This window comes from Colwellia sp. BRX8-7 (assembly GCF_014077275.1).
Lineage (GTDB): Bacteria > Pseudomonadota > Gammaproteobacteria > Enterobacterales > Alteromonadaceae > Colwellia_A.
This window is the reverse complement of sequence record NZ_JACGVP010000015.1, coordinates 1-57671: the sequence shown is the minus strand read 5'-3', so window position 1 is coordinate 57671 and position 57671 is coordinate 1. Positions and strand designations below refer to the sequence as shown.

General features: G+C 38.3%; 53 protein-coding genes and 2 pseudogenes (1 of these 55 running past the window's edge). 14 read left to right on the top strand and 41 right to left on the bottom strand.

The genetic code is table 11. The annotated features are described in order from the left end of the window. A protein-coding gene (locus H4J57_RS14850) for a DMT family transporter (RefSeq protein ID WP_182243472.1) crosses the window boundary here: on the bottom strand, positions 1–840 show its 5' portion. 57 nt of this gene lie to the left of the window's left edge; the window shows 840 of its 897 coding nt (coding positions 1–840); it begins with the start codon at positions 838–840; its stop codon lies beyond the left edge, outside the window. Positions 841–1043: 203 nt separating this feature from the next. Here H4J57_RS14850 and H4J57_RS14845 point away from each other — a divergent pair, with 203 nt between their 5' ends. Further along, a complete protein-coding gene (locus H4J57_RS14845) occupies positions 1044–1496 on the top strand; it encodes an isoprenylcysteine carboxylmethyltransferase family protein (RefSeq protein WP_182215663.1) in 453 nt (150 codons plus the stop codon). Positions 1497–1607: 111 nt separating this feature from the next. Here the strand turns inward: H4J57_RS14845 and H4J57_RS14840 are convergent, their stop codons facing one another. From H4J57_RS14840 to rpsB, 20 genes are all read right to left on the bottom strand, one after another. Then, positions 1608–2177: an alkylphosphonate utilization protein gene (locus H4J57_RS14840; protein WP_070374039.1), complete on the bottom strand. Its 570-nt coding sequence runs from the start codon at positions 2175–2177 to the stop codon at positions 1608–1610. Between the two features lie 316 nt (positions 2178–2493). Further along, positions 2494–3732, bottom strand: coding sequence for a serine/threonine transporter SstT (sstT, locus tag H4J57_RS14835; protein WP_182215661.1), 1239 nt, complete (start codon positions 3730–3732; stop codon positions 2494–2496). Between the two features lie 108 nt (positions 3733–3840). Continuing rightward, on the bottom strand, positions 3841–5211 hold the full coding sequence (gene tilS / locus H4J57_RS14830) for a tRNA lysidine(34) synthetase TilS (RefSeq protein WP_182243471.1): 1371 nt from the start codon (positions 5209–5211) through the stop codon (positions 3841–3843). A gap of 129 nt (positions 5212–5340) precedes the next feature. After that, entirely contained in the window at positions 5341–6297 is a 957-nt protein-coding gene (gene accA, locus H4J57_RS14825) for an acetyl-CoA carboxylase carboxyl transferase subunit alpha (RefSeq protein WP_070374042.1), read from the bottom strand. A 171-nt stretch (positions 6298–6468) separates the two neighbouring features. Beyond that, entirely contained in the window at positions 6469–10026 is a 3558-nt protein-coding gene (gene dnaE / locus H4J57_RS14820) for a DNA polymerase III subunit alpha (protein ID WP_182215657.1), read from the bottom strand. Then, complete coding sequence (gene rnhB, locus H4J57_RS14815) at positions 10026–10751, bottom strand: ribonuclease HII (protein WP_182215656.1); 726 nt, start codon at positions 10749–10751, stop codon at positions 10026–10028. The genes dnaE and rnhB overlap by 1 nt, the downstream gene beginning before the upstream one ends. Next, positions 10748–11950, bottom strand: coding sequence for a lipid-A-disaccharide synthase (lpxB, locus tag H4J57_RS14810; protein ID WP_182215654.1), 1203 nt, complete (start codon positions 11948–11950; stop codon positions 10748–10750). Before lpxB ends, rnhB begins: the two co-directional genes overlap by 4 nt. Positions 11951–11982: 32 nt before the next feature. Next, positions 11983–12777: an acyl-ACP--UDP-N-acetylglucosamine O-acyltransferase gene (gene lpxA, locus H4J57_RS14805; protein ID WP_182215653.1), complete on the bottom strand. Its 795-nt coding sequence runs from the start codon at positions 12775–12777 to the stop codon at positions 11983–11985. Then, on the bottom strand, positions 12778–13230 hold the full coding sequence (fabZ, locus tag H4J57_RS14800; RefSeq protein WP_070374046.1) for a 3-hydroxyacyl-ACP dehydratase FabZ: 453 nt from the start codon (positions 13228–13230) through the stop codon (positions 12778–12780). A gap of 4 nt (positions 13231–13234) precedes the next feature. Then, on the bottom strand, positions 13235–14275 hold the full coding sequence (gene lpxD / locus H4J57_RS14795) for a UDP-3-O-(3-hydroxymyristoyl)glucosamine N-acyltransferase (RefSeq protein ID WP_220470317.1): 1041 nt from the start codon (positions 14273–14275) through the stop codon (positions 13235–13237). A gap of 173 nt (positions 14276–14448) precedes the next feature. Next, positions 14449–14967 carry an OmpH family outer membrane protein gene (locus H4J57_RS14790; RefSeq protein ID WP_259364978.1) on the bottom strand — a complete coding sequence of 173 codons (519 nt, stop codon included), beginning with the start codon at positions 14965–14967 and terminating at the stop codon, positions 14449–14451. A 146-nt stretch (positions 14968–15113) separates the two neighbouring features. After that, positions 15114–17588, bottom strand: a complete 2475-nt coding sequence (gene bamA / locus H4J57_RS14785) for an outer membrane protein assembly factor BamA (RefSeq protein WP_182243469.1) — start codon at positions 17586–17588, stop codon at positions 15114–15116. A 27-nt stretch (positions 17589–17615) separates the two neighbouring features. Next, on the bottom strand, positions 17616–18971 hold the full coding sequence (gene rseP / locus H4J57_RS14780) for a sigma E protease regulator RseP (protein ID WP_182243468.1): 1356 nt from the start codon (positions 18969–18971) through the stop codon (positions 17616–17618). Then, positions 18972–20219, bottom strand: coding sequence for a 1-deoxy-D-xylulose-5-phosphate reductoisomerase (gene ispC, locus H4J57_RS14775; protein ID WP_182243467.1), 1248 nt, complete (start codon positions 20217–20219; stop codon positions 18972–18974). A 13-nt stretch (positions 20220–20232) separates the two neighbouring features. Further along, positions 20233–21102 (bottom strand): phosphatidate cytidylyltransferase, encoded by an 870-nt coding sequence (locus H4J57_RS14770; RefSeq protein ID WP_182221573.1) that lies wholly within the window; start codon positions 21100–21102, stop codon positions 20233–20235. Positions 21103–21162: 60 nt separating this feature from the next. Next, complete coding sequence (gene uppS, locus H4J57_RS14765) at positions 21163–21906, bottom strand: polyprenyl diphosphate synthase (RefSeq protein ID WP_182243466.1); 744 nt, start codon at positions 21904–21906, stop codon at positions 21163–21165. A gap of 99 nt (positions 21907–22005) precedes the next feature. Then, entirely contained in the window at positions 22006–22563 is a 558-nt protein-coding gene (frr, locus tag H4J57_RS14760) for a ribosome recycling factor (protein ID WP_070374054.1), read from the bottom strand. A gap of 24 nt (positions 22564–22587) precedes the next feature. Beyond that, on the bottom strand, positions 22588–23328 hold the full coding sequence (pyrH, locus tag H4J57_RS14755; RefSeq protein WP_182243465.1) for a UMP kinase: 741 nt from the start codon (positions 23326–23328) through the stop codon (positions 22588–22590). A 144-nt stretch (positions 23329–23472) separates the two neighbouring features. Further along, positions 23473–24345 (bottom strand): translation elongation factor Ts, encoded by an 873-nt coding sequence (gene tsf, locus H4J57_RS14750; RefSeq protein ID WP_070374056.1) that lies wholly within the window; start codon positions 24343–24345, stop codon positions 23473–23475. Positions 24346–24467: 122 nt separating this feature from the next. After that, on the bottom strand, positions 24468–25196 hold the full coding sequence (rpsB, locus tag H4J57_RS14745; RefSeq protein ID WP_070374057.1) for a 30S ribosomal protein S2: 729 nt from the start codon (positions 25194–25196) through the stop codon (positions 24468–24470). 461 nt (positions 25197–25657) lie between these two features. Here rpsB and H4J57_RS14740 point away from each other — a divergent pair, with 461 nt between their 5' ends. The 5 genes from H4J57_RS14740 to H4J57_RS14720 all read left to right on the top strand — a co-directional run bounded on the left by H4J57_RS14740 (position 25658) and on the right by H4J57_RS14720 (position 31335). Then, a complete protein-coding gene (locus H4J57_RS14740; protein ID WP_182215641.1) occupies positions 25658–26266 on the top strand; it encodes a hypothetical protein in 609 nt (202 codons plus the stop codon). Between the two features lie 76 nt (positions 26267–26342). Continuing rightward, a complete protein-coding gene (gene map, locus H4J57_RS14735; RefSeq protein WP_182215639.1) occupies positions 26343–27131 on the top strand; it encodes a type I methionyl aminopeptidase in 789 nt (262 codons plus the stop codon). A gap of 116 nt (positions 27132–27247) precedes the next feature. After that, complete coding sequence (glnD, locus tag H4J57_RS14730; protein ID WP_182215637.1) at positions 27248–29869, top strand: [protein-PII] uridylyltransferase; 2622 nt, start codon at positions 27248–27250, stop codon at positions 29867–29869. A gap of 37 nt (positions 29870–29906) precedes the next feature. After that, the gene (dapD, locus tag H4J57_RS14725) at positions 29907–30737 is read left to right on the top strand and encodes a 2,3,4,5-tetrahydropyridine-2,6-dicarboxylate N-succinyltransferase (protein ID WP_182215635.1); all 831 of its coding nucleotides are present in this window, start codon (positions 29907–29909) and stop codon (positions 30735–30737) included. A gap of 268 nt (positions 30738–31005) precedes the next feature. Continuing rightward, positions 31006–31335 (top strand): hypothetical protein, encoded by a 330-nt coding sequence (locus H4J57_RS14720; protein WP_182215633.1) that lies wholly within the window; start codon positions 31006–31008, stop codon positions 31333–31335. A gap of 13 nt (positions 31336–31348) precedes the next feature. On the opposite strand, the gene truC is transcribed toward H4J57_RS14720, so the two are convergent. Next, positions 31349–32107 (bottom strand): tRNA pseudouridine(65) synthase TruC, encoded by a 759-nt coding sequence (truC, locus tag H4J57_RS14715; RefSeq protein WP_220470316.1) that lies wholly within the window; start codon positions 32105–32107, stop codon positions 31349–31351. A gap of 110 nt (positions 32108–32217) precedes the next feature. Between truC and H4J57_RS14710 the strand changes: the two genes are divergently transcribed. Together H4J57_RS14710 and H4J57_RS14705 are read left to right on the top strand one after the other, a co-directional pair. Next, on the top strand, positions 32218–33267 hold the full coding sequence (locus H4J57_RS14710; protein ID WP_182243464.1) for a DUF3549 family protein: 1050 nt from the start codon (positions 32218–32220) through the stop codon (positions 33265–33267). A gap of 15 nt (positions 33268–33282) precedes the next feature. Further along, positions 33283–33582 (top strand): DUF3301 domain-containing protein, encoded by a 300-nt coding sequence (locus H4J57_RS14705; RefSeq protein WP_070374063.1) that lies wholly within the window; start codon positions 33283–33285, stop codon positions 33580–33582. A gap of 306 nt (positions 33583–33888) precedes the next feature. Here H4J57_RS14705 and H4J57_RS20385 read toward each other — a convergent pair whose 3' ends face one another. Continuing rightward, a complete protein-coding gene (locus tag H4J57_RS20385) occupies positions 33889–34239 on the bottom strand; it encodes a CZB domain-containing protein (RefSeq protein ID WP_259366872.1) in 351 nt (116 codons plus the stop codon). Positions 34240–34341: 102 nt separating this feature from the next. Next, positions 34342–34704 (bottom strand): annotated as a pseudogene (locus H4J57_RS20380) (methyl-accepting chemotaxis protein); the annotation flags it as partial. Positions 34705–35157: 453 nt separating this feature from the next. Between H4J57_RS20380 and H4J57_RS14695 the strand changes: the two are divergent. Further along, positions 35158–35673 (top strand): fused DSP-PTPase phosphatase/NAD kinase-like protein, encoded by a 516-nt coding sequence (locus H4J57_RS14695; protein ID WP_182243462.1) that lies wholly within the window; start codon positions 35158–35160, stop codon positions 35671–35673. A 177-nt stretch (positions 35674–35850) separates the two neighbouring features. Here the strand turns inward: H4J57_RS14695 and H4J57_RS14690 are convergent, their stop codons facing one another. From H4J57_RS14690 to H4J57_RS14680, 3 genes are all read right to left on the bottom strand, one after another. Beyond that, a complete protein-coding gene (locus H4J57_RS14690; protein WP_182243461.1) occupies positions 35851–36831 on the bottom strand; it encodes an MDR family oxidoreductase in 981 nt (326 codons plus the stop codon). A 45-nt stretch (positions 36832–36876) separates the two neighbouring features. Further along, the gene (locus tag H4J57_RS14685) at positions 36877–37509 is read right to left on the bottom strand and encodes a TetR/AcrR family transcriptional regulator (protein WP_182243460.1); all 633 of its coding nucleotides are present in this window, start codon (positions 37507–37509) and stop codon (positions 36877–36879) included. Between the two features lie 72 nt (positions 37510–37581). Continuing rightward, positions 37582–38022: a MarR family winged helix-turn-helix transcriptional regulator gene (locus H4J57_RS14680; RefSeq protein ID WP_182243459.1), complete on the bottom strand. Its 441-nt coding sequence runs from the start codon at positions 38020–38022 to the stop codon at positions 37582–37584. 110 nt (positions 38023–38132) lie between these two features. Here H4J57_RS14680 and H4J57_RS14675 point away from each other — a divergent pair, with 110 nt between their 5' ends. Further along, complete coding sequence (locus H4J57_RS14675) at positions 38133–38561, top strand: organic hydroperoxide resistance protein (RefSeq protein WP_182217973.1); 429 nt, start codon at positions 38133–38135, stop codon at positions 38559–38561. Positions 38562–38622: 61 nt separating this feature from the next. Here H4J57_RS14675 and H4J57_RS14670 read toward each other — a convergent pair whose 3' ends face one another. The 4 genes from H4J57_RS14670 to H4J57_RS14655 all read right to left on the bottom strand — a co-directional run bounded on the left by H4J57_RS14670 (position 38623) and on the right by H4J57_RS14655 (position 43366). Further along, positions 38623–39645 (bottom strand): phospholipase A, encoded by a 1023-nt coding sequence (locus tag H4J57_RS14670; protein WP_259364953.1) that lies wholly within the window; start codon positions 39643–39645, stop codon positions 38623–38625. A 107-nt stretch (positions 39646–39752) separates the two neighbouring features. Beyond that, positions 39753–40952 carry a sodium/glutamate symporter gene (gene gltS / locus H4J57_RS14665; RefSeq protein WP_182221581.1) on the bottom strand — a complete coding sequence of 400 codons (1200 nt, stop codon included), beginning with the start codon at positions 40950–40952 and terminating at the stop codon, positions 39753–39755. Positions 40953–41169: 217 nt separating this feature from the next. Then, positions 41170–41955, bottom strand: a complete 786-nt coding sequence (locus H4J57_RS14660; RefSeq protein ID WP_182243458.1) for a 2OG-Fe(II) oxygenase — start codon at positions 41953–41955, stop codon at positions 41170–41172. Positions 41956–42034: 79 nt separating this feature from the next. Further along, on the bottom strand, positions 42035–43366 hold the full coding sequence (locus tag H4J57_RS14655; protein WP_182243457.1) for an aldehyde dehydrogenase: 1332 nt from the start codon (positions 43364–43366) through the stop codon (positions 42035–42037). Positions 43367–43502: 136 nt separating this feature from the next. On the opposite strand from H4J57_RS14655, the gene H4J57_RS14650 reads away from it, so the two are divergent. Continuing rightward, positions 43503–43859 carry a winged helix-turn-helix transcriptional regulator gene (locus tag H4J57_RS14650; RefSeq protein ID WP_404842393.1) on the top strand — a complete coding sequence of 119 codons (357 nt, stop codon included), beginning with the start codon at positions 43503–43505 and terminating at the stop codon, positions 43857–43859. Between the two features lie 255 nt (positions 43860–44114). Here H4J57_RS14650 and H4J57_RS14645 read toward each other — a convergent pair whose 3' ends face one another. The 7 genes from H4J57_RS14645 to H4J57_RS14615 all read right to left on the bottom strand — a co-directional run bounded on the left by H4J57_RS14645 (position 44115) and on the right by H4J57_RS14615 (position 51120). Next, on the bottom strand, positions 44115–44444 hold the full coding sequence (locus tag H4J57_RS14645; RefSeq protein ID WP_146798582.1) for a YbaB/EbfC family nucleoid-associated protein: 330 nt from the start codon (positions 44442–44444) through the stop codon (positions 44115–44117). Between the two features lie 63 nt (positions 44445–44507). Continuing rightward, positions 44508–46730 carry a DNA polymerase III subunit gamma/tau gene (gene dnaX / locus H4J57_RS14640; protein ID WP_182243456.1) on the bottom strand — a complete coding sequence of 741 codons (2223 nt, stop codon included), beginning with the start codon at positions 46728–46730 and terminating at the stop codon, positions 44508–44510. Positions 46731–46738: 8 nt separating this feature from the next. Continuing rightward, a complete protein-coding gene (gene apt / locus H4J57_RS14635) occupies positions 46739–47293 on the bottom strand; it encodes an adenine phosphoribosyltransferase (RefSeq protein ID WP_220465244.1) in 555 nt (184 codons plus the stop codon). Between the two features lie 52 nt (positions 47294–47345). Further along, positions 47346–47738: a response regulator gene (locus H4J57_RS14630; RefSeq protein WP_182217985.1), complete on the bottom strand. Its 393-nt coding sequence runs from the start codon at positions 47736–47738 to the stop codon at positions 47346–47348. 38 nt (positions 47739–47776) lie between these two features. Then, positions 47777–47938, bottom strand: a complete 162-nt coding sequence (locus tag H4J57_RS14625) for a hypothetical protein (protein ID WP_182243497.1) — start codon at positions 47936–47938, stop codon at positions 47777–47779. Between the two features lie 498 nt (positions 47939–48436). Continuing rightward, positions 48437–49030, bottom strand: a complete 594-nt coding sequence (locus H4J57_RS14620) for a hypothetical protein (protein ID WP_182216747.1) — start codon at positions 49028–49030, stop codon at positions 48437–48439. 260 nt (positions 49031–49290) lie between these two features. After that, positions 49291–51120: a M4 family metallopeptidase gene (locus H4J57_RS14615; protein WP_182243455.1), complete on the bottom strand. Its 1830-nt coding sequence runs from the start codon at positions 51118–51120 to the stop codon at positions 49291–49293. 663 nt (positions 51121–51783) lie between these two features. Between H4J57_RS14615 and H4J57_RS14610 the strand changes: the two genes are divergently transcribed. Further along, positions 51784–52407, top strand: coding sequence for a tyrosine-type recombinase/integrase (locus H4J57_RS14610; RefSeq protein WP_182243454.1), 624 nt, complete (start codon positions 51784–51786; stop codon positions 52405–52407). A gap of 499 nt (positions 52408–52906) precedes the next feature. On the opposite strand, the gene H4J57_RS14605 is transcribed toward H4J57_RS14610, so the two are convergent. Continuing rightward, positions 52907–54031 (bottom strand): hypothetical protein, encoded by a 1125-nt coding sequence (locus H4J57_RS14605; protein ID WP_182243453.1) that lies wholly within the window; start codon positions 54029–54031, stop codon positions 52907–52909. A gap of 607 nt (positions 54032–54638) precedes the next feature. Between H4J57_RS14605 and H4J57_RS14600 the strand changes: the two genes are divergently transcribed. Beyond that, entirely contained in the window at positions 54639–55304 is a 666-nt protein-coding gene (locus tag H4J57_RS14600; protein ID WP_182243452.1) for a DUF4097 family beta strand repeat-containing protein, read from the top strand. A 567-nt stretch (positions 55305–55871) separates the two neighbouring features. Here the strand turns inward: H4J57_RS14600 and H4J57_RS14595 are convergent. Next, a pseudogene (locus H4J57_RS14595) lies at positions 55872–56495 on the bottom strand (tyrosine-type recombinase/integrase). A 72-nt stretch (positions 56496–56567) separates the two neighbouring features. Here H4J57_RS14595 and H4J57_RS14590 point away from each other — a divergent pair. Beyond that, the gene (locus tag H4J57_RS14590; RefSeq protein WP_182243451.1) at positions 56568–56798 is read left to right on the top strand and encodes a hypothetical protein; all 231 of its coding nucleotides are present in this window, start codon (positions 56568–56570) and stop codon (positions 56796–56798) included. A 325-nt stretch (positions 56799–57123) separates the two neighbouring features. Here H4J57_RS14590 and H4J57_RS14585 read toward each other — a convergent pair whose 3' ends face one another. After that, the gene (locus H4J57_RS14585; protein WP_182243450.1) at positions 57124–57441 is read right to left on the bottom strand and encodes a hypothetical protein; all 318 of its coding nucleotides are present in this window, start codon (positions 57439–57441) and stop codon (positions 57124–57126) included. Positions 57442–57671: the final 230 nt, after the last annotated feature.

Genomic DNA, 57671 nt, shown 5'->3' with positions numbered 1-57671 from the left:
AGCTAAACCAGCAATGATAGCTAATGCGCCAACGATTAAATTAAAATTAATCGTTTCATTATTTAATAGTAACCCCAGTGAAATGGCAATCACTGGGGTGATCATAGTGATCAATGCCACCGCACTCGCTTTTAGGCGTTGTAATATATAGAAATAAGCAATAAAACCCACTAAAGAGCCAATAACACCAAGATAAACGACACTTAATATTGATTTGTTACTCCATGTTTGATGCGCAATATTGCCATCGAAAATAAGCCAAACTAAGGTAAATAAAGGTAAGCTTAATAATAGTGAACCCAGGGTTGTTGCCATAGGGTTTATAGCAACTTCAACACTTTTTACCAATACACCACTTAAACTAAAAAATGAAACAGCAATCAATACCGCGATAATGCCAATATATCCATCATCTTTAAGTGATATTTTATCAAAACATACCGTAGCTAAGCCGCAGATAGCGATCGCCAATGCTATTTTTTTTGCTGGTGATAATGCAGACTCAGCCAAAATGCGCTGACTTAGTACCCCAGATAAAATAGGTGCCAAGCCGAACATTAACGACATCAGCCCAGAAGAAATATAGCCAGCGGCTAAATACGCAAATAACATCCCGCCAAAAATACCTATCGCTGAAAAACTATAAAGTTTAAGCGCACTTTTATGCCAAGGAAGCTCAATACGAAAAGCTTTCAGTATTAACCAGCCAGGTACAACCGCAATCAGCATCCGCAACAAAACCGCTAAGGTTGGATGAATAGTTTCACTGCTCCACACTATCGCTAGTGGTGTTGTTGACCAGATAAGAATAACGGCAAAATAAGCGATGGGGACTGACATTTCATAAATCCTTTATCGGTACTATATTGAAAATTTAACCAGAAGAAAACCAAAGAAACATAACGAGTATACAAATGAACAATGGCGATATTATCTGACGACGTCAATAACACCTAAAAATAAACTTATCGAATAGTGTGCTTAATAGCCACTAATACCTGCTAAAATAACAGCCAATAAACTTTTTAAGCTTAAGGTAAATCATGGAGTTAAAAGTAATACCCGTTGTGCAGATATTAATAGCCGTGTTATTAATGATGATTTTTTATAAAATATCACCCGACCTCACCTTGAGCTGGCCGGCTCATGTGCCAGTTGCCCTCGCGCTGTTATTTATCGCGATAGTTGTGGGCCTTTGTGCAATAGTCAGTTTTAAAAAACACAAAACAACTGTTAACCCCACTAAACCAGAAACAAGCTCAACCGTGGTAAGTTCTGGTATATATTCATTTTCAAGAAATCCAATGTATTTAGCCATGCTGATTTCACTGATCTCGCTCGCTTATTACTTACAACATTTAGCATCTTTACCTATTATTTTAATATTTATTGGCTACATGACACGTTTTCAAATAATCCCCGAAGAAAAAATGTTAACAAAAATATTTGGTCAACAATACCGTGATTATCAGCTAAAAGTAAGACGTTGGTTATAAACGATATGAGTAAGACAGTAAAACCGCAATGTTGGGGCTTTACTGACTTACTTTGATGCTTTTTTTGACTTTACATAGCTTTTTAAGGCGATTATAAACAGCAAGTTTTGCTTAAGCTTTTTTCAGATACGCCGAGACTAAAACAATACGTGTACCGTTAACTTTTCCTTCAATATGCTCAGGATTATCCGTTAAGGTAATGCCACGCACCATAGTGCCCTGCTTAGCCGTAAAGTTAGCGCCTTTAACTTTTAAATCTTTAATCAAGGTAACATCGTCGCCGTCTTGTAAATCAGTGCCATTACTGTCTCTTGTTGGCCCCTCTCGCTCAGCAGCGGCAATGCCTTGCTCAGCCCAAGTTTTAACATCATCTTCCATGTAAATCATTTCTAAAGCGTCTTGTGCCCAACTCTCTGCTGACAGTTTATGAAGCAAGCGATACGACATAACTTGCACAGCAGGTTCTTGATTCCACATACTGTCGTTCAAACAACGCCAGTGACTTACATCCATTGCAGTGTCACCATTAATTTGTGCTGTGCATGTAGCACATAGATATACACATTGCTGAGCACTTAAGTCGCTGGTTGGTGGCACAGGAAACACCGCTAATTGTTCAGTTGACGTACATAATTCACAGCTAGCATTACTGCGTGCTTTTAAGGCATTTTCGGTAGGCATAATATTAATTCACTAATTTTTGAAGAAGATTTTTCGCTATTATGCTCCTAATTCAGTGATTTAAAAAGTGCTGATTAAAAACGGGGAATAATTGACCTGAGCCATTATTTAAAGGCTGCACTTTACTCTGGCTAAAACGTGACCGTATAGCTTAGTTGCTGAATACTAAAGTGGCGGTATAGCTTGTTGCTGAATATTAAAGTGAAAGTATAGCTTTGTTACAGGGCTATAAAGTGGCAAAAAAGCTATCACCCTGAATTAGCTTCAGGGTCTAAAATCAACCACCTCTATATGAGGTGGTTAACGAAGACTTCATTTATTCTAGATTTTTAGTGATGTGATGCGAAGCGGCTGCGGTGAAAATAACATCGGTAGAGCTATTTAAGGCTGTTTCGGCAGAGTCTTGAATAACACCAATAATAAAACCTATCGCGACTACTTGCATAGCAATATCACTGTCTATACCGAATAAACCACAGGCTAATGGAATAAGTAACAATGAACCACCTGCAACACCAGAAGCACCACAAGCTGATACTGAGGCGATGACACTCAATAAAATAGCGGTTGCAAAGTCAACTTCAATATTTAAAGTATTGGCCGCAGCCAGTGTTAATACCGTAATGGTGATCGCCGCACCAGCCATATTAATGGTGGCACCTAAAGGAATAGAAACCGAATAGGTATCTTCATGTAAATCAAGTTTTTCACACAGCTCCATGTTAACCGGAATATTTGCTGCAGAGCTACGCGTAAAGAAAGCGGTAATACCCGATTCTTTTAAGCAAGTAAATACTAGCGGATAAGGGTTTTTACGCGTAATAAAATAAACGATCAGCGGATTAACCACCAAGGCAATAATAACCATAGATCCTAAAAGTAATAGTACTAAGTGTCTAAACTCACCTAAGGTATCAAAACCTGTGGTCGCAACCGTATTTGCGACTAAGCCCATAATACCTAAAGGTGCAAAACGAATAACCAATTTAACGACACTTGAAATTGCTTCGGCTAAATCATGAACCATGACCTTCGTTGATTCACTGCCTTTTTTCAACGCGAAACCTAAGCCTAAGCCCCACGCTAAAATGCCAATAAAGTTTCCAGTAACAACCGCATTAAACGGATTATCAACAATTTTAAACGCTAAGGTTGATAAGACTTCACCTAGTCCTTGTGGCGGATTAGCACTTGCGCCAATAATATCTAATGTTAACTGTACCGGGAACGCAAAGCTTAGTGCTACAGCAACCAGCGCAGCACTTATTGTGCCGAGTAAATAAAGCCCAACAATCGGTTTTAAGTTAGCATCGCTATTTTGTTTTTGGTTAGCAATAGATGATGCGACTAAAACTAACACCAAAATAGGAGCAACCGCTTTTAGTGCACTAACAAATAAACTGCCGAGTATTGAAAATGACTGTGCAACTTCAGGTAAAACAAGCGCTAAAACAATACCAACAACAAGTGCAATAATGATTTGATTGACGATGTTAATAGCTTTTAGCTTACCAAAAAGTGATGTTTTTTCTACAGAGGTATTTTGTGTTGTCATAGTTTGTCTTATTTTAGTTATTGTTTTTGTTATTAAGATAACGCATCGATGAAAGATTTTTACCACTTATGCACCGACACTGTCTAGTTTATTCGTTACACGGTACCTTTAAAGAGGCAGTTGACCATGCCATGATAGCGTAAATACTGAGTCACTGTTCTCGGCTAGATAGCGCTGACAAACAAACTGTCCGACTACCGCAACCAACTCATTATCATAAAAGATAAAAGGTAACCTTTTTCTCTGCCATGTTGGTATAGCAAGCTCTTGTAAGACTTTCTTTAATGGTCTTGAATGCTGTCGATATTGTGGCAAACACCTTGGGTTTTCGTGAGAAAAACTAATCGTCACTTTTTGTTGCTCTGCCGGTTTTTTTATCACCGACTGCCAGTCACTGTTTTCTTGTACTTGTGCTGATAAATTCGAAAAACTTAACCAACCTAATTGATCGGGAAGACAAACATCTAACGGTTTATCATCGGCTAACAGCGCTAATGCTAGATTTTGTTGCCACAGCGACAGGTCCTGATAGATACCCGTTAGATGTAACTCACCTTGATAACGTCTGATGCAACACTCAGCTAATTGCACAACTGGCGACTTATCCGCTTGTGCATTAAGCTGCTGGCATATTTGCATTAATTGCTTTTGGCTTGGCATTAAAAATCCATGGCAAGATAAAAAATAGCGCAATAGATTTTTAAGACGTGCTTCGCTGAGCTTATTTAAATCAACAACACTCAGCTTATTAGCTGAAGACTGGCAAGCAATTAAATCTTGCTGCGCTAATTCATCGAGTAATTGTTGTGCTTCAAAGCAATGTTCAGCACTGCGTGCAATCGTCTTATTGATGCTTGGCCAACGTTGATTTAACTTAGGTAAAATTTGATGGCGGAGAAAGTTTCTGTCGAAACGCTCATCCGTATTCGATTCATCTTCTATCCAAACTAAGCCATACTCTTTCGCATAGGCTTCAATATCGGCTCGTGAAATAGTTAATAACGGTCTGACCAGTAATTGCTGCCCCAACATCATTTCACTTTGCATCGCTGAGAGCCCTTTCAAACCTGCGCCTCTTTTTAGGGCGAGTAGAAAAGTTTCAGCCTGATCGTCACTGTGATGACCAGTAACAATTAAATCACCGGCTTTAGCTACTGATTTTAGTGCTTGATAGCGGGCATCGCGCGCAAGCGCTTCTAAGCTTTTTTGGGCAACAGCTTGCACGTTTACTTCAATAATGTCTAACGGCAGGCCAAATAGTTGGCATTGAGCTTTAGCAAAGGCTTGCCATTTAACGGCATTAACACTCAAGCCATGATTAACATGACAAACACGAATATCGCTATTAATAGCATGTTGTGTTTTTAAAGCACCAAGGCAATGTAACAGCACTTGAGAGTCGACACCGCCACTGTAGGCAATAAGCAGTGATTTTTGAGGGTGGTTGGAAAAAAAATCTATTAAGGTCTGTTTAATCATAGAATACTTGGTTAATTGACACTGAAAAAAAACTGTAGCCTTAACTTAGAGATAAAATCAGTAAGATAAGGCTACAACTTCATCAGCAAAGCATTCAATACTACTTTGCTCGTGTCGATTTATAACAACTTAACAATAACCGAAAGACATTAATCTGTCATAACGTTTTTCAATTAATTCTTCTTTTGACAAGCCTTCTAGTTCGGCAAGATTTGATTTTAATTCTTGCTTTAAGTTAGCCGCCATAATATCCATATCACGATGCGCACCACCTAATGGCTCTTCAACGATATTATCGATAAGTTCTAATTCTTTAATACGCGTAGCGGTAATACCCATAGCGGCAGCGGCAGTAGGTGCTTTTTCAGCAGTTTTCCACAAGATTGATGCACAACCTTCAGGAGATATTACCGAGTAAGTAGAATATTTCAGCATGTTGACACGGTCACCAACACCAATCGCTAATGCACCACCAGAACCACCTTCACCAATAACCGTACAAACAATCGGCACGGTTAAACGTGACATAACCTTTAAGTTCATCGCTATCGCTTCACTTTGGCCGCGCTCTTCTGCGCCTATTCCCGGGTAGGCACCAGGAGTGTCAATAAAGGTAATAATGGGCATATTAAAACGTTCAGCCATTTGCATTAAGCGTAAGGCTTTACGGTAACCTTCTGGACGAGGCATACCAAAGTTACGTTTAACTTTTTCTGCTGTTGAACGCCCTTTTTGATGACCAATAATCATCACAGGTTTACCGTCTAAACGCGCAGTACCACCAACAATGGCTCTATCATCCGCATAGTGTCTATCACCGGCAAGCTCGTCGAATTCAGTAAAAATGCGTGGTATGTAATCAAGCGTATAAGGACGCTGAGGATGACGTGCCACTCGAGCTGTTTGCCAAGGGTCAAGATTTGCAAAAATCTTTTTGGTTAACTCAGCGTTTTTACCGCGTAATTGAGTAATTTGATCTTCAAGGTCAAGATCTAATTCTTGACCGTTATTGACTAATTGTAGCTCTTCAATTTTGGCATCAAGCTCAGCAATAGGCTGCTCGAAATCTAAAAAATTTAATGACATATGATTATTCTTACCTATGTTCTATGCCGTTTTATAACAACAGCATGATTATTCAAATAGAGTACTTAATAATTTTAATTTGATTATTAAGTTGCTAACAAAGCCGTCATCGACCTTGTTATAAATTTTTTATAATGGTTAACAATAAATAACCCTTTAATGCGCCCTAAATTATTTAAACCTTAAAGTAACGTCGCCATCACCTAATAAGGTTCTTAATTCATGTAATAAAGGGTCTGCAGGCGTAACGCGCCATTGTACGCCTAATTCTAGCATAGCTTTTGCTTCATCTCTTTGATAAAACAACCGAACAGGACACGTACCATCCTTATAAGGTGTTAATACCTCGGTAAATTTATCAATAAAACCTGCGCCTGCCTTGTTTTTATTGACATTAATATCTACTGAAGAGACATAGTTTTCACGAGCATCACCAACCGTCATGATATCTCGAGCGGTCATTGTAATGCCTCCGGAGTATTCATCAAAGCTGACCTGTCCGCTACAGACCAAAATAGCATCACTTACCAGCAATTCAGCAAAATTATCATAGTCATCGGGAAAGAGTCTAATGTCCATGCGAGCGCTTTTATCGTCAAGCGTAACTAAGGCCCATCGTCTGCCGCGCTTATTGACCATGACTCTAACACCTAACACTAAACCAACCGCAACCGTGGTTTTGTCTTTACTGGTCGGTTGCAGACTTACTAACCGTCCAGTCGCATAATGCTTTATTTCACTTAAGAAACGATTAATAGGATGACCCGTTAAATATAAACCTAACGTTTCTTTCTCTGCATTAAGCCAAACTTCTTCAGCCCACATCGGCACATCTTTAAAGGCTTGTCGCGGCTCTGCTGACGCTTCATTAATTAAGCCAAATAAATCATTCTGTCCAACTGCCTGTGCTTTTGCATATTGGTCTGCAGCCTTTATTGCTTCAGGTAATGTTTCAAATAAAACAGCACGATGTGGTACTTCTTTACCGTTGATAATTTTTTTAGGCCCTAAACTGTCCATGGCCCCAGCTTTAACTAATTTTTCTAAAACACGTTTATTAATTTTTTTAAGATCGAGTCGAGCGCAAAAATCAAAAAGATCGGTAAATTCACCGCCAGCTTCGCGTGCGGCAATAATGGCATCAATAGGACCTTCACCCACGCCTTTTACTGCGCCAATACCGTAGACAATTTGATCTTGCTCGTTAACGGTAAATTTATATTGACCGGCATTAACATCAGGAGGCAGTAAATCTATCCCCATATTCCCACATTCATCAACTAGGGTAACAATTTTATCGGTGTTATCTATGTCGGCTGACATTACCGCTGCCATAAATGGCGCAGGGTAATGTGTTTTCATCCATAAGGTTTGATAAGAAACCAGGGCGTAAGCCGCTGAGTGCGATTTATTGAAACCATAACCCGCAAATTTCTCCACCAGATCGAAGATCTTCATCGCAAGTTCGCCGTCAACACCTCGGTTGATCGCGCCTTGCTCAAAGCCATCACGCTGTTTGGCCATTTCTTCAGGTTTTTTCTTACCCATAGCGCGGCGTAGCATATCCGCGCCACCTAACGAGTAACCCGCCAATACTTGCGCAATCTGCATAACCTGTTCTTGATATAAAATAATACCGTAAGTCGGTTCAAGAATAGGCTTTAAGTCAATATGTTGCCAAGTAGCATCCGGATAGCTTACTTCTTCACGACCATGCTTACGTTCAATAAAGTTATCAACCATGCCAGACTGCAATGGCCCCGGTCTAAAGAGCGCAACCAAGGCGATAATATCTTCAAAGCAATCAGGTTTTAATTTGGCAATAAGTGATTTCATACCACTAGATTCGAGCTGAAACACTGCCGTCGTCTCAGATCTTAATAACACTTTAAAACTGGCTGGGTCTTCTAAATTAATGCGGGTAATATCAATAGGCGCTTTGCCTTGTTTTAACAATTTTGCATCAGCCATTTCGATGGCCCACTGCAAAATCGTTAACGTGCGAAGTCCCAAGAAATCAAACTTAACTAAACCGGCATCTTCAACATCATTTTTATCGAACTGAGTTACCGGGTTTTTACCCTCTTCGTCACAGTAAAGTGGCGCAAAGTCGGTAATGGTGGTTGGTGATATAACCACACCACCGGCATGTTTACCAGCATTACGTGTTGTGCCTTCTAAAATACGGCACATATCAATTAAATCTTTGACTTCACTGTCTTGTGCGTAAGCTTCTGGCAACTTAGGCTCTTCTTCAAAGGCCTTGGCTAGTGTCATGCCTGGTGTTGGCGGTATAAGCTTAGAGATGCGGTCAACAAAACCATAAGGGTGACCGAGTACTCGACCAACATCTCGGATAACCGCTTTGGCTGCCATGGTGCCAAAGGTAATAATTTGCGACACGGCATCACGGCCATATAGTTCAGCAACGTGATCAATAACTTCATCACGCCTGTCCATACAGAAATCGATATCAAAATCTGGCATAGAGACACGTTCAGGATTCAAAAAACGTTCAAAGAGCAAATCGTATTCAAGGGGATCTAAGTCGGTGATTTTTTGGGCATAAGCGACCAGAGAGCCTGCACCAGAACCACGACCAGGACCAACAGGAATATTATTATCTTTACTCCACTGAATAAATTCCATCACGATTAAAAAATAACCGGGAAAGCCCATATTGTTAACCACTTTAAGTTCAATGGCTAAACGTTCGTCGTAGGGTTTACGCTTTTCAGCAAAATCTGCTGCGTCTTTATCAAATAAGGTCTCTAAGCGGTCTTGTAAACCTTCTTCAGACACTTTAACCAAGTAATCTTCTATTGATAAACCTTCTGTTGGAAAATCAGGGAGAACATACTCTCCAAGCCTAACCGTAACATTACAGCGTTTGGCGATTTCAACCGTATTCTCAATCGCTTCAGGGATGTCTGAAAATAATTCACACATTTCCTCTTCAGTTCGAAGGTACTGCTCTTTAGAATATTTTTTCGGGCGACGTTTATCGTTGAGGGTAAAACCATCATGTATGGCAACACGTATTTCATGGGCATCAAAGCGCTTAGGAGAAATAAACATCACTTCGTTCGTCGCTACCACAGGGAGTGACGCTTTTTCTGCCAGCTCGACAGCCAAATGGATATAGTTTTCTTCGTTTTCTCTGTTGGTTCTGATCAGTTCAAGATAAAAGCAATCAGGAAAGTAGCTTTGGTAAAAATCGACCATTTTATTGACCAGCTCGAAATTTCCCTTAATCAGCGCTTTACCAATATCACCTTCGCGACCCGCCGACAATAAGATCAAACCCGGAGCATAGTCAATTAACCAATGCTTATCGATAACCGCCTTACCTTGAACATGACCCCGAAGGTAGGCTTTAGAAATGAGTTCAGTGAGATTTTTGTAGCCGACATTATTAGTGGCTAAAACAACAATGCGGGAAAGTTCATTCTCTAATTCATCACTTTTAACCCAGAGATCGCAACCAATAATTGGTTTTATACCCGCGCCGTGAGCAGCATGATAATATTTAACCAGACCACAAAGGTTTGTTTGGTCGGTTAGCGCGATGGCTGGCATCCCTAAAGCTGAGGCTTTGGCGACAATAGGTTTTACTTTATTTAAACCATCACATAATGAATAGTCACTGTGCACTCGCAAATGAATAAATTTTGGTTGAGCTTTGACTGACACTAATTCGGCTGCATCAACTAATACTTGCTCTGACATTAACACTTCACCTGAGAGTCTTCTTGTTTAGTTTTTGTTGGTAAAACACCCTGCATAGCAATAACTTGTGCTACTGGCTTAAAGCTTGCTCGGTAGCAATCAAGTACACCGTGCTCTACTATTTTTTCTAAATGGGCTTTGGTTGGGTAACCTTTATGTTTTGCGAAACCATACTCGGGATGTAATTCATCTAAAGCGAGCATTTCATCATCTCGAACAACTTTTGCAAGAATTGATGCCGCACTTATTTCACTAACCCGATCATCGCCTTTAACCACAGATTGGCTAGCAATGTTGCCGTTCACCTGCATAAAAATAGGGCAACGATTACCATCAACTAAAACATAATCAGGTGTTACTGATAAATCTTGTACTGCTCGCTGCATCGCTAACATAGTGGCATGAAGAATATTTAAGGTGTCTATTTCTTCCGGGCTTGCTCTTCCAACAGCCCAAGCAATAGCTTTTTCTTTGATTTCCACCGCAAGTAACTGACGCTTTTTATCTGATAGTTTTTTTGAATCCATTAAACCTTCAATAGGGTTTTCGGGATCAAGAATAACCGCCGCGGTAACAACGTCACCCACCAAAGGTCCTCGCCCAACCTCATCGACTCCTGCGATACAGTAAGCAATAGGGTATTCAAAAGGTGGGAAAATCTTTTTAGCTTTTGCCACTTTCTTACGGGGGGTTAAACTGGTATCGCTTACCGCTTCATTACTCATTTTGACATTAGATCCATTACAGCTTTCGCCGCTTCTTGACTGGCATTTTGTTTTAAAGCAAGATGAATTTTCATATATTCATCTTCAAGTGACGATTGGTCTTGGTATAAACGTTCTTTAACTAACGGCACAATGTTATCAACGCTGACTTTACCTTGCAGTAATTCAGGTACCAGTGTTTTTTTCGTCAATAAATTAGGTAATGAAAACCATTCTAATTTTACTAGGCCTTTAAACATGTGATAAGTAAAAGCATTGAACTTATAGCAAATCACCATGGGGCGTTTAACTAAAGCAGCTTCCAGTGTTACCGTACCTGAGGCCATGAGTAAACAATCACTGGCAGCCATCACTTGTTGGGTTTTATTAGTAATAATTGTTACCGCTAAATTTGGCGCTATCTTTTCTTTCAATTGGCTAAATTGTTCGGTTCTCTTATCGCTGATCATCGGCACAACAAAATGTAATTGTGGGTCTTGTGCTAAAAGTTGTACCGCAGAAAGTAAGAAAGGCTCGGTTAATCGAGATAACTCACCACCACGACTACCAGGCATAAGCGCAAGTATTTTTTTATCAAGCGGTAAGTTGAGTGCTTGTCTCGCTTCACGCTTATCCGAATGAAATGGAATGTCGTCTGCTAGCGGATGGCCGACAAAAGTACAGGGCACTTCATATTTATCATAGAAATCTTTTTCAAAAGGCAATAACGACAGCACCATATCGGTAGCCGCTTCAATGGTAAAAATACGCTTTTCACGCCAAGCCCAAACAGATGGGCTAACGTAATGAACTGTTTTAATACCCGCTTTCTTTAGTTGTCTTTCTAGCCGTAAATTAAAATCGGGTGCATCGATGCCAATAAACACATCGGGTCTATTATTTATAAACTGCGCGGCTAAACAGTCTTTGACATGAAATAAGCGTTTGAGGCGGCCCAATACTTCAAAAATGCCCATCACGGAAAGCTCTTCCATTTCAAACAAACTTTCGAAACCCAAAGCTTGCATTTTTGGACCACCAATACCGATAAACTTGGCATTAGGATAGACAGATATTAGAGAGCTCATAAGACCAGCGCCGAGCGTATCGCCAGAATGCTCGCCAACAACAAGCCCAAACACGGGGGATTGTTGAGCAGTTGAACTATTTATAATGGGTGATGTTTGGAGAATAGCCTGTTTTTCTACTGTTTTTGTCATTAACCTTTACTCTATACTTTTAACAATCGTGTTTAGCGGGCAATGCCACGGCTAGAGTTTTTAATAAACTCAGCAAACAAGGTTAACTCTGGCATATCATCGGCTAATGCGGCAACTTTTTCTAAAGCTTCGTTAACGTTTAAACCTTTACGATAAACTTCTTTATAGGCTCGTTTGATCGTTAAAATAACCTCTTTGTCAAAACCTCGGCGTTTTAACCCTTCTGAGTTTAAACCAAAAGGAGAAGCCGGTTGACCAGACACCATCAAATAAGGCGGTATATCTTTTAAAATCAGCGAATTTGCCGCAACAAAGCTGTGCGCGCCAATATGACAAAACTGATGAACGCCTGTCATACCACCTAAAATAGCGTAATCACCTACATGAACATGGCCAGCAATAGAGGCATTATTTGCAAGAATACAGTGACTGCCAACAATACAATCATGGGCAACATGGGTATACGCCATAAACAAATTATTACTGCCTATTTGCGTTAGGCTGTTATCTTGAATCGTGCCGCGATGGACTGTACAAGATTCACGAAAAACATTATTGTCACCAATAATCAATTCGGTTAACTCGCCGGCATACTTTAGATCCTGACAATCTTCACCAATACTGGCAAATTGAAAGAATTTGTTGCCTTCGCCAATTTTTGTTGGGCCTTTAATGACAACATGAGAATTAATCACACAGTTGTCACCAATAACGACATCTTTAGAAATATAACTCCAAGGGCCAATACTAACATTTTTGCCAATGCTAGCGCCTTCTTCGATAATCGCCTGAGGGTGAATTAAGCTCTGCTTATTGGAAGTCACCATTTATACCACTCTTCTTGCACACATAAGTTCAGCGCAGCAAACAACTTTACCTTCAACCCTAGCTTCGCCATAAAATTTCCACATACCACGACGCTCTTTTAAGAACTCAACATGCAAATGCATAGTATCGCCTGGCACAACAGACTTTTTAAATTTTGCCTTATCAATTGAAGCAAATAAGTACATTTCATTTTTATCTCTGCCATCTGTACTTTTAAAGCCTAAAAGCCCAGTTGCTTGTGCTAAAGCTTCGAGGATCATCACACCAGGAAAAATAGGGAGATCAGGGAAATGACCATTAAACACAGGTTCGTTAATACTAACATTCTTAATAGCATGCAATGTTTTCATTGGCTGATAATCTAAAACGCGATCGACCAAAAGCATGGGGTAACGATGTGGCAGTAATGCTTTTATTTCTGCAATTTCAATGGTGTTTTTTGGTAATTCCAACGGACTATTCCTTTTCAATAATATTGTTTAAGTGCTCGATGTCATGCTCTGCACTCTTAATGCGCTTAAGTATACTTTCTAATTTGCGAATTCTGGCATTATTTTTATTCCATTCTTTATTTGGTTGGCACGGCATGCCCGAAGAATAAACACCGGATTCATTAATATCTTTGGTCACCATGGTCATGCCGGTAAAAACACAACCATCAGCAACTTCAATATGACCATTAATACCAACAAGGCCCGCTATCACACAATTTTTGCCAATAACGGTACTGCCTGCAATAACACTACAAGCTGCCATCGCGGTATTTTCACCAATAACAACATTATGAGCAATTTGAATTTGATTATCTAAAATAACACCATCTTTAATCACTGTATTTTCTAGCGCGCCACGATCGATAGTCGTGCTGGCACCAATTTCGACTTTGTTACCAATAATCACGCTTCCCAGCTGAGGTATTTTCAACCATTTACCTTGGTCATTTGCATAACCAAAGCCATCAGAACCAATAACCGTATTCGCTTGGATTAAACAATCTTGGCCAATTTCAACACGATGATAAATGCTAACATTGGACCATAATTTAGTATTTGCGCCGATTTTTGCTTGAACACCAATAAAACAGCCCGCACCAATAGTAACATTATCACTAATAACTGCGCCGTGCTCTATCACAGTATTAGCGCCGATGGCGACATTATCACCTAAAGTAACATCCGCTGAAATTTGAGCCGAGGGATGAATACTGTTAGCCGGTTTTGGAGTGGTATCAAGTAATTGTGCGGTAAGTGCATAACCCAAATAGGGATTATTCATCACTAGCGCATGGGTATTACAGTCTTTAAGGTGTTGAGAAGAAATAATAACCGCACCAGCTTTAGTATCAGCAAGCTGTTGGCTGTATTTTTTATTGGCTAAAAATGCAATTTGTTGTGCATTAGCGGTTGATAATGTGGCAAGTGAATGAATGATATATGTTTCATCACCATGAACCTCAGCACCAATTTTTTCAGCTAGCTGTTTGAGAGTATAAGACATAAACACTTAATATTTTTATGGATGCTCAATGAGCATAACTGGAAAAGACGCTAAAACCAATATGATTTTATTAGGCTAGAAAAAAAACTTGCAACTAATATTATTAATAATAGTTGCAAGTTTTATAACGGTAAGGCTTAAATTAACCTTATATCTACTACTTAGCGGTAGACTTAGTTAAGTTTACTAACCTGTTCAACAACCTTATTAGTGATCATTGCATCTGGCTTAGCAAAAATAACGGCTTGCTGTTCTAAAACAAGGTCATATTTGTCTTTTGCAGCAATGCTGTCGATAGCTTGACGAACCAAGGCTATAATTTTGTTTGTTTCTTCGTTCTTACGCAAGCCAGTTGCTTGTTGGAACGCTTTACCTTTAGCTTGGTAATCTTGATATAATGTTGCGATTTGAGTATCAAGTTCTTCGATATCTTTAGCGCTCATTAATGAACCGTCACGCTGTTTCTTTTCTTGGTAGTACTTAATGTCTTTTTCTAACTGAGCTAAAATAGCTTTATCATCTTTAAACTCAGCTTCTAGTACCTGCATTACTGCCGTTGTTTGTGGGATTTTACTCATCACTTCTTGGAAATTAACCACGGCGATTTTTTGATCAGCAGCCATTACAGAGCTTGCTAATAACAACGTTGACGCTACTGCAGAGCAAGTAACTGTTTTAATGAATTTTTTCAATTTTATCTCCAAAATATTATTACTTCACAACTTTGATATAAGTTGCATTAATTTTTATAATTGTCATGTAATAGCTATGGGGGCTAACTATAAGAATTAAACCCCCTTAGTAAATTTATACGCACTATGCCTGAAAGTTCTCTTTATTAAAATGTTTTACCTATATTAAAACTAAAGAACTCTTTATCATCATCTTTTTCTGATTTTAGTGCTTTCGCGAAACTAAAGATCATTGGGCCCATAGGAGATAACCACTGCACTGATAAACCGGCAGAGCTTCTATAACGACCAACATCTGAATAATCATCAATCTTTTCAAATTCAGAGGTTACTAAATCGTTGTAGTCTTCTAAGTTGAACTCTGTATCCCAAACATTACCAACATCGACAAAAAAGCTGGTACGAACACTGTTCGAGAAACCTTCATCAAGTAATGGTGTTGGTACAATAAGTTCGATACCCGCGACAATAATGGCATTACCACCAACAGAACGCTGTGAGACGTTAATAAAATCGTGATCTTGCCCTAAACAACAACTACTTCCACCCTCGACCGGATCAGGAGTACCTGTGATTTGTGTTGGATAGCGAAATACCGCACGTGGGCCAACAATGTTATTTTCAAAGCCACGTAATGTATCAGAACCACCCGCTCTAAAGTTTTCCCAGAAAGGCAATATCTGGTCATTACCATCTATGGTGCCATAACCATTACCGTAACCGGCGTTTAAACGTGCTAGCACTGTCCAACGTTGATCTTGTGTTAATGGGAAGTACCATTTAGTGTCTAAGTTAATTTTAAAATAATCAACATCTGAATTTGGCGTTGTCATTTTATAAGTCAAACTTTGACTTGAGCCGTCTGTTGGAAAGGTACCACGGTTCAATGTCGTGCGAGATATAGCCATCGATAAATCGAAACTTTCAAATTCTAAACCACCATCAGGATTATTAGGATCAGAATATATCTCGTAAAATTGTTGAATTTGTTCATAAGTTTGTAAACGTGTAATACCGTTACTTTTGTAACCTACGCCAAAGTTTAAACGAACATATTCATTAATAGGAAAGCCTAAGTTAAGCCCAACACCATAAGTTCTATTGTTGTATTCAACTAAGTTCGCATTACCCGCATTAAACTCGCTGTAATATATTTGCCCGCCTAAAGAAACAGCATCTACAGTAAAGTATGGGTCGGTATAAGAAATACTCGCACTTTGCTGATAACTCATGGTATTAACATTAAATGCCAAGCGGTTACCCGTTCCTAAAAAGTTGTTTTGCTGTATACCTGCACTTAAACTTAAATTAGTCGTAGAACCATAACCAATACCGGCAGTAAAAGACCCTGAGGGTTGCTCTTTAACCGTAAAGTCAATATCAACTAAGTCATCATCACCTGGTAACTGTTTAGTTTCGTATTCAACATCTTCCAAATAAGGTAAACGCTGTAGCCATGCTTTTGAACTTTCGGCAGCATTATTCGATAACCAAGCACCTTCCATTTGACGCATTTCACGGCGTAGTACTTTATCGGCAGTAACATTATTACCTTCGAAGTTAATACGGTTAACGTAAACACGTTTGCCAGGGTCAATAGAAATAGTCAGTTTAACCGTTTTTTCTTCTTCATTAATTTCAGGAATAACGGTTACTTTCGGGTAAGCATAACCATAACGGCCTAGATAACGGCTGATAGTTTCTTCGGTATACGTTACCTCTGCACCATTATAAAGTTTACCTGGACGTAATGGGTTAATAGCTCGGATCGTACGTTCAAACCCAACCATATCACCAATAAAATCTATTTCACTGACTTTAAATTGTTCGCCTTCAGTGATATTCAAGGCAATATAAACCGCTTTTTTATCAGGGGTCATTGACACCTGAGTCGAGTCTACTTTGTATTGCAGATAACCACGGTCTAAATAGTAACTTTTAATCGTTTCTATATCACCTTGTAAGGTTTGTTTTTGATAGCGGTCTTGCGCCATAAAATCCCACCAAGGAGAATCAAAGGTAAGTTCTATACGTTCAAGAAGCTCAACATCAGAAAATATCTCGTTACCAACGACGTTAATCTGCTCTATTGCTGCAGCATCGCCTTCGGTGAAAACAAAATTTATGTCAACACGGTTACGAGGCAAGTGAATAATTTCAGCTTTTACATCGGCATTATATTTACCAATACTGTGGTAGAAATCTTCTAAGCCTACCTCAATACCGGAAATTATAGTCATGTCGAGTGTTTCACCGACTCGAATATTACTGCCGTCAAGACTCTCAGTTAGTTGCTCTGCTTTTAAGTCTTTATTGCCATCGAAGGTGATTTCACTGATCGTTGAACGCTCATGAACACGATAGATAACTCTATTACCTTCACGATAAACGACAACATCATTAAAATGTCCTGACTTGTAGAGAGACTTTATCGACTGAGAAATACGGAATTCATTGAGCGTATCTCCCGTATTAAAAGGGATATGAGTCAAAGCAGCGCCGAGTGCGACACGCTGTAACCCTTTTACTTCAATATCTTCTACTTGAAATTCTTCAGAGGCTTGTGCTGTTGTACCTAAGGCACCTAATAATACCGCAAGGGCAATTTTTTTAATTATCATAAATGCTAACTTTTATTACTTCTTTTGTTATAACCGCGAAAAATCGTTAAATAATGCGATACTCATTAAGCCTAAGAGGGCTAGTGTACCAAACTTAAAACCTATTTCTTGTATTTTTTCTGATACGGGTTTACCTGTGACAATTTCCACAAGATAATAAAATAAATGCCCGCCATCAAGCACTGGTAAAGGTAATAAATTTATAATACCTAAGTTAATGCTAATTAAAGCCAGAAAACCTAGGAAATATACCAAACCATATTGTGCACTACTTCCTGCTCCTTGTGCGATAGAAATAGGCCCACTTAAGTTCTTAACAGAAATATCACCCGTCAAGAGCTTGCCTATCATGTCAAAACTCAATACTACTAAGTTCCAACTACGCTGTAAGCTTTGTCCTAAAGCATCAACAACGCCGTAACGTAACTCAAATAAATATTCTCTTGGGTAAGAGTCAGATTTTGGAACCACACCCAAATAACCTATTTTCTTACCCGCACGTTCAATTAAAGCCGGTGTTACCATTATCTCTTTGTTTTCACCAAGTCTTTCGACGACTAAAATAACGTTTTGTTCCGGAAGTTGACTAATATTTTTTGAAAACATCGCCCAACTGCCATTAATACTTTCGTTATTGATGCTAATTAACTTGTCATCAACTTTTAGGCCGGCCTTATCTGCAACACTACCTTCTTCAATAAAAGCTAGCTCAGCATAAACAGCGGCTCTATAAGGAGCAATACCTAAACTACTAATGGCTGATTCTTTATCGGGTGAAAAAGACCAGTTAGCCGCATCCAAATTATAAGTTTTCGGTGAAGCACTACCCTGTTCTTTTGTTTTTATAGTAAAAGCGCTCTCACCTATTTGCGAGACTAACGCTAGATTGACATCTTGCCAATCTAAGGTCTTTTGACCGGCAACTTCAATGATTTCACTGTTACTGGTAAGATTCGCCCGCTGCGCTATAGATTCTGGCATTATTTCACCAACAATCGGTTTTACACTCGGCACACCAATTAGAAACATCAGATAAAAAGCAAAAATAGCAAAAGCAAAGTTTGCTAGAGGCCCAGCAGCAATAATCGCTATACGCTGATAAACCGTTTTATTATTAAAAGTTTTATCGATATCTTCGGGCTTGACCTCATCAACGCGGCCATCAAGCATTTTAACGTAACCACCCAATGGAATTAAGGCGATAACAAACTCTGTACCTTCTTTATTAACTTTTCGCCATAATACTTTGCCAAAGCCAATTGAAAAACGCTCTACTTGCACGCCGTTTCTGCGGGCAACCCAATAATGGCCGTATTCATGCACCGTAATCAAAATACCTAAAGCGACAACAAAAGAGGCTAAATTCCAAAAAAAATCAAACAACTATAGATTACCTTTTTCGTTAACTTCATTAATCGCCACATCATTGACTACAAAGCAGCCACTGGCAATTAAATTACGTGAAAATTCTCTAGCACTTGCATCAAGCGCAACAACATCATCAATTGATGCCACCCTTTCTGAGACAAATTTATTCACAGAAGTTTCATTTATTTTTGCAATATCAGTAAATTTTATTTTTTCGTTCAAAAAAGCATCAACGGCAATTTCATTAGCGGCATTTAAAGCTGTACATGCACCTTGGCCACTTTTACAGGCAGCTATGGCTAATTTTAAATTAGGATACTTTTGATAATCGACATCTTCAAATTCAAATGATGGCGTATTGAAAAAATCTAAGGGTGCGACACCTGAATCAATTCTCTGCGGATAAGCCAAGGCATGAGCAATGGGGGTACGCATATCAGGATTACCCATTTGAGCTATCACGCTACCGTCTTTATATTGCACCATTGAATGAATGGTACTTTGCGGATGTAAAACAACGTGGATATCGTCAGGGTCGATATTAAATAACCATTTTGCTTCAATAAATTCGAGGCCTTTATTCATCATGGTCGCAGAGTCTACAGAAATTTTACGGCCCATTTCCCAATTAGGGTGGGCACACGCTTGTGCTGGGGTTACTTCTGCTAACTGTTCGACTGAAAAAGTTCTAAACGGACCACCTGAGCCGGTCAGTAATATTTTACTGATGCCATTACTTGCTAAGTCGCATCGACCTGGCTTAGCTTGTACATTAGCGGGTAAACACTGGAAAATAGCATTGTGTTCACTGTCTATCGGCAATAATTCTGCACCATACTTTTCAACCGCATCTATAAACAAAGCGCCTGAAGTCACTAAAGCTTCTTTATTTGCTAACAGTACTCTTTTACCCGACTTAACTGCAGCCATAGTAGACAAAAGACCTGACGCTCCAACAATAGCAGCCATGACCGTATCTGAGGTATCAGCTTGAGCAATATCAATTAAGCCTTGTCCGCCACTGAGTACTTCAATATTTTGTAAACCGTTTTGGTCGAGTTTTACTTTTAAAGCTTGTGCCGCATGCTCGGCCACCATAACGACAGTGCTCGGTTTAAATTCCAGACACTGCGCCAACATTTCATCAACCCGGGTATTCGCCGATAAAGACTCAACAGAAAATAACGTGGGATGAAGCCTAACAACCTCTAAGGTGCTAACACCTATCGATCCTGTTGAACCTAAAATACAAAGTTTACGCATCGTTTATATCAACCTACTGCCAGCCTAATAAGGCATAACATAATGCATAAATCGGCGCAGTAGCCGTTAAACTATCAATTCTGTCCAAGATACCGCCATGACCAGGTAAGATTGCGCCACTGTCTTTTATGCCTGCTTGGCGTTTAAACATACTTTCATTTAAATCACCTAGCACTGACACTGTTGTGATGATAGCGGTGACAATTAACGCTAACGTAAATTGATGTTGCTGCCATCCGAGCGAGTAACCGGCAATACTGATAAAGATACAGGCACAAACAACACCACCAATAAAGCCTTCGAGGGTTTTGCCTGGACTGACATTGGGTAGTAGTTTACGTTTACCGATAGATTTACCGACAAAATAAGCACCTACATCAGCACTCCACACCATTAAGAATAAAAACATAATGAGCTGAGCGCCATTATACGGATCTTGGTTGTAATCATTACTGCGCAGCACCATAAAAGCGAGCCAAGTAGGAATAAGCGTTAACCAGCCAAATACACCACGAATCGAGCGATGGCTTGACCAAAATTTACTGTAGCGAGGATAAAGAAAGGTTAGCGTTGCTGATAGCACCCACCAAGCAACAGCAATCCATAATACCAGCGACACACCTGAATGGAGCTGCCCATCATTAGACCAGAGTTGTAACAATGGTAGTGCGTACCAAAGCACAGATATAAGAATAATCGTCGCACAAACAAAAGCAAGACGACGGCGTTTATTGGCAAAGCCCATTAAAGGCCCCCACTCCCATGCACCAATAGCCATAACAGCCATAAACAAAGCCGCAAATTGATCTAGAGGTAAATAGAAAATGGCGAAAATAGTTAAAGGCGCTAAGATAACAGCGGTAATAATACGTTGTTTTAACAAATGGAAACCCTTATAAATGCTATTTAATTTTATCGTTATTATTGTTTTTAATTTATAGTCTTAAATTTTTATTTGTTCACCTGTTTGACCAAAACGTCGTTCTCTTTGGTCAAAGCATCCCATAGCATTAATGAGCGCTTGTTCATCAAAATCAGGCCATAGTGTTTCTGTAAAATAAAATTCTGCGTAAGCTGCTTGCCATAGCAAAAAATTACTTATGCGAAAATCACCACCGGTACGAATAAGTAAATCAAGTTCAGGCAAGTTAGCTAAACAAGTATATTGATGGAGTGTTTCTTCGGTTATATCATCAACAGACATGGTGTTATTGGATACTTTTTCAGCTAAAATTTTAGCGGCATTAGCTATGTCCCAACGTCCGCCATAGTTAGCTGCAACAGACAATACCATACCTTTATTGTTTGCGGTTAAATCTTCTGAAACTTTTATTTTTTTTTGTAAATTTTCTGAAAAACGTGAAACATCGCCAATCACTTGGAAGCGCACATCATTTTTATGAAGCTTTTTCACTTCTCGTGTTAGCACAAACATGAATAAATCCATCAATACGCTAACTTCTTGTTCTGGACGTTGCCAATTTTCACTACTAAAGGCAAAAAGTGTTAATGCTTTCACCCCGTATTTTATCGCAGTACTCACTGATGTTCGAACTGATTCAACACCTGATTTATGACCTGCAACCCGTGTTTTTCCACGTTGTTGTGCCCAGCGTCCATTACCATCCATTATAATGGCAACGTGTTGCGGCACTTTGATTAAAGTATCTGTTATTGCTTCAGTCATAATCGTTCCGTCATACTAATCAAGCTAGATTCAAATTTTCTGTAAAAAAAACCGTAGTGATCATTTAATAACTACGGTTTATATTATCGATTAAAGAAGTTATATTTCCATTAACTCTTTTTCTTTAATAGATAAGATATCATCAACCTGTTTTACATAAGTATCGGTTAATTTTTGAATATCATCTTCAGACTGATGCATTTCATCATCATTAATTTCTTTTTCTTTATTCAATGATTTTACATCTGAATTAGCATCGCGGCGAATATTTCGAATAGCGACCTTGCCATTTTCAGCTTCATTTTTAACCACTTTAACAAGATCTTTACGACGCTCTTCTGTTAAAGGTGGTAAAGGAATACGAATAAGTGTTCCTTGAGATGATGGGTTCAAGCCCAAATCAGATTTCAAAATTGCTTTTTCTACAGCGCCGATCATGCCTTTATCAAAGACAGTAATCGCTAAAGTACGCGCATCAGGTGTAGCAATGTTGCCCACTTGACTTAATGGTGTTTCCATACCGTAATAATCAACAACAATATTATCAAGTAAAGAACGATGTGCTCGCCCCGTTCTTACTTTGTTTAAATTGCTTTTTAATGATTCGATACTTTTACTCATACGGTCTTGAGCATCTTGTTTTATTTCATTTATCACGTTGAATTTCCTTTAAATCAAAAATTAAACTAAATTTTCTGAATGGTCGATAGTTGTACCTTCATTACCGCCCATTACCACTGATTTTAGTGCACCTGGCTTATTCATATTAAAAACACGAATAGTCATATTGTGATCACGCGCGAGCGTAAATGCGGCTAAATCCATTACTTTGAGTTCTTTTTCTAATACTTCGTTATAACTTAATTGGCTATATAAGGTAGCATCAGGGTTTTTAACAGGGTCATCTGAGTAGATGCCATCTACCTTAGTCGCTTTTAAAACCACATCAGCTTCAATCTCAATGCCGCGTAAACAGGCTGCTGAATCTGTGGTAAAGAAAGGATTACCGGTACCGGCACTGAAAATAACAACACGGCCAGATTTTAATAAACTGATGCCTTCAGCCCAGTTATAACGGTCACAAACACCTGCCAAGTCAATAGCAGACATTAATTTAGCATTAACAAAAGCGCGATGTAAGGCATCACGCATCGCAAGACCGTTCATTACGGTTGCTAACATACCCATTTGGTCACCAACAACGCGGTTCATTCCTGCTTCTGCAAGACCAGCGCCACGGAACAAATTACCGCCGCCAATAACTAAACCCACTTGGATGCCCATTTCAATCAGTTCTTTAATTTCTTGAGCCATACGATCCAAAACTTTAGGGTCGATACCGAAACCCTCTTCACCCATTAAGGCTTCACCACTAAGTTTTAATAAAATTCGACGATATATTGGTTTTGGACTGATGCTCATAAAAAACATTCCTGTATTTTGTCTATAAATAGGCGAAAAAAATAGCCGTGATCAATTTGACCGCGGCTATTTTAATACGTTTAGCTGACTATCGAAAGTCTAAACTGAAAAAAGAACTGTTTTACTGAATTAAATGCTTAAAAATTAAGCTTTTGATGCAGCAATTTGTGCTTCAACTTCAGCAGCAAAATCTTCTTCTTTCTTAGCAATGCCTTCACCAACTTCTAAACGAACAAAGTTAGAAACCGTAATGCCTTTCTCTTTAAGAACAACACCAACAGTTTTCTTAGGCTCCATGATGAATGCTTGACCTGTCAAAGAAATTTCACCGGTAAATTTCTTCATACGACCTATGATGATCTTTTCAAGTAATTCAACAGGTTTTTTCTTTTTATCATCAAGAGCATCGTTTTCAGCTTTTAAGATATCTAGTTGAATACGTTGTTCATTTTCTACAACACTATCAGCAACATCTTCAGGTGTTAAAAATTCAGGCTTACTTGCAGCAACGTGCATAGCAATGTGCTTTAATGATTCAGCATCGCCTTCACCAGCAACAACAACACCAATACTAGCGCCATGGCTGTATGAAGCTAATGCAGCACCTTCAACGTATGAAACGCGACGGATATTGATGTTTTCACCAATTTTAGTCACAAGCGTAATACGCTTTTCTTCGAATTGAGCTTGTAACTCTTCGATTGTCGCTTTTGATGCTAAAGCAGCGTCTGCAACTTCGTTAGCAAAACCTAAGAAGTTAGAATCTTTTGCAACAAAATCAGTCTGACAGTTAACTTCAAGAAGTGCAGCAACGCCATCAGCGCTTTTAATTAAAATAGCACCTTCAGCAGCGATGTTACCGGCTTTTTTAGCCGCTTTTGCTTGACCGTTCTTACGCATATTTTCAATCGCAAGTTCCATGTCGCCTTCAGCTTCTTGTAAAGCTTTTTTACAATCCATCATGCCCGCAGCTGTGCGTTCACGAAGTTCTTTTACCATTGCAGCAGTAATTACCATGAGAGAATTCCTCAAATTTTGTTATCCCCTAAACTATTTAAAGCCGGGCATAAATATTAATATGTTGCCACAAGCGCTAACACGCTTGTGGCAATAGCAAAAAAGATTATGAAAAACTGAAATTATTCAGCTTCTACAAAACCGTCTTTTTCAGCTTGAACAACAATGTTCTTTTCACGACCAGCTAAAACTGCGTTAGCAGCAGAATCAGTGTATAAAGTCACAGCGCGAATTGCATCGTCGTTACCCGGGATAATGAAATCAATGTTATCTGGGTTTGAGTTTGTATCAACTACAGATATTACTGGAATACCTAAGTTTTTAGCTTCTTTAATAGAAATGTGTTCGTGATCAGCATCAATGATGAATAAAACGTCAGGTAAACCACCCATGTTTTTGATTCCACCAAGACTTTTGTCAAGTTTTTCCATTTCACGTGTACGCATCAAAGCTTCTTTTTTAGTAAGAGCTTCAAAAGTACCGTCAGAGCTTTGTGCTTCAAGATCTTTTAAACGCTTAATTGATTGACGAACTGTTTTCCAGTTAGTCAACATACCACCTAACCAACGGTGATTAACGTAAAACTGATCACATTTGATAGCAGCATCTTTAATTGCATCGCTTGCAGCGCGCTTAGTACCAACAAATAAAACTTTACCTTTTTTCGCAGAAACACCTGATAAGAAAGCAAGGGCTTCATTGAACATAGGAACAGTTTGTTCAAGGTTGATGATATGAACTTTATCGCGTGAACCAAAAATGTAAGTTTTCATTTTTGGGTTCCAGTAACGGGTTTTGTGACCGAAATGAACACCTGCTTTAAGCATATCGCGCATAGAAACGTTTGGCATGATTTTTCCTTTATTTGGTTTAGGGGGTTAAGCGTTCATACATTCAAATATACCTGACTCTTTATTGTTCGATTATCTGCTTATAATTAAGACAAATTCAAACTGAGCACCCCGACATATTCTTAATAAATGTATGTGAATTTATAATAAGTATTATTATTTTTAATAATACAAGTTTAAAAGCTAAACACTATCGATAACAACAAGTTAGTAATCGGATAACCGAAAACACTGAGTAATACTTAGATAAAATCTAAATAACTATGCTATTCAATCGACAAATTTAACGGCGCACTTTATACCATATTAATTTACCAAAGGCTAGAAATTAACAATTAAAGGTCAATATTTCTTAATTAATATAGTAATAATATTACTGGGATAATTTTACTGTACGCGCTAAAATTAGCGGTTCTATATTTTATTAAATTTTTGACTTAACACTACGGCGATATATGACCATGTCTACTGAACTCTTTTTTATTTATGACACACACTGCCCTTGGAGCTTTGCGACAACTTCTTTAGTTAAAGAAATTGCTGATGCTTATCCAAATATCACTTTAAATTTATGGCACAGTGCTCACTATGAAGGAGATGAGAAAGTCAGCCGAAAAACTATTGATGCCGTTGAAGATGACGCTAACATTGAATTTAGTCACGAATATGTGAAGACACTTAACGTAGAGAAAGACTCAACATTAAGTGCTAATTTAATAGGATGGGTCAGTCAAAAAGTGCCTCACTTAACTTTAGAGCTTATTACCGCTATCCAAAAACAGCATTTTGAACAAGGCACAGCGTTTACGCACGAAAGTGATTTTCAGCCTATCATTGATGAACTTAAGCTATCACCGCCTGCAAAAGTATTTAAAGAAGGTAAAATAGCTAAGGAAGCCGAATTTGTTTTACAAGAAATTTATGACTTTCAAGAGTATATTGGTACAAAAGCGATCCCCGCATTACTAATTGCTCATAATGAAAACCTAACCTTACTCAATCATAACTTATATTTACAAAACCCTAGTGCAATAATAGAAGCTGTTGAGCTTGAACTTGCAAAAAACTAGACCAATAGACAATAACGACACTTTTAGGCAAAATAACAACCGTAGCCTTTACACTAAACAGACAATAGAGGAATAAATGGGTATTACAATTAAAACTCAGCAAGAAATAGAAAAAATGCGTATAGCAGGAAAACTTGCCGCCGACGTATTAGAGATGATCACACCTTATGTAAAAGCAGGTGTGACAACCAATGAGTTAAATACCCTATGCGCTGACTATACTGACAAAGTGCAAGATGCCATTTCAGCGCCATTAAATTATCATGGCTTTCCTAAATCAATTTGTACCTCAGTTAATCACGTGGTGTGTCATGGTATTCCTAACGACGTGCCATTAGTTGATGGCGACATCGTTAATTTGGACATCACTGTTATTAAAGATGGCTATCACGGTGATACCAGTAAAATGTTTCTTATTGGCGAAGTAAGTCTTGAAGATAATCGTTTATGTCGTATCACCAGAGAAGCTTTGTATGTCGGATTGAAAAAAGTAAAACCTGGCAACACCTTTGGTGAGATTGGCACTGCTATTCAAAAGTTTTTAAAAAAATCAGGTCGTTACTCTATTGTAAAAGAATATTGTGGCCATGGTATTGGCAGCGTTTTTCATGAAGAACCACAGATCGTTCATTATAAAAATACCGACAAAGAAAAAATGCTTGAAGGTATGTGTTTTACTATCGAACCTATGGTTAACCTTGGTCGTGCTAATACACTACTAGATAAAGAAGATAATTGGACCGTTTACACCTTAGACGGCAAAAAGTCGGCACAATGGGAACATACACTTGTGGTTACTCGCACAGGCTGTGAAATTTTAACATTACATAGCGATGATACGATTCCAAGACACCTACATAACTAGTTTTATTACTGGTTTTGTTAACAAAGTATAAGTTAGCGATAGTCGTTATTTGCTTTTTAATGGCTAAATAAAGCATGATGTCTATCGCCTTAACTTATTGAGTAAAATATTCAGCTATGCAAACTCTTTTTCCGATAGAATATAGTACCCCATTAGCCGTTAGCTCCCCTTTTATTTCTACTCAAGATATTTGTCAACTTAGCCGCGATTTTCAGCAATGGCAAAAAGATAAATTTCCTTATGTAGAGGTATCCATATTAGTGTCAACGCGTTCAGAGTTTGTTGACAAAATTCTCCATAAACTTTGGTGCCAGCACAATTTAGATGAAGATCAAATTAGCTTACTTGCTGTTGGTGGTTATGGTCGAGGTGAATTACATCCTTATTCTGATGTCGATATATTATTACTGACTAAAGAAAAGATCAGTGATGCCTTATCCGAAAAAATATCTGCTTTTATTACTCAGCTATGGGATGTAAAGCTCGATATTGGTCACAGTGTCCGCAGTGTTAAAGAATGTGTAAAACAAGCAAAAAGCGACGTTACCATAGCGACAAACCTGATGGAAATGCGCCAAATTTGTGGCAATGAAGCCCTCACTCAGAATTTATATCCGTTATTGGCAAAAGATGGCTTTTGGACCTCAAAAAAATTCTTCTTGGCCAAACGCGAAGAACAATATGAACGCCACCAACAATACCATGGTGCATCTTATACGCTAGAGCCCAATTTAAAAGCTAATCCGGGTGGCCTGCGAGACATTCAAACCATAGCTTGGGTTGCCAAACGACATTTTGTTGCCGACTCACTTGAAGAACTTGTTGCCCATCACTATTTAACACAAAACGAATTTTTTGAATTATTAGAGTGTCAAGACTACCTATGGCGGATGCGTGCCGCTTTGCACATTATTGCGGGTCGTAATGAAAACCGTTTACTCTTTGACTACCAAGGTGAAGTTGCCAGTTTAATGGGCTTTGGTGATGAAGGTAAATTTGCTATTGAACGCATGATGAAGCGATTTTTTCGTATTATTGGCCGTGTTGCTGAACTTAATAAAATGCTATTACAGCATTTTGAATATGCCATTATCAAAAAGAATCATCCGGTTGAAAAGATCCCTCTGACTAAAGATTTTATTATTATTGATGGCCAAATAAATGCAGTAAATGACAGAGTTTTTATGAGTTCAGTAAAAATTATGGAACTGTTTTTACTGGTTGCTCAAAATGAAAATATTACCGATTTACACCCTCAGACACTAAGATTATTAAGAAATGCCCGTAGACGTTTAATTTCAGGGCTGATGGATTACGCCGAATGTCGACGAATCTTCATCGAAATTATGAAGCATCCTAATGGCTTAGGCTTAACCTTTAGCTTAATGCATCGCCATTCGATTATTGCCGCTTATTTACCACAATGGCGAAGTATTGTTGGGCAGATGCAGTTTGATTTATTTCATGCATATTCAGTTGATGAACATAGCTACCGCTTAATTAAAAATATTTACCGTTTTAGCCAACCTCAACACGACAATGATTATCCGCTTTGTAGCAAGATAATGCAGCGTATTCGTAAGCCAGAAGTATTATATATTGCAGGCATTTTTCACGATATTGCGAAAGGTCGTGGTGGTGACCATGCAAAGTTAGGTGCAGTTGATGCCTTAGAATTTAGCAAGGTTCACCCGATAAGTGATCACGATGGGCGCATGATAGCCTGGTTAGTCAAAAACCATTTAGTGATGTCGGTAACCGCACAACGTCGAGATATTGCTGATGAAGAAGTGATCAGAAATTTTGCTGCTATTGTCAGGGATGAAGCTCACTTAGATTATCTCTATTGTTTAACCGTTGCTGATATGCGTGCAACCAATGAAAGTTTATGGAATAGCTGGAAAGCAAATTTACTGCAAGAGCTTTATTTTAATACCAAAAGAGCCTTTCGCCGCGGACTCGAAAAACAAGTTGATTTACGTGCAAAAACACGAGAAAACCAAGAAAAAGCACTTGAACTGCTCAAAGATTACGAGTGCGATGCTAATCAAATTAGAACCTTTTGGAAAAAGCTTAAAGCCGAATATTTTTTACGTTATTCACCGGTACAAATTGCTTGGCATAGCCGTCATATAATAAAACATAGTATCGTAAAACCTTTAGTGTTGATCAGTCCTAAGCCTTATCGAGGCGGTACTGAAATATTTATTTATACCAAAGCCTCAGCAAATATTTTTGCAAAAATGGTGACCTTACTCGACGCGCAGCGTTTATCGATTCATGATGCTAAAATAATTAGCAGTAAGAAAGGCTATACCTTAAATACGTTTGTGGTATTAGATCAAAAAAACAGAGCGATTACGGACAGCAGTCGGGCATTAGATATAGCAAACAAACTCACTAAATCATTAATGAAACCACTGCCAAAAGTAAAAAACAAACCTGCTCCCGCTTATATTGATAACTTTAAAGTTCCCACTAAAGTGAGCTTTATCGAAACAGCAACCGATAAAACTACGGTATTAGAAATAATTGCGCTTGATCATCCCGGCCTATTAGCTAAATTTGCCAAAATTTTTCAAGAAAACAAACTAAATATTCACTCAGCAAAAATCACAACTTTTGGTGAAAAGATAGATGATGTTTTTACGGTTTCAAACACTGATAATTTAGCGTTAACACAAGAACAACAGCAAAAACTTTCAGCGATGCTATGTGAAAAACAATTTAGCATTTAACACTTTAGACCATAAATTTAAAAGAATAGGAATTACCATGTCAAACTTACAAAGCACCATAGAACAAGCTTTTGAAGATCGAATGAACATCACGCCAAAAACGGTTTCAACTGAAGTAAAGCAGGCGGTGTTAAACGCATTAGCCGCCTTAAATGATGGTTCAGCACGTGTTGCAGAAAAAGTAGCCGGTGAATGGGTTGTTCATCAGTGGCTAAAAAAAGCAGTTTTACTCTCTTTTAGAATTTGGGACAACGCAGTCATCGACGGCGCCGAAAGTACCTTTTTTGATAAAGTTCCGATGAAATATACTGATTACACACAAGCAGACTTTGAAGCTGACGGTGTTCGTGTCGTTCCTGGAGCATCTGTGCGCACGGGTAGTTTTATTGGTAAGAATGTAGTGGTTATGCCAAGCTTTGTTAATATCGGCGCTTATGTTGATGAAGGCTGTATGGTCGATGCATGGGCAACTGTCGGTTCATGTGCTCAAATTGGTAAGAATGTACACTTATCTGGTGGTGTTGGTATCGGTGGAGTTTTAGAGCCTTTACAAGCAGGACCAACTATTATTGAAGATAATTGCTTTATTGGTGCACGATCGGAAATTGTTGAAGGTGTAGTTGTTGAAGAAGGCGCAGTAATCTCTATGGGCGTTTACATTGGTCAAAGTACTCGCATTTTTGACCGTGAAACGGGTGAAATACATTATGGACGTGTGCCAGCAGGCTCAGTAGTCGTACCGGGCAACTTACCTTCTAAGTGTGGTACCTACAGTTTATACGCAGCGATAATTGTTAAAAAAGTTGATGCTAAAACACGCGCAAAAGTTGGTATTAATGCTTTACTTCGTTCGGTATCAGAAGAATAAAGCGATAAATTCTTTGTAAAAATAGCGGTGAATTTATCACCGCTATTTTTTTGACAGCTGAACAGTCTTTGCTATAGCTTGGCTGTCAAAGTTAATGATCTTTACAAAAACACCTGCTTTCATTAAATAAAAAATTTAAAAATTCTTTATAAATAACAGTTAATTAATTATTCTCACTTCATTTAGCTCAACTGATTTAACAATCAATAAAACACTTGGCATACCATTTGCCATCTAGAGGTATCACTTGTTTAATTATTGACTGATCATGAAAAATATTTTAACTTTGCTTGTTGTTCTTAGCGCTTTATTTCTGACGGCTTGTCGCTCGACCCCACAAGTAGCAATAGAAAAAAAACCATTGCTCTCTGACCATCATTTGATGATGTCATTGCTTCATCGTCCAGTAACGGAAGATCAGCAAATGATGTTAGCATTTGCTCAGCAACGCGAACGTTATAGTAATGATATTTTTGTTAATACTGTCAATATTAAAGGGCCAAAAATTAGCGACGATAATAGCCAACGAACCACACATGTTTATGCTGCTTTAATTGCTAGAGATGTAAATTCTATTCGTATTATTACCGCTGAATAAGCTAATGTAATGATTACGTTAAGGTCTTTATTATTTTAGTCTCCCAAGATAGTTCATCAAAAACCTCTAGCCATTGCTGATCAAATTCAGCTTCAATTGTCAGCTGTACGTTGGTAATAGGGTGAATAAATACTACTTTTTTAGCGATTAACATCAGCCGCTTAAAGCCAAAATGTTCAATAAAAAATGGATTTTGTTTATTATCCCCATAATTAATATCACCTAAAATAGGATGGCGTAAATGTGCTAAATGACGGCGAATTTGATGTCTTCTTCCCGTGGTAGGCAGTAATTTAATTAATGAATAACGCACACTATCAAATTTACCGACCTTAATAGGTAAACTTGCAGTTAATAAAGACTCGTAGTGAGTAACAGCATCTTGCGGTGCTTTATCAAGGCTAACATTTTTATCACCTAATTTATCGAGCTTCTCTTTAAGGGGATAATCTATTTCGCCTGCCCCCAGTAAGTGACCCCGCGTCAAAGCAAAGTATGTTTTTTGAATTTTTTTATCAATAAACACTTGCCCCATTAATCGGGCTACTTCTTCGTTTAAACCAAATAATAGAACACCTGATGTCGGGCGATCTAATCGGTGAAGGGGATAAACATATTTACCCACTTGGTCACGCACCAATTGTAAGGCAAAATATATTTCATCTTTATCCATATAACTTCTATGAACAAAAAGTCCTGCTGGTTTGTCAACGGCAACAATGTAATCATCTTGATATAATATCGTTAAGATGGGTTTTTCATCAAAAGGCATGATTATCTCTAGGTTTCTTATCTGCTATGCAAAAAGCAAATAGTATTGATCTATTATTATCTCTATAATGCCAACATTATTCGATTATTATTTTATTTATTATTTAAGCTATGAATACTATTTCTTCTATTTCTGAATTATTAAAGCTTTCTGGCTCTCAATATCGGGTATTTGATATTGGCCGAAAAATAGATAAATTATCAAAAGATAGTTTTACTAAAATTGAAGCAAACCAGATCCCTTATCCATTCCCTTCTCAAGGCCATGCCTTTATAGCAATAGCTTTTTGGCAAAAGCAAAACGCTTCACCATATTTATGGTTTGTAAAGATACCTCTTGATGAGCGTGGTTTACTTAACTTAGCCGCAAGGGATCATTTTATAGCTATTATTATTGAAGCATTAGGTGCTGAACTTAGTACGGCGCCAAGCGAGCAACAAGAAGCCTTACTTAAAAGTAATCCTTATCATTTTACTCCGCCACAATACAAACTAGCCTATATGAACAGTTTAATTTCGCTAGAAACAAAAAATAATAGTAGCCAATATTTTTCAGGCGCATTAAGTTATTTATCGGGCGAAAATTCTTGGCAGGATTACCACAACGTAGGCGTGCAAGGCTTAAATGATTTTGCCGTACGTTTATCAGCTAAAGAAATACAAAAAATAATAGTCAACGCTCTTCCTCAATTACCTTCGCAGGTTCTTAAGCCATTATGTTCAGCATTAGAAAATGTTAAGTTATCAGTAGATATTATTGATAGACTCATTGCAGAATTTAAGCTGCGTGAGAGTGCAAAAGATGAAGACAGTAACGCTGAGCTGAGTTTTATATTACGAAGTTTATCATCAAGTTGTGAACACCCTCATGTGGTAATATTTATTAATACCCTGATTAAGCAAGCGTCGCCTGCACAAGAAATGTCTGAAGAAATAGCGATAGTGATTGCTGGAAGATGTTGGCAAGTTTTCACCAGTGAACCGCAAATCATGTCTTTTTTGGAGTTATTAGTAACTCAGCATGATATTGCCGTTTTCCAAGCTATTTTTAAAGATTTAGTGGCTATTCCTACTTTACGGCCATTAATATTTCAATGTATGAGAGCGCCAAACCGTAGCGATGAGTTAAGTAAAGCTATTGGTATGTTATTTCAACGCTAATGATAGAGAGCTAGAATGGAAAATATTTATTTATTACTGATTGTCTGTTTATTTTTGTGGTATTTCATTTACCTTAGAAAAGTTTCAGAATTCGCATTACGCCACATAACAGCATATTGTGAAAAAGATGGTTTGCAGTTCATTTCGCTTTCGCGGCGATCAAGTCGCTTAACCTTTAGCAAAGCTTTGGGACCCCATTGGATCAGTATTTTTGATTTTGAGTTCAGCGGTGACGGTGAGTCAAGTTATCAAGGTCAAGCAACATTAAAGGGTTACAAATTAGAAAACACCCATGTGCCCATGTACAAAATATAAGTACTTACCAACGAGTGACCTAGCGACTAAAAGCTAAATAATAAACGCAGACCGCCATTGGCCGCTCGGTAACTGCTGCTGCATTACCCTAATCTCTACTCCCTGCATCTATGCAGTTCTGAACATATACGTTCCTTGGCGTCCATGCCACCACGTTATACCGTTCATCCTGAACATATACGTTCCTTGGCAGCGAAGGTATCGATACCTAAGAGCTGTCATGACCGTTGACGTACAAGGATGCACTAATGTATCAAAAGACAGGATGTCTGAGAGAGGCCATCCTGAACAATAAAAGCTAAAGTGCTACTTTTTAGTTGCTGAATTAATATTTTGAGCAACTTGTTGAGAAAGCCCCGTTAATGCATCAACCACTTTAAAACTCGCATTTTCCATAACAGTAAGGGCTTTTAATGCACGAGCCGAGTCTCCAGCATTATGAGCCTTTAACGCCTCAAGCCCATGACTATGAACATCGATATGTGGGCCTTCTATTTGTTTAAAAGCGCTTTGTGTTGCATATTTTTCAGCGCCCTCCCCTTGATAAAACCATTTCCCTAATCGACACATAGTATGATCAGCAAAATCTTCAAGGCATTTATCAGACATACCTAACATCACCTTATAGACGTCAAGTTTCCAAACAACGTGATCCATTTTAACCGTCTGTAAGAATGCATCGGCTGTTGAATGAGTAATAACCGAATACATATTTTTTGATAATGACACAATACGATTCGCGGTATCTTCAATAGAAGAAGTACTGGCACTTATTGCTTGGCTCTTCTCGCCTACTTGACCAATACCATTAATAACATCGCCCATTTGTGTATTAACTTGCTCTATTAAGTTAGATATTTCATTGGAAGCCTCCGCTGAGCGTTGGGCTAATGTTCTAACTTCGTCAGCAACAACAGCAAAGCCTCGGCCTTGTTCTCCAGCCCTTGCTGCTTCTATGGCGGCATTTAACGCTAATAAGTTAGTTTGATCAGAAATACCTTTAATGATATTAACAAAGTCATTAATGCCAGAAGTCACTGTTTTCAATTGGTCAACTGATGTTGATGCCGATTGCGTCTCATTAGAAATCTCTGACGTGGAAATAATATTTGTTGCTAACATATCCATGATTTGATCAAAGAGTTGCTGCGACGACTGAAAGGTATCACGATGCTCAATCATACCGGTAGATGAAGATGCTAACTCTTGACGAATTTGGTCAATTAAACTTGAAGACTGCATCCAAAGCTTATTCAAATCTTCATGTGTACGAGCACGACTATCGTTAGTAGACATATCTTCAGCTAACTGAGAATTATCATTTTCGGCTAATAATAATTTTTCTTCTAGTGATTCAATACGATTTTTTAATTGGTTATTCTCAATTTTCAAACGAGAGATTTCTTCTTTTTTTTTTGCACCAAAAATCATTTTATTTTGCTACCTTTAATATCAACTTTTATACAATTAATATATATTAAAAAACTGCTATGACTAGCGCTTTTTACATCTTTTCATAAAGTATGTTCAAAACAAAAATCATATAAAGTTAATTCGCCAATTGGAAGTACACTAATGAATAAACAAGCAAGCGTAGTTTTTATCTTTTTAATTTTAATGTTCACTTTATCTGGTTTTAGCCAAGCTAATGACGTTAGTGATAAGCTCTCAGCCAAAAATGCTACACAATATAGCCAGCAATTTATTATTGGTGGGCAACCCAGCGAAAATGATCTCATTATGCTGTCAAAAAGTGGTATTAAAACGGTAATAAATTTACGGGGTACTGGTGAATTTGACGATTTTGACGAACAAGTTAAAGTAGAAGCCTTGGGCATGAATTATATTGCGATACCTATTAGTGGTGCCAGTGATATCAATAAAGAAAATCTCGCATTATTTACTGCTGCCATCACAAATAAAGAACAAGCTTTTGTTCATTGCGCCAGCGGTAACCGTGTTGGTGCTATGTTCGCATTAGATGCGCACTTCAATCACAATAAAAGCATTGATGAGGCGATTTTTACAGGAAAAAAAGCGGGGTTAACTAGCTTAGAAGCTACCGTTAAAAAAGTGTTAAAGACTCAATAACGTTTACAATCCAGCTGTCTTAATGTTTTAAAGGCTCAAGAAATGCTTGAGCCTTTACTCTTTGTTAGTTACAGCTAACTAAGATGTTCTATTATAAAAAGTTTTTAATAACTACCGGTAGTTATGAGTAGAAACTTACAAAATATCAGTTTGTACTCATTTAACTTATAGCTTTCACTAACTGATATTAACAACCACTCGACCACGCACTTTGCCTGCCATTAAATCACTGGCCACATCGACAGCTTCTACCAAGGTGATGTCGGTAGAAATATCTTCAAAAATATCGGGGTCTAAAATATCAGCAAGTCGTTGCCATGCTTCAATCCTGTCTGCGAGTGGGCGCATCACACTATCAATACCCGCTAAAGTTATGCCACGTAAAATAAAAGGTGCAACAGAGGCAGGAAAATCGATGCCTTGCGCTAAACCACAGGCTGCAACAGTGCCACCATATTTCATACTCGCACAAACATTCGCTAACGTATGACTACCTACTGAGTCAATTGCGCCAGCCCAACGTTCTTTTGTCATTGGGCGACCAGGTTGCGATAACGTTTCACGGTCGATAACGGCTGATGCACCTAGTTTTTCTAGATATTTTACTTGATCAACGCGACCTGTTGAAGCAACAACTGTATAGCCTAATTTCGCTAGGATTGCGATTGAAAAACTACCGACACCACCGTTTGCTCCGGTCACTAAAATTTCACCTTTATCTGGAGTGACGCCATTTTTTTCAAGTGCTATTACACAAAGCATCGCGGTATAACCTGCCGTACCAATAGCCATGGCTTGGCGTGGCGTAAATGCTTTTGGCAATGGGATCAACCATTCACTTTTTAATCGAGCTTTTTCAGCTAAACCGCCACAGTGCATTTCACCGACACCAAAACCATTGAGTAGTACACTATCGCCAACCTCAAACTTATCACTCTCAGTGTGTTCAACTGTTCCGACTAAATCGATACCGGGAACCATAGGGAATTGTCTAACTACCGGACCTTTACCTGTGATGGCCAAAGCATCTTTGTAATTAAGCGTGCTATGAGAAACTTTAACGGTAACATCACCTTCTGGCAGTAAGTTGTCGTCAATATCTTTAACTGTCGCGCGGTAACCTTGGTCGTCTTTTTCAATTAAAATGCCTTTAAACATCTGCTACTCCTTATTTAGACCGATCGTCTATAAATGATGAAAAAATTATCGGGGTAAACCGACTATGTAAAAATTCAGGTAATTATCTAAGGGTGAAGTATTTTGAACTAGCTTTGCTCTACTAACCGCGCCTTCCCAACCCATCCAAAAGTATTCAGCCAGTCGATCGCAATCTGCGTTTGGTGAGATTTGACCTTGCTTTTGTGCTGCTCTGAGACATGTAGCCAAGCGATACTGCCAACAAAGGAATATATCAATCAATTGCTGTCTAAAACTTTCAGGAAGTAAATCAATTTCTTGGCCTAGATTGCCGATTAAACAACCACGCTTAAATTGATAGCGGACCATGCCTACTTTGGCGCTTTCAACGAAATGACTAATACGTGTTAAAGGAGGAAATGCTTCATCCAACAAACATGCATCTAACTTGTTAGCAAAATAATTAGCGTAGTTTTCAATGACCGCCTGACCAAAAGCTTCTTTGCTGGCAAAATAATGATAAAAAGATCCTTTGGGTACAGCCACTTTCTTTAAGATCTGATCAATTCCTGAAGAGGCAAAGCCATTTTCAGTGAGTTGTTCTAGACCACTGCGAATTAACTCCGCTTTGGTATCTTGATTTTCACGCGCTACTTTGGGCGGTCTACCGCGGCGTGCTTTAATTGCTGGAATATTCATTTATTAATAATAGACCGATCGTCTAGTTAATGCGAGTATTATTATTTTAACTGGTGGTTTATTTACATTTTGTTATGTTTTTATCGCTAAATCATTGACTACTAGGTCGAGTAATTCCATAAGTTGTCTGGCTTGTGTGCTGTTAATATGGGTAAATTTGCAACTGATTGTATTAGGAATACTTGCAGCCTTTATTTTTAATTCTTGCCCTTGTTGTGTTAATTGCACTAGGCGCTTGCGCTTGTCGTTGTCGTCTTTAATTATTTCTAGAAGGCGCTTATCAACCATTTTCTTTAAAATTTGTGTCATCGCCCCACCATCAATCATGGTTTTATCTAAAAGCTCAGCAATAGTTATTTTGTCATGCTCCCACAATGCCATCATGACCACATATTGGGGGTAAGTAATATTGAGTTCGCTTAGTGGCTCACGGTAAGCGCGAACAATACTGTTTGATGCCATATATAATCGATGGCAAAGCTGGTTTTTAAGTTTTAATTGATCAAATGACATAATACTCTCCTGAAGGTTACATTTTAATTTGCACACAAAGTATTTGCAATCAGTATTTGTTTCCTATATATTTTGCATGCAAAGTAAATATTAATGACTTGGAGTTTATTATGAACGTATTAGAAAACATTGCTTACACAGCAAAAGCAACAGCAACGGGTGGCCGCGCAGGTACAGCAAAATCTGATGATGGTCGCTTAGACATAACCTTATCTACGCCAAAAGGTTTAGGTGGAGATGATGGACAAGGTACAAACCCTGAGCAATTATTCGCTGCTGGTTATGCTGCTTGTTTTATTGGTGCACTTAAATTTGTTGCTGGTGAAGAAAAAATCAGTTTGCCGAGCGAAACTTATATTAATTCAGAAGTCTCTATTGGTGCTATTGAAGGTGGTTTTGGTATTGCGGTAAAATTAGCGATATCATTAGGTGATATGGATAAAGCACAAGCGCAAACAATGGTAGATAAAGCGCATCTTGTGTGCCCTTACTCAAATGCGACACGTGGTAACATTGAAGTCGTACTTTCAGTAATTTAATATCCGACATAGTTTGACAATAAAGCACGCCTTTATAAAATAAAGCGCGTGTTTTTTTTTGCTATAAAATATCACTGAGTGAGATGCCAATACCAAACCTAGTTTGACTATAGTTATAATCGATAAGGCTTTCACCATAACCAGTAAACACCATTGCGTAGCCCCTTAGTTTACCCCATAGCGGAAAAGTAAAACCAAGCTCAGCAGCGCCGTAATGACTACTGAAATTTTGTCGACCTTTGAAATTGAATTCATAGTCACGCCATTTATAGGCCATGCTTAACTCAAAGTTACCCATGTAATCTTCGATATCAGGGTTATCGTCTCCGTCGGGATCTAAAGCAAAAGTTTTTTCCTTCTCAGATAACCTTATCCAAGGTTTAATCGATAGCGCAAATTTTTCTTTCTCAAAAAGGATATGTGTGTAAATACGATTCCAACTACGTGATAAGTCTTGTGCTCGCCCGTTAGATTCGTGCTCTACCCCGACAATAAAGCCCGTATTACCTCCAAACGGATGCCAGTTAAGCGGTGCAAGATAGAATATTTCTGGCTGATAATTTGTTTCTCGAAAGGGTTTAGAAATGCCACTCGCATAAATTTGCCACCAGGCACTTAAGGTAAAAGCTGCGTAAAGCCCATCGCCTTCTATAAATATTTTGTCATAATTTAAGGGGACTTTAAGGCTTAGTTGAAATTTTGCTTCAACATTTTCTAAGTTGTCTTCATACCCTTCAAAGGATCTATATGCTTGCTTGTTCACTTTATTTGTTGTCATTGCTGGCAATACAAAATTCATTCTATGAGGAGTAAGCACATAAGGTTCAAACTCAGTCATTTTCTCACGTTTTATTCTATCGGTAATACCGCCTGTTCTACTCTGTAATTCTGTTTGCTCGGTCTTTTTTTGTTGTCTAGTGATATCATTTTCTTGGCTAGCACAAACAGATCTAATTTCGCCAAGCGTCATCGATTCAGCGCCAAGGGTAAACAACTTCATGACGCATGACGCTTTATCTTGCTTAGCACTTACGTATGTCGAAACAAAAATTAATATAAATGCCAATGGCAGCGGATTTTTCATTAGAGTATTCCTTTAAGTAGACAAACAAAGCGAACAGTTACAGCCGTTTTAAAAGCCAATAAGTCGCTAACGCTAAACTTTCTCGATGTAGGCAAAGTCAATGCGCTTTAAAAATTTAGGGCTATCCTGATGATAAAGGCATTGGTAATATCAACAAAAAATGCACCGACCAAAGGTAATATAATGAAAGCCATTGGTGCAGCGCCATGCGCTTTAGTCACCGCCGTCATATTCGCAATAGCGGTTGGTGTTGCCCCCAGCGCAAAACCACCAAAGCCGGCACTTAAAACAGCGGCTTGATAGTTTCGCCCCATTAATGGAAATAAAATATAAATAATAAATAACACCGCAACACAGGTCTGTACACCTAAAATTATAAATAATGGCCCGGCTAAATCAGCTAGGGTCCAAAGTTGCATACTCATCAGTGACATAGTTAAAAATAGGCTCAATGAAAAGTCAGAAACGATGGCCAATGAGCGAGTTCTAGCGGGCCAATGTAATTTAGGTAAGAGATGAGGAACCGTGTTGGACAGTAAAATTCCTGCTAACAGGCAAGTCACAAAAAGCGGTAATTTTAAGCCCATCTCCATAAACATCTTATTGGCAAAAAAACCAATAATGATACAAATATGAATAACCAGTAATACCGCCATAAAACTCAGGTGGCTAAAGGACTCTGTATCCGTTTTATGATAAGCAATACCGATAGAAGGCTTTGCTGTTGATTCACTTGAAAGCTGGTACTTAGCCAATAAATATTTAGCAATAGGTCCACCAACTAAACTCGCTACAACAAGTCCAAGCGTAGCAGCTGCAACACCTATTTCAAGAGCATTAGGTATACCAAGTTCAACAGCATCGGGAGCCCAAGCTATTGCTGTGCCATGACCGCCAATTAAAGAAACCGAGCCAGCTAACACGCCAATGGTTGATGGTAAATCAAGAAGTATTGCGCTGGTTATGCCAACAACATTCTGGATCACAATAAAAGACAGAGTTAATACTAATAATATCAGCAGAGGTTTTCCCCCTTTAACTAAATCAGAAAACCTAGCGTTGAGCCCAATAGCGGTAAAAAAATAGACTAACAGTCGATCTCGGGTTGATAAGTCAAACGCTATTTCGCTACCCGTGAAAATATAGACTGCATAGATAAATAGAGCAGCAAGCAAGCCCCCCGTTACTGGCTCTGGAATATTAAAATCTCGGAGAAACTTAATATTTTTTGTTAAATACACACCCATAAAAAATACCACTATACCTATAGTGTAAGACATATAATTATCAAAGGGCATTTCAATCATAAGGTATATCCAATTTTACTTTTTCTATCCATGGCAAGACTAAAAATAAGCGCGTCAATAAGGCTAATGCTCATCTGACAAAATATCTCAGCTATATTGACTGATATTCTTTACGTGTTCAATAAGCAGTCACCTTAAAAGTTATTAGATTTGCTCTACCGACGACAAAGCACTTTTACACACGTCAATGTAAAGCGACTTGGCCATTGAGAAACACTTATAATTCAAATAAAACATCACTGCGAATGATATATTTAATCCCCTCAGTAATAGGTAGAGAGCTATGAATACATTGTAAAGGATGCATACCATGAGGAAAACATAATATACCGCCTACTGGGGTTCGAACATCGACATTTTTAACCCTGTCATTTCTTGATGCTGGCTGGTTGGGATCATCAGCATTGACTAAAAAACGTGTCTCTCCACCTTGAAAGTCTTCACTTAATAAGATTAAAAAAGTCATTTCACTATATCGGTCAGAATAAGCATTAGTGACTAGCTCGTCACCAATAATGCGACTACCCGGCCAAGAGCCATCAGAATGAGGCTTAAAGTAGTCAGCAGGGTTATAACGATAGAATCTAAAACGTGCATTGATCCCTAACGCTTTACGACCACCAAAAATAGCCTGTCGGTCATCCATTAAATGCGCAATGCGTTGCCAAATAGTGCCATCAGTTTGTTCATCAACTATCCAGGTTAAACTGTCATTGTGTCGAACACTGCGCGGCAAAGAAACGGCAGCATCTGGCAAGAAACCTAATTGTTCACTAATATCGATAAGCTGCGCGCACTCATCTTTGCTCAAGACATTCAATAATTGAAATGCTCCAGGCACCTCTATCAGTTCTCGACGTTCAATATGACTGATATCAAAATCTTTGCTCAAATTAGCAGGATTAACCTGACGGTTCCCCCATGCAGGTAAAGCCGGGTGCTCTGCGCCGGCTTCTAATGCGGCGACAAAAAAGTCAGTGTTTGTGTCTATTGTTTGTTTCATATTTTACTCTTTCAATAATGGGTATACTGGCCTTAACGCATTTGCTTAGTTAAAGGGTTGTGCTGACCATAGTGTATTGCTATTGGTTGATAATGCGTAACTGGGTAAACTGGCGATGACCAGCTGCCGTGCCATGAAAACCAAAACCACTTTGTTTCGCCCCAACCCAAGGTCCAAGGCCTCCAGCGCCTTGATTAATAGCAACCATCCCCGCTTCCATTTGCTCTGCAACCTTATTAGCACCATCATGACCAAAAACCACAGCACCTAAACCATATGAGCTGGCATTGGCTCGTTCAACCGCTTCAGACAACTCATTAAAGCGACTAATAGCCACCACAGGGCCAAAGGTTTCATCTTGCTCTAAAAGCATATTAGCGGTAATACCAGTGACAACAGTAGGCTGTATATAAGGCAACTCGTAGTGATGTGTCCCTAATAAAAATTTTGCACCTTTAGCGTGTGCATCTTTAAGTTGCGATAAAACATGAGCATGCTGCTTAGGATTAACAATCGGGCCAAAGTTGACATGTTTTTGATCCCAAGCGCCCACTTGATAACGATTAGCTAAAGCCGTAACTTTCTGCTCGAATTCATCGGCGATCTGCTCATCAACATAAATGCGTTCGGTAGACGTACACATTTGCCCGGCATTTTCAAAAGAACTTGCAACAGCAAATTGTACCGCTTTGTTAATATCTGCGTTTGCCATCACAATAAGCGGATCGTTACCACCCAACTCCATAACTAAGCGTTTAAGCCCTGCTGCTGCACTTGCCATAATATGCTTGCCAGCCGCGAGTGAACCGGTAAAGGCGACCATATTAATATCGGCTTCAACTAAAGCTTTGCCGGTATCTGCATTACCGTGCACTATTTGTAATACGTTTTCAGGTAATAATTTATTGAGTGTATTAACAAAAAGTTCAGCAACCAAAGGTGTTTCTTCTGATGGCTTTAACACCACACTATTACCGGCAATTAATGCAGGTAATAGCAAGTTATTCGCCATGGCCAGTGGATAATTCCAAGGCGATATAACCGCAACTACACCTAAGGGGCGATATTGCATTTGTGCATTGTTTGTTATCGCCTCACTTTTGAGCGCTTGCACTATTTCTTCAGTAAAATAAGAGGCGTTCTGAACGGTGCCAGCCACTTCATAACTTGCTCTTCGGTGATCTTTGCCCATTTCTTGGCTAATTAATAATGCCAGTTCGTCTTCAACCATAGCCAGCCCTTTATAGGCCTTGTTTACACTTTGTTGGCGTTGTTCAAGAGACAGTGCTGACCAAGCTTTTTGTGCTTGCTTTGCACGTAACACAACCGCTGCCATTTGTGGGGCTTGAGTAACAGGGACTTCGCCTAAAGGCGCTCTATTAATGGGATCGTATGAGATAAGTTTTGGCATAAAATAGTTTCCTAAGATTGCATTAACATTAATGCATCGAGAGAGTAAATTGGCTATATACTCACATTATGCTAGAGTGGTTAATTAAAGCAACCAGTATACTTTTAGTAACCACTAAGATAAAAATAGAATAATGATTACAAAAACAATAAAAACAACAAGTAACGTAAAAAAAATAAATTCACAAAGCTGTGAAGAACCCTGTCTGATTGAGCGAGGTATGCGCGTTTTAGGAGGGAAGTGGAAAGCCTCTATTCTTTGGCATTTAAAAGATGGACCCGTACGCTTTAACGAATTATCTCGCATGTTAGGGGGCGCAAGTAAAAAGATGGTTGATCAACGCCTTAAAGAATTAGAAGTTCAGGGCTTAGTAACGCGTGAAGTTATTAGCGATCGTCCTATTGCCGTCGCGTATGAAATCACCGACTTTGGCCGTACCGCATTAGATATTTTAGAAAAGCTCAAAGATTGGACACAAGCAAACAATATTTAACTATAAAGCGGCGCAGTTGCCACGGCATTACAGTAAATTATAGCCCTTTATATGGAAAAACAGACGGCACTATGCTTTAACCTGGGCCTGGGACTAATAAACAGAATGCTCCAAAACGCACTAAACCGACAGTTTATTGAAACTCTATTATAAACGACGTGCCAAAACGTTAAAGAATCTATTTGAGTGTTATCTTAAATCCTTGCCCAAACAAAAATGGCACCTTAAAGGTGCCATTTTTATTAAGAGTAAAGCTTAAAAAGGCATTTTCATCCCAGGAGGTAATTGCATACCACCTGTTAGAGCGCCCATTTTTTCTTTATTTTGTGCTTCAACGCGACGAACGGCATCGTTAAACGCGGCTGAAACTAAATCTTCAAGCATATCTTTATCGTCTGCCATTAAGCTGTCGTCAATTTCAACACGTCTAACACTGTGTCCGCCTGTCATAGTCACTTTAACCATGCCGGCACCTGACTCACCAATAACTTCCATTTTAGCTAATTCTTCTTGAGCTTTAGCCATTTTATCTTGCATTTGTTGGGCTTGTTTCATTAAGTTGCCCATGCCACCTTTCATCATAATTTTTTCTCCAAAGTTCTGTTGCCGCCAAAGATAGATCTTAACGCGACAAATATCAAGTAGCAGTTACAATGCTACAATCGAATTTTCATCTAATTGTGCTTGAAAGTGAGTTTTCAAACCAATAATGATTTCATCATTTTGTAATAATTCTTTCGCATAGTCATAACGTTTATCATTAATATGTGATTGAATTTGATACGGATCATGAGAGGTCTCATCGACAATCGTCAATTCTACCGTAATTTTTCGTTGTAAAAAATCAGAGATGCATTGTTCTAGCTTTTTATGAGCAACATCACTGTTTAAATGTTTAGTCGCTTGATTTAAGTTAAGTAGCAATAAATCGTCGGTAGACCTTTCATCAACGGTTGCATGTATTGCCAATTGACGCAGTCGCCCTGTTAACGACATGGCGTCAATCATATTTGCCCATTTGTCGACTTGATTAGCAGAGCGTATTTTTGCTGGGTCTATCGCACTAACATCAAAAGCCTGCTCAGAAATAGATGTTAATGCAGGAACATCTGAACGAGGCTCTTCCTGAGTTATTGCTTCAAGAACATCTGGATTGTTTGTGTCTTGACGCCCTTTAGCGTCATTTGACTTTTTTGCGCTATTTTCCAACCCTTTTTTTCGACTACGTAACATGTTCCGGGTCGCTATAGCTTTTTCTATAGGCGATTGAGAAGTAGGCGTATCGATATTTGGGGCTATTTCAGCTAAATCTATATAGGGAGACATCGCAGGATGCTCTTGCTCTAAGGACGCATTGGGTACAGCTAAGTACTCAGGCGAAGTAATAATAGATTGTTCTTCTAAAGGGCTTGCTGTTACTGGCGAAGCATTGCCCGTTATAAGGTTGGGTCTACTTTCTTCAGCTGAGTCTATAGAGGGAGACATCGCAGGATGCTCTTGCTCTGAGGACGCATCGGGTACAGCAAAGTACTCAGGCGAAGTAATAGTAGATTGTTCTTCTAAAGGGCTTGTTGTTACTTGCGAAACATTGCCCATTATAAGGTTTGGTCTACTTTCAGCTAAATCGGCTATAGGCTGAACAACTGATGTTTGCTCGACTAGGGGCTGCTCAACTAAAGAAGACGCAACAAAATTATCAGGTTTATTAATATTGCTTTTAGCAAAGCTTACATCGTCAAAGTCGCTGGTTTGACTAAGCTGAGTATCGGGTAAACTTTCGCTATTTTTGATTGGTGTAAATGCTAATAATCTCAGTAAAAGCATATCAAAGGCTGCTTGTTCATCAGACGCATAAGGTAAGTCTTTACGGCCATTGAGCACTATTTGATAATAAAGTTGAATATCTTCAGCACTCATTGCTTTACTGAACTTATCAACCAATTGGTTATGCTCAGGCGACAAATCAAAGTGTTGACCAACAACTTGCGTCATAGCAACTTGATGGAGTAACTGAATAAGCTCTGCTGTTAATCGGCTGTAATTAGGTGCGTATGAGGCTATATCGAGTGAAAGTAGCATTAGCGCTTTAGGATCTTGCTTTAATAAGCTTATCAGTATTTTAAAAACCCAATTTTGATCGACACCGCCCAACATCTGTTGAACATTGGCGAGAGTAATACTTCCCTGCCCTTGCGCGATACTTTGGTCGGTTAAACTTAAACAATCACGCATACTGCCGCGAGCGGCTTTAGCTAATAAGGTTAAAGCACCTGGTTCAACTGAGACGTTTTCAGCGGTAAGAATTTGCTTAGTCTTTTGTTCAATTTGGCCGACGGTTAATGCTTTTAAGTGAAATTGCAAACAACGAGATAACACAGTTACCGGAAGCTTTTGAGGATCTGTGGTCGCTAAAATGAACTTCACATGTTCAGGTGGCTCTTCAAGCGTTTTTAATAACGCATTAAAGCTACTACGAGACAACATATGTACTTCATCAATTAAATAAACTTTATAACGGCCACGTGTCGGTGCATATTGAACGTTATCAAGTATTTCACGAGTATCATCAACCTTTGTTTTAGAAGCCGCATCAATTTCAAGTAAATCGATAAAACGGCCCTGGTCAATATCTTGGCATGTATCACAAACACCGCAAGGCGTTGAAGTTATCCCTTGTTCACAGTTCAAGCTTTTAGCAAAAATTCGAGCTATCGTTGTTTTACCGACACCACGAGTACCGGTAAATAAATAGGCATGATGAAGACGTTGCTGCTCTAGTGCGTTAACTAGCACAGTGACAACATGCTCTTGACCCACTAATTCTGTGAATTTTTTAGGGCGCCATTTACGTGCTAATACTTGATAACTCATATGACTGCCTAATCGCCGTTATATTGCAGTAAAGAATAAATCGATAAGCCAAGATCCGTTAAACGTTTTTCACCGCCTAAATCAGGTAATGAAATAACAAATGCAGCATCTGTAACTTCTGCACCAAGCTTTTTAGCAAGCATGAATGTTGCTTCGACAGTACCACCGGTGGCAAGTAGATCATCAACTATCAAAACTTTATCATCTGCGGTTAGTGCATCTTGATGAATTTCTAAGGTGTCTGTTCCATATTCAAGTTGGTAACTTTGGCTAATTGTCGCTCTTGGCAACTTGCCTGGTTTGCGGACAGGAATAAAGCTAATACCAAGCGCTAATGCCAAAGGTGCACCAAAAAAAAAGCCACGAGCTTCAGTACCAAGAATCTTAGTAAAACCAGAATCTTTATATTTAGCAGCAAATAAATCTATGGTTAACTGGTAAGCAGCCGGATCATCAAGTAAGCCGGTAATATCACGAAATAAAATGCCTGGTTTAGGATAATCAGGTACGGCGTGAATAGAGTTTTGTAAAAGAGAGAGTTCTGTATCGGTCATCGTTAGCATATCAAAAGTAAAAATTTATCATGGCTAAAGAATAAAGCAAAAGTACGATGATTTACAGTGAATAACGACTTGTATTGGTATTATTTAATTGATTTATTTCATTTACTGCATTTAACAAACTGTTTTCATTAATAGGCTTGGCAATAATGGCTTGAAAATGGAGTGAACGAGTTAAAGCGATGACATCAGTAGTGTTTTGAGTTGTCATGAAAATTATAGGAGTGTTAACGGTAAAAGGTTTTTTTTGAAGGTTTTTACTTAACTGAATACCGTTCATAAAAGGCATAAGATGGTCAATAATATAGAGGTCAAAATGCTGCTGTTGCGCCTTTTCAAAGGCAGCTAAACCATTGCCTGCAGTTTCAACGATATGACCCTGTTGTTCAAGTAACGGGGTAATAAAATCTAAAACGTTCTGCTTATCATCAGCGAGTAATATAACCATAGTATTAATACTTCTTATTTTAATTAAACGAGAAAATACTAATTTGAAAGCAGAGTGAACCAACCCATTACCATAGGCAAAAGTGGCGCTGAAACTAATGCAATAATCGCTGCTAATAAATGAAATATAGATGAGCTGTCTTTGAAGTCTTCGCCGTGTGACATGTTGATCTCGTTAACTTGAAAATATTCAGCGCGCATTCTAGCCGACAACAAGATTTATTTCTAGTAAAAGTTGATCTAGATCAATGATAAATCATGGCCTTTGTGGCTAGGCATAATGATTGATATTAGTCTCATTTACGCTTGGTCGTTTTTAAGGGGACGCAGTTAAGATGGCTTTTTGAAAAGACGACGGTTCAGTCATAATACTTAAGATAAACCGGAATATTTAGGATCACTTTCTGCGCATTCCTGACATTAACTATGGTTTGTTCTTTAGGTCACTGATTAGCCAAAAGCGGAAGTTAGCTTTTGAGTTACTAACGGCAGAACTGGTCTGAGCTACTACAACAAATTTTATTTATTTGTACTCTAAAATTCACTTAATATTGAACGTACAATTATGTTCCCAATTTCAAAAGCGGACATTAGAATCATCTTGGATGCACCGAAATTAGATTGTTAACTTTAAGGTCATATATCCCCAAAAGTGCTATAGAGTTATAAGAATTTTCACAAAAGTAAAGTCGTATAATATTAATCTTCAGGTATATAACTGCAATCATCTGAATTAAGACCTAACTGATATTCACTTGATTTAGTGTCCAGCCAATTCACTAATTCTTTTGCAGAAGGTGAAAGATTAACTTGTGCCAATCCACCAGTTTTCTCTAGTAGAGTTGGAGTATACATTTGAGTGTTTATATTAAAATAAAAGCTAAAAAAACGTATACTTCCAGAATCATGACAACGTTGCTGCGACTCAGTAAAATTATGAGAAGTCACCCGACTGGCAATACTTTTAATTTCCTTGATAACTTCAATATCTAAAGTTTCAAGTAAAGTCCCAGCGCCCCCCATCACTTTAGTGAGTTCTATTTCTGACTGCTCTGCCACTTCATTTACTGAAAGGTAACCATCATTATCCCCTTTATCATGATAATAATGATAAAAGTTGCCTTCAATATCAACAAAAATCCCTGCATGACTTGCCCCCCATGCATAGTTATCATAGGTCACAGCCAGTAAATATTTTTGTTCAGCTATTGGCTCTGCTTTTTCTTCTGAATCACCCTGACAAGCGTTAATAAAACAGATAATTACAAGTATCAAAAGATTGTTAATTTTCATTTTATATCTCAATTAGTTTAATTTTAAGTCAACCGTTTATTGTACGCTCAGATGATATTGGTAATTATTATACTCTAACAACACCTGAGCTTAATTTATTACAAATCGCCACCACCGCCACCACAACTAGCATTTACTAAAGTTGACGTTGCTGTGCCACAGTCACCCATATGGTTACAGACTCTTGCTTTAAAATATTGCAAACCACTAAAATAAATTTCACTGTGACTTGTTGATTGGCTATAGGGTAATATTTTTGCCTAAACACCGTATTTTCCATTACGGTGTTCAAGCTGATAAAACTCTCCTGAAGCTAAACTGCCATTAACAATTCCCCAAGAAGTATTAATTAATGCCCCACCATTTGAACAAGAGTAACTTTTATTAAGCCAAGTTGTTTTGTTTGGCAGGCTGCTAGCGCAATAAACCGAGCTGTCATTAGGTATACCAACCACACTCCATGCAGCACAAACCGCTTTGTGTTCATTTGAATTATTACCGTGTACTTGTAGGGCAACTCTTGCCGTATGTTCCATCGCATCTATAAAGGTTTCAGCGCTAGTCATGTATTGGGTAAGTGCTTGAAAGAAGATGTTTTCTGCTTTTGTATGGCCAACCCCCGTTTCTACAGGGTGACTGGTTCGTCCTTGTGGATGAAAACCGCCATTGACCAACAAGTAATAAGCAAGGTTGATTATGCCTGAGCTATCATGGACCTCAGTATTAGAAGTGAGGTCTAAATAAAAATCTAATGAATTATTATCTTTAGTAGGGTTATTCATATACCGCATGGCATCACCACTAACGGCTGGTTTCCATACATCTTCAGCAAGGAGCCAAGTATTGCTTGTTTGACCGTTTTTAAAAATATCAACAGCTGTAGCAAAAACATCACTAAGAGCTTCGCTTACTCCTCCTGACTCACCAATAAATTTACCGTTAGCACCCTGTTGATAGATAAATGTCGGGCCTATTTCATTCGATACTCCATGAGTATATTCATGGGCGACAATATCTAAAGAACGTCCTAAAGAAGAAAACAGGCTGACATCCCCATCACCAAAGAGGAACCTTTTATTGTTTGAATCCCAACGGCCAATATTTTTTTCATCTGGCTGTCCTACATCACTTACTACATAATGAATAGTCGCTTTTAGGCTTGTGCCATTATCATCAAAAGAGTCAATACCCTGTTTATTATTAAAATAATCATACGTTGTTTTTAGATGTTCATAGACATCCATAGCGGTAGTGTCTGAAGATGAGCCTCCCTCAGAGATAAGAGTTGTTGTTCCTAAAGGGATATCTTGATTGCCAGCACTGCGTATTTCTCTATCTAAAGCGTTATGAATTTGAGGTGTTCGCATGATAAATTGAGCATTTGTGGCATCAATATAAATCTTATCAAGGTATTGACTACCATTATTATCCTTATATTCAATTAAAGATAACCATGACAAATGAGCACCCCCTAAAGCATCAACCACATAAATTAACTTGGGCTGATCTAGGATATTTATATTTTTGTTATCACTTAATATATCTAATGATGCATTAAGCGCTTGCTGTTGAGTGATTAAAGCTTGAATGGCCAAATTTTCAGAAGAAATAACATTACCATTGATAGCATAAATATTATTATTGTTGTCGGTATGAATAATGAATTCAGCACCCTCTACTTTTATGTGATTTACATATAAGTCTAGCCGAGTATGATAACCCGTTGATGAGTTATTAACTCTTCTTATTTTAAAAGACTGGTTAGCTTGTAGATGATATATAGCGCCAATATTTTTAATTAACTTATTAATATCTTTATCGTGTGTCGCTGGGTTGTAATAACCTAATTCACCTTCGATATTTGATGGCATGCCATGTGCGTTAAACTTTAATTTACTGAGGTTACCAATTTTTTTGATGGCATTTCTTTGCTCTATACGTGTTCCTTTATCCTTTTTTATTACTTCATTAGCCGACACTATACTAATTGTGAATACAAAGCTAAAAGTGAGTGTCATCACAAGTTTAACTATGTTTAATGTAAACGTTTTTAAACGGATGTAGTTTGTTTTTTTTGTTCTATCAATCATTTAACTTACCTGTTGTTATAATTAAATTATTGGAACAACAAAATGCATTTACTTCTAACTTAAAAGACTAACGACTAATACTCACGAACGTGACTAATTTCACAATTGTTGCTATTCATCCTTAACCCTATGCATGTTTGATATTCCATTTAAAAAGCTACACAATTCCAATGTGTTCTTTTTTTAGTCACAAAAAATATATCACATTGATTATTAATCACAAGGAACAAATTGATTTACAATGAAATTTCAAATGAACACCTGATTTTTAAAACATTAATAAGCAATCTAAATCAGATCAAATCCATATACGCTTAGTGCCCCGAAGCGCCATAGAATTTAATACCTAAAATCATATTAATTTAATGTCCGCTTTGGTATTTTCTAATCAAATTAGAATTTTTGACTTTATAGATTCCTGATGAAATTTAGAACAATTCTATTATCTAACGCAGGGCTGATTTTCATCGGTTCTCTTGTCGCTAGATAAGCCAAGGCTAACGTCCGGTTTCGTATCTTAGTGATCACTAGGTGGCCTGATTGTTAACAAGTCAAGCCGTCTGCTTTGGGTTTTAGCTAACCTTTCTATCTCAACCAGATAGTTCCAAATTACCAAAATCGTTGAACCATACTTATAGTCTCTTTAACGAAAGGAGCACTATTATGTATAACATCATTCCTTACACCCCAAAACCTAGCTGGAATAAAGGTAAATTAGTTGGTCAAAAACTTCCTCTTAAGCTTGAGGAAGTATGGTCTATAAGGACAAGACTTGATTTAGCAAATAACCTTCGCGAACTTACTATGTTCAATTTAGCATTAGATTGTAAATTACGAGCGTGTGATTTTATTAAACTTAAAGTCATGGATATCGCTCATGGGAAAAGTATTCAATCTAGAGCAATATTGATTCAACAGAAAACAGGTACTCCTGTTCGATTTGAAATAACTAAAAAGACCCAAGAGTCGCTTAAAGAGTGGATCGCATTAAAATCGCTTCGTTCTAATGATTATTTGTTTGGTAGTCGGATGAGAAAGGGGTGCCATATAACAACCCGTCAATACGCAAGGATTGTCAAAACATGGGTTGCAAGTATTGGTCTCGACATTACATCGTATGGTACTCATTCGATGCGTAGAACCAAAGCATCTTTGATCTATAAAAAAACTAAAAATTTACGTGCTGTCCAAATATTACTTGGTCATACAAAACTAGAAAGTACTGTACGTTATCTTGGTATTGAGGTCGATGATGCCCTTGAATTATCTGAGTCTATAGATATCTAAACTACAAAAAATCAGGAAGAATGGACTCTTCCTTCCACGAATATCTCAAAGCGGTCATTATAGACCCTTCTGAATCACCCCACCAATGGATCACTAAGATACGAAAGCTGACCTTCCTAAATTATAAAAACATGAGTATATTGATGATAACTTTTTGACAATAACCAGTTAACCCGAATGAGAACAAAGCCACCACAACGGTCATTCATCATCAAATAATTAATACTGACTTCATGCTCATTGAATACATTAGCTACTGCTTGTTTTTAAGGTCAACTGACTCATCTAAAAGAAGTTTTTTGGGTTACGAAGAAAAGGCTAACTAGTATCACAAATAAAGGATTGGTCAGTAGTCAATTGCAGACATTCAAAGTTTACCAAGAGCAAACCCTATCGACTTTAACTGGTTGCTTCAAATATTTCTACTCTAACCAAACAAATGCTTATTGCTCTATCAAAACATATCGACGAGGCTAGAGTGAGACTATGCTGACAAACCTTACTTTTCCATCCTAGTCAGCTTTCTTACAACGGCGTTCAGGTGATCCGGAATGAACAAGCTTCCGTTTGGACCAAAGGCGATGATGTCCGGGTTGGAGATCTGGGCCTCTACCGCAGGTCCGCCGTCGCCAGTGTTACCTTGTTTCCCAGTGCCTGCAACTGTATACATGATCCCTGAAGGTGTTACCACGCGGACTCGCATGTTCACCTGATCGCTAATGTAGACGTAGCCTGAACGATCCACCGCCACACCTGTTGGTTCGCCAATCTGGCTTTCGAGAGCTGGCTTTCCATCGCCGTTAAACTCTGGAACGCCAGTACCTGCAATCGTTACAATGGTGCCGTCAGTTTTTATCTTGCGGATTCGATGGTTGAAGAATCCTGCGATGTAAACATTACCGTCAGCGTCAATCGCGATCGCAACGGGAGCGCCTAATTCAGCTTCTATGGCAGGACCACCGTCACCACTGAATCCACTTTTACCCGTTCCGGCCACTGTGGTGATGACGCCGTTGGTCGATATTTTACGGACACGATGGTTTGCAGTGTCTGCTATAAACAAGTTGCCAGCTCCATCTGTCACAAGATGGTTCGGAAAGTTGAACTGTGCTTTGAGCGCATGTCCTCCATCACCACTAAATCCAGTCACACCTGTGCCCGCTATATGCTGGGCAATTCCATCTGCGCCGATCTTGAAAATTTTAGAGTGCCCACGACTCAGGACGTAAAGATTATCATCGAGATCGGTGGCAACGCCATAAGCGTTTGATAGGTTGGTCTCATTTGCAGGGCGACTTCCTTCTTGTACTTCGGTGCTATCGGTACCTACCACTGTCGTGATGACCCCTTTAGACGTTACCATACGGACGCGAGGGATCTTCTCGTTTGCGATATACAAATTACCCTTGGAGTCAAGTGCGACGGCGGTGGGTCTTTCAATTAATGCATCGATCGCCTGGCCTCCATCGCCACTTATTCCTCGTATTCCGGTCCCGGCAACAGTGGATATCGTAAACCGGGGAATAGCGGCATGGCCACGTTCATCATCGGAGTTAGAAGATTGGGCTAACACAGTAGTGTTCTGTGCTGCAATAATGGTAGCCAGTAGTAAAACTTTTTTCATATTAGATAACCTATAGAGCCTGTTTATAAATAGATAATATCAACCTTTGCAATATTCACACCAATCTACAGTTCCCATTCTCTTTAGGTTGTTCAAAATTGCATATTCATATTGTTATCTTTTTTCGCCAGAACATAGTGAAAATAACCATTTGTAGTGGCTGAGAATATAGACAAAGAAAGCCTAAATTAATTTATATGTATAAATGTCCGCTAAAATCTATCCCCCCCCTGCCTGTGAACGAATATCTGCATTTCGTTATTTTTAAAGGTAGCTGACGTTAAAATCATTTTTCTAAGGCTCTCACGCCCTATTTCGACTTAGTCTGTCAAAATTGAATTTAATCAATGTGGGGATATTAAGATACTTTTTCTTATTCTAACTCAGTCTACAATTGACACAGTTACGAGTTTTTTTAGAAAACAGATAAAATTAACAACCAACTTAAAACTGGTGGAATTAGTTAAAATGTGCGTTATAACGCTAAATTCAATCAGCGGCTAAAAGACAATTTATATCAATCGTTTGATTTATAATGACTTTATATGGTTGGTTTGAAAATTGCTTACGTAAATATTAAAGCATTACTCAATCATATGGAAACACAATGAAATATAAGCATATTGTCGGCATCATAATAATATTATCAACATCATCTTGCTCTACAGTTAATACTCCCTCTAATGTAAGGGTTGGCCCTACTCAAGAAATTAACCTAACTATTATCGAAGATATTGTCATTGATCTTAATATTACTGCGGGTGATGTTGTCATTGAAAGCTCTCCAGGAGATCAGTTAAGGGCAGAAATGACAGTAGAATGCCCTGGTATTAATAGCAAATGCGCCAAGCGTATGACTGGTCTAAAATTTGTATCATTAACTGAAGGAAAACACCTAACACTAAAAACCAATAAAGATTCTTTGTTCCAGAGTTATAACGCCAATCTTAGCGTTAAGTTATTTATTCCTAAATCTAAGCAACTTAATGTCAACATGGACGCAGGTTCACTTAAAGTAAACAATGTAGATTCTTGTTTGAACATTGATATGTCAGCAGGCGAAATAAATATCCACATGTCTGAAACTATGATTGCTTCTGTTGATCTTGATTCTGCGTTTGGTGAAGTTTCACTTAATGTAAATGGACTACATAAAAATGAAAATCGGTCATGGTTAGTTGGCGGAGAAATTAATTGGGATCAGGGAAGAGGTAATTGTCATATGAAAGTTGATTTACAATCTGGTGAAATATTAGTGAATCTTGCTGGCTAGTTATAAAACTTAATGATATGGGATTGTGTCTTGCTATTTGGTTATTAAGGCAATAAATAAGTACTAATCCCATCTTGAAGTTAATTATTTTTATTCTAATTACCAATTCAAGAAAACAACTTTGCACAAAATTCTCTCCCACTTTGTGACTTGATCCTGCTTTCATCATATTCTATATGTCATCAGCACAGATTAAGTATTAAAATATAATTTTCAGTAGGCTCGATTTCGTATCATTAATCATTAGATTGGGTGATTTTTAACAACAAAAAACGACTGCTTTAGGCTCTGAATTGTCATTAGCAACTCACAAGCTAATGTCAGCTTATGGCTAGCTGAAGTCACAAGGTTATCTTCGATGCTAATGACCGCTTTATTGGTAAAGCGGTCGTTAGAATAAAAACTGCTAGAGTCCGCAATGCGCACCAAGAAGTCATAAAAATGAAATGTTGAAATGTTGAAATGTTAGCAATCGTATCAATCTTGTCCTTTTTTTTACTGATTTTAACGAGAAGATATGACCGCTCTGTGGCAGGAAGCGTCCATACTTCCTTAGTTATTTGTGGTTCAAATATCTATAGTTTCCGACAGTTCAAGTGCATCATCGACTTCAATACCAAGATAGCGAACGGTACTTTCTAGTTTTGTATGACCAAGCAAAATCTGAACTGCTCTCAGGTTTTTGGTTTTTTTATAGATCAAGGTTGCCTTAGTTCGCCTCATTGAATGAGTACCATAGGATGTTACATCCAAACCAATACTAGAAATCCACTTTTTGACGATTCTGGCATATTGCCGAGTCGTTAAATGGAAATCATCTTTTACTCTACTACCGAATAAATAATCACTTGAATGAAGAGATTTGAATGATATCCATTTTTGTAAAGCTATTCTCGCTTTTTTAGTTATTTCAAATTGAACAGGAGTTCCCGTTTTTTGTTGAATTAACATAGCTCGTGATTGAATAGTTTTCCCATGTGCAATATCCGACACTTTAAGCTTTATGAAATCACATGCTCTTAATTTACAATCTAGTGCTAAATTAAACATAGTTAATTCTCGAAGGTTATTGGCTAAATCAAGTCTTGTTCTGATAGACCATACTTCTTAAAGTTTAAGGGGAAGTTTTTGCCCTACAAGCTTACCTTTGTTCCAACTTGGCTTTTGTTGATAAAGTACAATGTTATGCATAATTTTACTCCTTCTTTAAGTGAACTATAATTATGGAACCATAACGATTAAATTACTTCTTGGAGAAACCTCATGACTAATGAACCTGATTGGATGAACCCAGCCAATGACCCTAAGACACCATATACTGAAGAGGAGCTTGAGTTATTTGTTGATGACTTTATTGAAGACTTTGGAGTTGAGTGGGAAGACTTAAGATCCAAATTGGGCGAATCAATGGCAAGACAAAAAATCAAGGACGGATTCATAGCCAAAGATGAAAAAAACTTACATAATATCGAACCAGATGGTGAAGTTCATTAGAGGTTGAAATAGTGCGCTAACCAGAAGCCTTGAGTGACTAAATTAATATTTCGGCTCCTAGCCATTACCTGGCATTAGCTTTTGAGTTAAAACGTCAGATCAGAGATTATAAAGCTTCATTTTAAACTTAAAAAATCCATCTATTCACAACAGAATTTATACCTAAAACTTTTACATGGCGTTAGATCTAAAATCTCCAAAGCGGACATTATAATTATTCAAGTTTCAAACGAATTTAGAGTATTAAATCTAAGGCGGTTTCGCCCCCAGAGCGAGATAGAGTTACAATTATTTTTATCGTACTTGAAACTTGAAACTAGGCATTTTACCAGTCATGCTTTTCAGGATCTGTTTCGTTAAAAAATTCTTCTGATAATTTGGAAAGTAAAGTTTCATCAGCAAGTCCTTCTTTGCGCATCGCAATAAGCTGAATCCATGCTTTTGATCTACTGTGACCATCAAAAAGTAAAGACATATGCTTATTTCTATTTTGCAGTAATTTATATAATAAAAGGTACCTGTTATGGCTATGCTCATTTTGATCAGAAATCACTTTTTGTGATTCGTCCAGAGCCAAAGTGCAGTATTTTTCAATAGCTATATCTTTAAGCTCTGTGAATAATTTCCAGTCTGATTCTCTCATTATAAACTCCAACAGCTAAGTTGACCTACATGCCTAACGCCCCACTAAGAGGCAAATAATAGTTGGTTATAATAGAGAGCGAGGCGAACAAAACCAACTATCAAAGTCCTGCTTGAATGGCTTATAGTTGGACCAATCCATTTATCAATCGATTAATTTACTATAGTTGATAAGTGGAACATGCCTCTGTTGGTTACGAATATTGAACGGCAAACATCCAATGTTTCTAA

Coding starts and splice junctions, on each gene's coding strand:
- H4J57_RS14845 (WP_182215663.1), top strand. CDS start 1,044: ATGGAGTTAAAAGTAATACCCGTTGTGCAGATATTAATAGCCGTGTTA.
- H4J57_RS14840 (WP_070374039.1), bottom strand. CDS start 2,177: ATGCCTACCGAAAATGCCTTAAAAGCACGCAGTAATGCTAGCTGTGAA.
- sstT (WP_182215661.1), bottom strand. CDS start 3,732: ATGACAACACAAAATACCTCTGTAGAAAAAACATCACTTTTTGGTAAG.
- tilS (WP_182243471.1), bottom strand. CDS start 5,211: ATGATTAAACAGACCTTAATAGATTTTTTTTCCAACCACCCTCAAAAA.
- accA (WP_070374042.1), bottom strand. CDS start 6,297: ATGTCATTAAATTTTTTAGATTTCGAGCAGCCTATTGCTGAGCTTGAT.
- dnaE (WP_182215657.1), bottom strand. CDS start 10,026: ATGTCAGAGCAAGTATTAGTTGATGCAGCCGAATTAGTGTCAGTCAAA.
- rnhB (WP_182215656.1), bottom strand. CDS start 10,751: ATGAGTAATGAAGCGGTAAGCGATACCAGTTTAACCCCCCGTAAGAAA.
- lpxB (WP_182215654.1), bottom strand. CDS start 11,950: ATGACAAAAACAGTAGAAAAACAGGCTATTCTCCAAACATCACCCATT.
- lpxA (WP_182215653.1), bottom strand. CDS start 12,777: ATGGTGACTTCCAATAAGCAGAGCTTAATTCACCCTCAGGCGATTATC.
- lpxD (WP_220470317.1), bottom strand. CDS start 14,275: ATGTCTTATACTCTCAAACAGCTAGCTGAAAAAATTGGTGCTGAGGTT.
- bamA (WP_182243469.1), bottom strand. CDS start 17,588: ATGATAATTAAAAAAATTGCCCTTGCGGTATTATTAGGTGCCTTAGGT.
- ispC (WP_182243467.1), bottom strand. CDS start 20,219: ATGCGTAAACTTTGTATTTTAGGTTCAACAGGATCGATAGGTGTTAGC.
- uppS (WP_182243466.1), bottom strand. CDS start 21,906: ATGACTGAAGCAATAACAGATACTTTAATCAAAGTGCCGCAACACGTT.
- pyrH (WP_182243465.1), bottom strand. CDS start 23,328: ATGAGCATCAGTCCAAAACCAATATATCGTCGAATTTTATTAAAACTT.
- tsf (WP_070374056.1), bottom strand. CDS start 24,345: ATGGTAATTACTGCTGCAATGGTAAAAGAACTTCGTGAACGCACAGCT.
- rpsB (WP_070374057.1), bottom strand. CDS start 25,196: ATGCCAAACGTTTCTATGCGCGATATGCTTAAAGCAGGTGTTCATTTC.
- H4J57_RS14740 (WP_182215641.1), top strand. CDS start 25,658: ATGTCTACTGAACTCTTTTTTATTTATGACACACACTGCCCTTGGAGC.
- map (WP_182215639.1), top strand. CDS start 26,343: ATGGGTATTACAATTAAAACTCAGCAAGAAATAGAAAAAATGCGTATA.
- glnD (WP_182215637.1), top strand. CDS start 27,248: ATGCAAACTCTTTTTCCGATAGAATATAGTACCCCATTAGCCGTTAGC.
- dapD (WP_182215635.1), top strand. CDS start 29,907: ATGTCAAACTTACAAAGCACCATAGAACAAGCTTTTGAAGATCGAATG.
- H4J57_RS14720 (WP_182215633.1), top strand. CDS start 31,006: ATGAAAAATATTTTAACTTTGCTTGTTGTTCTTAGCGCTTTATTTCTG.
- truC (WP_220470316.1), bottom strand. CDS start 32,107: ATGCCTTTTGATGAAAAACCCATCTTAACGATATTATATCAAGATGAT.
- H4J57_RS14710 (WP_182243464.1), top strand. CDS start 32,218: ATGAATACTATTTCTTCTATTTCTGAATTATTAAAGCTTTCTGGCTCT.
- H4J57_RS14705 (WP_070374063.1), top strand. CDS start 33,283: ATGGAAAATATTTATTTATTACTGATTGTCTGTTTATTTTTGTGGTAT.
- H4J57_RS20385 (WP_259366872.1), bottom strand. CDS start 34,239: ATGGATCACGTTGTTTGGAAACTTGACGTCTATAAGGTGATGTTAGGT.
- H4J57_RS14695 (WP_182243462.1), top strand. CDS start 35,158: ATGAATAAACAAGCAAGCGTAGTTTTTATCTTTTTAATTTTAATGTTC.
- H4J57_RS14690 (WP_182243461.1), bottom strand. CDS start 36,831: ATGTTTAAAGGCATTTTAATTGAAAAAGACGACCAAGGTTACCGCGCG.
- H4J57_RS14685 (WP_182243460.1), bottom strand. CDS start 37,509: ATGAATATTCCAGCAATTAAAGCACGCCGCGGTAGACCGCCCAAAGTA.
- H4J57_RS14680 (WP_182243459.1), bottom strand. CDS start 38,022: ATGTCATTTGATCAATTAAAACTTAAAAACCAGCTTTGCCATCGATTA.
- H4J57_RS14675 (WP_182217973.1), top strand. CDS start 38,133: ATGAACGTATTAGAAAACATTGCTTACACAGCAAAAGCAACAGCAACG.
- H4J57_RS14670 (WP_259364953.1), bottom strand. CDS start 39,645: ATGAAAAATCCGCTGCCATTGGCATTTATATTAATTTTTGTTTCGACA.
- gltS (WP_182221581.1), bottom strand. CDS start 40,952: ATGATTGAAATGCCCTTTGATAATTATATGTCTTACACTATAGGTATA.
- H4J57_RS14660 (WP_182243458.1), bottom strand. CDS start 41,955: ATGAAACAAACAATAGACACAAACACTGACTTTTTTGTCGCCGCATTA.
- H4J57_RS14655 (WP_182243457.1), bottom strand. CDS start 43,366: ATGCCAAAACTTATCTCATACGATCCCATTAATAGAGCGCCTTTAGGC.
- dnaX (WP_182243456.1), bottom strand. CDS start 46,730: ATGAGTTATCAAGTATTAGCACGTAAATGGCGCCCTAAAAAATTCACA.
- apt (WP_220465244.1), bottom strand. CDS start 47,293: ATGCTAACGATGACCGATACAGAACTCTCTCTTTTACAAAACTCTATT.
- H4J57_RS14630 (WP_182217985.1), bottom strand. CDS start 47,738: ATGGTTATATTACTCGCTGATGATAAGCAGAACGTTTTAGATTTTATT.
- H4J57_RS14625 (WP_182243497.1), bottom strand. CDS start 47,938: ATGCGCGCTGAATATTTTCAAGTTAACGAGATCAACATGTCACACGGC.
- H4J57_RS14620 (WP_182216747.1), bottom strand. CDS start 49,030: ATGAAAATTAACAATCTTTTGATACTTGTAATTATCTGTTTTATTAAC.
- H4J57_RS14615 (WP_182243455.1), bottom strand. CDS start 51,120: ATGATTGATAGAACAAAAAAAACAAACTACATCCGTTTAAAAACGTTT.
- H4J57_RS14610 (WP_182243454.1), top strand. CDS start 51,784: ATGTATAACATCATTCCTTACACCCCAAAACCTAGCTGGAATAAAGGT.
- H4J57_RS14605 (WP_182243453.1), bottom strand. CDS start 54,031: ATGAAAAAAGTTTTACTACTGGCTACCATTATTGCAGCACAGAACACT.
- H4J57_RS14600 (WP_182243452.1), top strand. CDS start 54,639: ATGAAATATAAGCATATTGTCGGCATCATAATAATATTATCAACATCA.
- H4J57_RS14590 (WP_182243451.1), top strand. CDS start 56,568: ATGACTAATGAACCTGATTGGATGAACCCAGCCAATGACCCTAAGACA.
- H4J57_RS14585 (WP_182243450.1), bottom strand. CDS start 57,441: ATGAGAGAATCAGACTGGAAATTATTCACAGAGCTTAAAGATATAGCT.